Annotated in this window: 57 protein-coding genes (1 of these 57 only partly in view); 53 read left to right on the top strand and 4 right to left on the bottom strand. The window is 60.9% G+C overall.

Going from position 1 to position 57,069, the window contains the following annotated elements:
• The 8 genes from AB5Z14_RS05185 to rsfS form a co-directional block, all read left to right on the top strand.
• Window positions 1-974 (top strand): radical SAM protein (locus AB5Z14_RS05185; protein WP_368130581.1); only part of this gene is annotated, 974 nt, incomplete at its 5' end.
• Window positions 971-1,783 (top strand): TIGR03936 family radical SAM-associated protein, encoded by an 813-nt coding sequence (locus AB5Z14_RS05190; RefSeq protein ID WP_099431827.1) that lies wholly within the window; start codon window positions 971-973, stop codon window positions 1,781-1,783. The genes AB5Z14_RS05185 and AB5Z14_RS05190, both read left to right, overlap by 4 nt.
• 67 nt (window positions 1,784-1,850) lie before the next feature.
• On the top strand, window positions 1,851-2,225 hold the full coding sequence (gene rplU, locus AB5Z14_RS05195; protein WP_035138585.1) for a 50S ribosomal protein L21: 375 nt from the start codon (window positions 1,851-1,853) through the stop codon (window positions 2,223-2,225).
• Window positions 2,226-2,258: 33 nt separating this feature from the next.
• Window positions 2,259-2,516: a 50S ribosomal protein L27 gene (gene rpmA, locus AB5Z14_RS05200; RefSeq protein WP_006236075.1), complete on the top strand. Its 258-nt coding sequence runs from the start codon at window positions 2,259-2,261 to the stop codon at window positions 2,514-2,516.
• Between the two features lie 84 nt (window positions 2,517-2,600).
• Window positions 2,601-4,067, top strand: coding sequence for a GTPase ObgE (gene obgE, locus AB5Z14_RS05205; RefSeq protein WP_172674577.1), 1,467 nt, complete (start codon window positions 2,601-2,603; stop codon window positions 4,065-4,067).
• A 3-nt stretch (window positions 4,068-4,070) separates the two neighbouring features.
• Window positions 4,071-4,748, top strand: a complete 678-nt coding sequence (nadD, locus tag AB5Z14_RS05210; RefSeq protein WP_055249998.1) for a nicotinate-nucleotide adenylyltransferase — start codon at window positions 4,071-4,073, stop codon at window positions 4,746-4,748.
• A gap of 86 nt (window positions 4,749-4,834) precedes the next feature.
• Window positions 4,835-5,368: a bis(5'-nucleosyl)-tetraphosphatase (symmetrical) YqeK gene (yqeK, locus tag AB5Z14_RS05215; protein WP_438265654.1), complete on the top strand. Its 534-nt coding sequence runs from the start codon at window positions 4,835-4,837 to the stop codon at window positions 5,366-5,368.
• A gap of 28 nt (window positions 5,369-5,396) precedes the next feature.
• Window positions 5,397-5,852: a ribosome silencing factor gene (rsfS, locus tag AB5Z14_RS05220; protein ID WP_117786060.1), complete on the top strand. Its 456-nt coding sequence runs from the start codon at window positions 5,397-5,399 to the stop codon at window positions 5,850-5,852.
• A 98-nt stretch (window positions 5,853-5,950) separates the two neighbouring features.
• Here the strand turns inward: rsfS and dinB are convergent, their stop codons facing one another.
• Complete coding sequence (gene dinB / locus AB5Z14_RS05225; protein WP_199570628.1) at window positions 5,951-7,204, bottom strand: DNA polymerase IV; 1,254 nt, start codon at window positions 7,202-7,204, stop codon at window positions 5,951-5,953.
• Between the two features lie 201 nt (window positions 7,205-7,405).
• On the opposite strand from dinB, the gene rpsP reads away from it, so the two are divergent.
• From rpsP to AB5Z14_RS05355, 26 genes are all read left to right on the top strand, one after another.
• Window positions 7,406-7,747: a 30S ribosomal protein S16 gene (gene rpsP / locus AB5Z14_RS05230; RefSeq protein ID WP_022094749.1), complete on the top strand. Its 342-nt coding sequence runs from the start codon at window positions 7,406-7,408 to the stop codon at window positions 7,745-7,747.
• 42 nt (window positions 7,748-7,789) lie between these two features.
• Window positions 7,790-8,035 (top strand): KH domain-containing protein, encoded by a 246-nt coding sequence (locus tag AB5Z14_RS05235; protein ID WP_171021534.1) that lies wholly within the window; start codon window positions 7,790-7,792, stop codon window positions 8,033-8,035.
• A gap of 34 nt (window positions 8,036-8,069) precedes the next feature.
• Window positions 8,070-8,561 carry a ribosome maturation factor RimM gene (gene rimM, locus AB5Z14_RS05240; RefSeq protein ID WP_368130641.1) on the top strand — a complete coding sequence of 164 codons (492 nt, stop codon included), beginning with the start codon at window positions 8,070-8,072 and terminating at the stop codon, window positions 8,559-8,561.
• Between the two features lie 10 nt (window positions 8,562-8,571).
• Window positions 8,572-9,330, top strand: coding sequence for a tRNA (guanosine(37)-N1)-methyltransferase TrmD (gene trmD / locus AB5Z14_RS05245; protein ID WP_368130584.1), 759 nt, complete (start codon window positions 8,572-8,574; stop codon window positions 9,328-9,330).
• 2 nt (window positions 9,331-9,332) lie between these two features.
• Window positions 9,333-9,896: a signal peptidase I gene (gene lepB / locus AB5Z14_RS05250; RefSeq protein ID WP_368130586.1), complete on the top strand. Its 564-nt coding sequence runs from the start codon at window positions 9,333-9,335 to the stop codon at window positions 9,894-9,896.
• 59 nt (window positions 9,897-9,955) lie between these two features.
• The gene (locus AB5Z14_RS05255) at window positions 9,956-10,867 is read left to right on the top strand and encodes a glycine--tRNA ligase subunit alpha (protein ID WP_117820562.1); all 912 of its coding nucleotides are present in this window, start codon (window positions 9,956-9,958) and stop codon (window positions 10,865-10,867) included.
• Window positions 10,868-10,870: 3 nt separating this feature from the next.
• Window positions 10,871-12,967, top strand: coding sequence for a glycine--tRNA ligase subunit beta (gene glyS, locus AB5Z14_RS05260; RefSeq protein ID WP_368130588.1), 2,097 nt, complete (start codon window positions 10,871-10,873; stop codon window positions 12,965-12,967).
• A 34-nt stretch (window positions 12,968-13,001) separates the two neighbouring features.
• On the top strand, window positions 13,002-13,877 hold the full coding sequence (locus AB5Z14_RS05265) for a pyruvate, water dikinase regulatory protein (protein WP_368130589.1): 876 nt from the start codon (window positions 13,002-13,004) through the stop codon (window positions 13,875-13,877).
• A 297-nt stretch (window positions 13,878-14,174) separates the two neighbouring features.
• A complete protein-coding gene (gene ppdK, locus AB5Z14_RS05270; protein WP_368130590.1) occupies window positions 14,175-16,925 on the top strand; it encodes a pyruvate, phosphate dikinase in 2,751 nt (916 codons plus the stop codon).
• Window positions 16,926-17,134: 209 nt separating this feature from the next.
• Entirely contained in the window at window positions 17,135-17,476 is a 342-nt protein-coding gene (gene rplS / locus AB5Z14_RS05275) for a 50S ribosomal protein L19 (protein WP_006236098.1), read from the top strand.
• A gap of 93 nt (window positions 17,477-17,569) precedes the next feature.
• Window positions 17,570-18,358: a ribonuclease HII gene (rnhB, locus tag AB5Z14_RS05280; protein ID WP_368130592.1), complete on the top strand. Its 789-nt coding sequence runs from the start codon at window positions 17,570-17,572 to the stop codon at window positions 18,356-18,358.
• A 189-nt stretch (window positions 18,359-18,547) separates the two neighbouring features.
• Complete coding sequence (locus tag AB5Z14_RS05285; RefSeq protein ID WP_368130593.1) at window positions 18,548-19,033, top strand: YraN family protein; 486 nt, start codon at window positions 18,548-18,550, stop codon at window positions 19,031-19,033.
• Window positions 19,033-20,556 (top strand): YifB family Mg chelatase-like AAA ATPase, encoded by a 1,524-nt coding sequence (locus AB5Z14_RS05290; RefSeq protein ID WP_368130595.1) that lies wholly within the window; start codon window positions 19,033-19,035, stop codon window positions 20,554-20,556. Before AB5Z14_RS05285 ends, AB5Z14_RS05290 begins: the two co-directional genes overlap by 1 nt.
• Complete coding sequence (locus tag AB5Z14_RS05295; RefSeq protein WP_368130596.1) at window positions 20,556-21,488, top strand: DNA-processing protein DprA; 933 nt, start codon at window positions 20,556-20,558, stop codon at window positions 21,486-21,488. The genes AB5Z14_RS05290 and AB5Z14_RS05295 overlap by 1 nt, the downstream gene beginning before the upstream one ends.
• Before the next feature lie 14 nt (window positions 21,489-21,502).
• Complete coding sequence (gene trmFO / locus AB5Z14_RS05300; RefSeq protein ID WP_161144691.1) at window positions 21,503-22,840, top strand: methylenetetrahydrofolate--tRNA-(uracil(54)-C(5))-methyltransferase (FADH(2)-oxidizing) TrmFO; 1,338 nt, start codon at window positions 21,503-21,505, stop codon at window positions 22,838-22,840.
• Between the two features lie 8 nt (window positions 22,841-22,848).
• The gene (locus AB5Z14_RS05305; RefSeq protein ID WP_368130643.1) at window positions 22,849-23,757 is read left to right on the top strand and encodes a tyrosine recombinase; all 909 of its coding nucleotides are present in this window, start codon (window positions 22,849-22,851) and stop codon (window positions 23,755-23,757) included.
• A gap of 219 nt (window positions 23,758-23,976) precedes the next feature.
• The gene (gene rpsB, locus AB5Z14_RS05310; RefSeq protein WP_006236109.1) at window positions 23,977-24,705 is read left to right on the top strand and encodes a 30S ribosomal protein S2; all 729 of its coding nucleotides are present in this window, start codon (window positions 23,977-23,979) and stop codon (window positions 24,703-24,705) included.
• Between the two features lie 45 nt (window positions 24,706-24,750).
• Window positions 24,751-25,620: a translation elongation factor Ts gene (gene tsf, locus AB5Z14_RS05315; protein ID WP_022094736.1), complete on the top strand. Its 870-nt coding sequence runs from the start codon at window positions 24,751-24,753 to the stop codon at window positions 25,618-25,620.
• A 117-nt stretch (window positions 25,621-25,737) separates the two neighbouring features.
• Window positions 25,738-26,460: a UMP kinase gene (pyrH, locus tag AB5Z14_RS05320; protein ID WP_035138557.1), complete on the top strand. Its 723-nt coding sequence runs from the start codon at window positions 25,738-25,740 to the stop codon at window positions 26,458-26,460.
• A gap of 2 nt (window positions 26,461-26,462) precedes the next feature.
• Window positions 26,463-26,999, top strand: a complete 537-nt coding sequence (gene frr, locus AB5Z14_RS05325) for a ribosome recycling factor (RefSeq protein ID WP_006236112.1) — start codon at window positions 26,463-26,465, stop codon at window positions 26,997-26,999.
• Window position 27,000: 1 nt separating this feature from the next.
• Entirely contained in the window at window positions 27,001-27,795 is a 795-nt protein-coding gene (gene uppS, locus AB5Z14_RS05330; protein ID WP_117735162.1) for an undecaprenyl pyrophosphate synthase, read from the top strand.
• 2 nt (window positions 27,796-27,797) lie between these two features.
• Window positions 27,798-28,697 carry a phosphatidate cytidylyltransferase gene (locus tag AB5Z14_RS05335; protein WP_368130598.1) on the top strand — a complete coding sequence of 300 codons (900 nt, stop codon included), beginning with the start codon at window positions 27,798-27,800 and terminating at the stop codon, window positions 28,695-28,697.
• Window positions 28,697-29,884, top strand: coding sequence for a 1-deoxy-D-xylulose-5-phosphate reductoisomerase (dxr, locus tag AB5Z14_RS05340; protein ID WP_368130599.1), 1,188 nt, complete (start codon window positions 28,697-28,699; stop codon window positions 29,882-29,884). Before AB5Z14_RS05335 ends, dxr begins: the two co-directional genes overlap by 1 nt.
• Before the next feature lie 25 nt (window positions 29,885-29,909).
• Complete coding sequence (locus AB5Z14_RS05345; protein WP_368130601.1) at window positions 29,910-31,271, top strand: M50 family metallopeptidase; 1,362 nt, start codon at window positions 29,910-29,912, stop codon at window positions 31,269-31,271.
• A 13-nt stretch (window positions 31,272-31,284) separates the two neighbouring features.
• On the top strand, window positions 31,285-32,367 hold the full coding sequence (gene ispG / locus AB5Z14_RS05350; RefSeq protein WP_368130602.1) for a flavodoxin-dependent (E)-4-hydroxy-3-methylbut-2-enyl-diphosphate synthase: 1,083 nt from the start codon (window positions 31,285-31,287) through the stop codon (window positions 32,365-32,367).
• On the top strand, window positions 32,368-34,089 hold the full coding sequence (locus AB5Z14_RS05355; RefSeq protein ID WP_271738226.1) for a proline--tRNA ligase: 1,722 nt from the start codon (window positions 32,368-32,370) through the stop codon (window positions 34,087-34,089). It begins immediately after the preceding gene.
• A 177-nt stretch (window positions 34,090-34,266) separates the two neighbouring features.
• Here AB5Z14_RS05355 and AB5Z14_RS05360 read toward each other — a convergent pair whose 3' ends face one another.
• Window positions 34,267-35,031, bottom strand: a complete 765-nt coding sequence (locus AB5Z14_RS05360) for an aminoglycoside phosphotransferase family protein (protein WP_006236119.1) — start codon at window positions 35,029-35,031, stop codon at window positions 34,267-34,269.
• An 88-nt stretch (window positions 35,032-35,119) separates the two neighbouring features.
• Complete coding sequence (gene adhE / locus AB5Z14_RS05365) at window positions 35,120-37,768, bottom strand: bifunctional acetaldehyde-CoA/alcohol dehydrogenase (RefSeq protein WP_368130603.1); 2,649 nt, start codon at window positions 37,766-37,768, stop codon at window positions 35,120-35,122.
• A 330-nt stretch (window positions 37,769-38,098) separates the two neighbouring features.
• On the opposite strand from adhE, the gene AB5Z14_RS05370 reads away from it, so the two are divergent.
• A complete protein-coding gene (locus tag AB5Z14_RS05370) occupies window positions 38,099-38,875 on the top strand; it encodes a transposase (protein ID WP_099431811.1) in 777 nt (258 codons plus the stop codon).
• Between the two features lie 219 nt (window positions 38,876-39,094).
• On the opposite strand, the gene rpmB is transcribed toward AB5Z14_RS05370, so the two are convergent.
• On the bottom strand, window positions 39,095-39,283 hold the full coding sequence (rpmB, locus tag AB5Z14_RS05375; protein WP_022094725.1) for a 50S ribosomal protein L28: 189 nt from the start codon (window positions 39,281-39,283) through the stop codon (window positions 39,095-39,097).
• 451 nt (window positions 39,284-39,734) lie between these two features.
• On the opposite strand from rpmB, the gene pyrR reads away from it, so the two are divergent.
• From pyrR to AB5Z14_RS05465, 18 genes are all read left to right on the top strand, one after another.
• The gene (gene pyrR / locus AB5Z14_RS05380; protein WP_006236123.1) at window positions 39,735-40,319 is read left to right on the top strand and encodes a bifunctional pyr operon transcriptional regulator/uracil phosphoribosyltransferase PyrR; all 585 of its coding nucleotides are present in this window, start codon (window positions 39,735-39,737) and stop codon (window positions 40,317-40,319) included.
• A complete protein-coding gene (locus AB5Z14_RS05385; RefSeq protein ID WP_222847414.1) occupies window positions 40,288-41,268 on the top strand; it encodes an aspartate carbamoyltransferase catalytic subunit in 981 nt (326 codons plus the stop codon). The genes pyrR and AB5Z14_RS05385 overlap by 32 nt, the downstream gene beginning before the upstream one ends.
• On the top strand, window positions 41,252-42,541 hold the full coding sequence (locus AB5Z14_RS05390) for a dihydroorotase (RefSeq protein ID WP_368130604.1): 1,290 nt from the start codon (window positions 41,252-41,254) through the stop codon (window positions 42,539-42,541). The genes AB5Z14_RS05385 and AB5Z14_RS05390 overlap by 17 nt, the downstream gene beginning before the upstream one ends.
• Before the next feature lie 116 nt (window positions 42,542-42,657).
• Entirely contained in the window at window positions 42,658-43,425 is a 768-nt protein-coding gene (locus tag AB5Z14_RS05395; protein WP_368130644.1) for a dihydroorotate dehydrogenase electron transfer subunit, read from the top strand.
• 14 nt (window positions 43,426-43,439) lie between these two features.
• On the top strand, window positions 43,440-44,348 hold the full coding sequence (locus tag AB5Z14_RS05400; protein ID WP_368130645.1) for a dihydroorotate dehydrogenase: 909 nt from the start codon (window positions 43,440-43,442) through the stop codon (window positions 44,346-44,348).
• The gene (gene pyrF / locus AB5Z14_RS05405) at window positions 44,342-45,058 is read left to right on the top strand and encodes an orotidine-5'-phosphate decarboxylase (RefSeq protein ID WP_368130606.1); all 717 of its coding nucleotides are present in this window, start codon (window positions 44,342-44,344) and stop codon (window positions 45,056-45,058) included. Before AB5Z14_RS05400 ends, pyrF begins: the two co-directional genes overlap by 7 nt.
• A 238-nt stretch (window positions 45,059-45,296) precedes the next feature.
• Window positions 45,297-45,605 (top strand): integration host factor, actinobacterial type, encoded by a 309-nt coding sequence (gene mihF, locus AB5Z14_RS05410; protein WP_006236130.1) that lies wholly within the window; start codon window positions 45,297-45,299, stop codon window positions 45,603-45,605.
• Entirely contained in the window at window positions 45,606-46,175 is a 570-nt protein-coding gene (gene gmk, locus AB5Z14_RS05415) for a guanylate kinase (RefSeq protein WP_099431806.1), read from the top strand.
• A 5-nt stretch (window positions 46,176-46,180) separates the two neighbouring features.
• Window positions 46,181-46,462: a DNA-directed RNA polymerase subunit omega gene (locus AB5Z14_RS05420; protein ID WP_035138532.1), complete on the top strand. Its 282-nt coding sequence runs from the start codon at window positions 46,181-46,183 to the stop codon at window positions 46,460-46,462.
• Window positions 46,463-47,707 (top strand): tRNA uracil 4-sulfurtransferase ThiI, encoded by a 1,245-nt coding sequence (gene thiI / locus AB5Z14_RS05425; protein WP_006235944.1) that lies wholly within the window; start codon window positions 46,463-46,465, stop codon window positions 47,705-47,707.
• A 213-nt stretch (window positions 47,708-47,920) separates the two neighbouring features.
• Window positions 47,921-48,634 carry a helix-hairpin-helix domain-containing protein gene (locus tag AB5Z14_RS05430; protein ID WP_368130607.1) on the top strand — a complete coding sequence of 238 codons (714 nt, stop codon included), beginning with the start codon at window positions 47,921-47,923 and terminating at the stop codon, window positions 48,632-48,634.
• Entirely contained in the window at window positions 48,631-50,934 is a 2,304-nt protein-coding gene (locus AB5Z14_RS05435; protein WP_368130608.1) for a DNA internalization-related competence protein ComEC/Rec2, read from the top strand. The genes AB5Z14_RS05430 and AB5Z14_RS05435 overlap by 4 nt, the downstream gene beginning before the upstream one ends.
• Window positions 50,935-51,012: 78 nt before the next feature.
• Window positions 51,013-51,975, top strand: coding sequence for a DNA polymerase III subunit delta (holA, locus tag AB5Z14_RS05440; RefSeq protein WP_368130609.1), 963 nt, complete (start codon window positions 51,013-51,015; stop codon window positions 51,973-51,975).
• A gap of 133 nt (window positions 51,976-52,108) precedes the next feature.
• Window positions 52,109-52,375: a 30S ribosomal protein S20 gene (gene rpsT, locus AB5Z14_RS05445; protein ID WP_022094714.1), complete on the top strand. Its 267-nt coding sequence runs from the start codon at window positions 52,109-52,111 to the stop codon at window positions 52,373-52,375.
• Window positions 52,376-52,471: 96 nt separating this feature from the next.
• Window positions 52,472-54,283, top strand: a complete 1,812-nt coding sequence (lepA, locus tag AB5Z14_RS05450) for a translation elongation factor 4 (protein ID WP_117635255.1) — start codon at window positions 52,472-52,474, stop codon at window positions 54,281-54,283.
• Between the two features lie 4 nt (window positions 54,284-54,287).
• Window positions 54,288-55,331 (top strand): tRNA dihydrouridine synthase DusB, encoded by a 1,044-nt coding sequence (gene dusB, locus AB5Z14_RS05455; protein WP_368130610.1) that lies wholly within the window; start codon window positions 54,288-54,290, stop codon window positions 55,329-55,331.
• A 2-nt stretch (window positions 55,332-55,333) separates the two neighbouring features.
• A complete protein-coding gene (hemW, locus tag AB5Z14_RS05460; RefSeq protein WP_368130611.1) occupies window positions 55,334-56,566 on the top strand; it encodes a radical SAM family heme chaperone HemW in 1,233 nt (410 codons plus the stop codon).
• A gap of 58 nt (window positions 56,567-56,624) precedes the next feature.
• Window positions 56,625-57,069, top strand: partial view of a DnaJ domain-containing protein gene (locus tag AB5Z14_RS05465; RefSeq protein WP_368130612.1) — the beginning only. It continues 659 nt past the right edge of the window; 445 of the gene's 1,104 nt are visible here — the first part of the coding sequence; the start codon lies at window positions 56,625-56,627; its stop codon lies beyond the right edge, outside the window.

Raw genomic sequence — 57,069 nt, forward strand, 5'->3', positions numbered from 1 at the left:
TGATTCAGGGTCTGGAAAAGACCGGCTATGACGAGGTGTCGCTGACCTCGCTCTCCACGACCGACCACTCCTGCATCCGCGATGTGCTCGGCAGGCTCAACCGTCGCCTGGAGGATACGGGTATTCGCGTGTCTATTCCGTCGCAGCGCCTGGATTCGTTTGGCGTGGATATGGCCGAGTCGGTCGCCGGCGAAAAGAAGGGCGGCCTGACGTTTGCTCCCGAGGCCGGCAGCCAGCGCATGCGCGACATCATCAATAAGAACGTGACCGAGGAGGACCTGGACCGTGCGGCCAAGGCGGCTTTCGAGGCTGGCTGGAACCGTATGAAGCTCTACTTTATGATGGGCCTTCCCGGCGAGCGCGACGAGGACATCGTGGCTATCGCCAATCTGGCCGATCACGTGCTGGAGCTCGGTCGTTCCGTGGTGCCCAAGGCGCGCCGCGGCTCTATCTCGGTCTCCATTTCGGTTTCGGTGTTTATCCCCAAGGCAGCTACTGCGTTTCAGTGGTGCCCGCAGCTCGACTACGACGACGTCAAGCGGCGCCAGAAGCTGCTTATCACGAGTGTGCGTAACCGTGCCGTTCGCGTGCATTACCACGATGCCGAGACCTCGCTCATCGAGGCCGCGCTGTCTCGCGCCGGTCGCGATATGACGCCCGTCATCCTCGATGCCTGGCGTGCGGGCTCGCGCTTTGACGCCTGGGTGGAGCATTTCTCGCTCGATAACTGGAAGGAGGCTGCTGCCAAAAACGGCATCGACCTCAATGAGCTTGTGCACCTGCCCTACGAGTTGGACTGGCGCCTGCCGTGGGAGCACGTGAGCCCCGGCTGCACGCGCGGCTTCCTCGAGCGCGAGTACCGTCGCTCGCTCGAGGGTGTCACGACTCCCGACTGCACCCGCACATCGTGCACAGGCTGCGGAATCTGCCCCACGCTCCACGCCAAGAATGTATTGATGGGTGATCGCGCATGAGTGAGCGCCTGACCGACAACCCCACGCTCTTTAGGCTTCGTGTTCGCTATGGCAAGCGCGATCGCCTTAAGTACCTGGGCCATCTCGAAGTAATCCATACCATTGAGCGCATCGTGCGCCGTGCGGGACTTCCCTATGCCGTCACGCAGGGCTTCTCTCCGCACATGCGCGTGGGCTTCTCTTCGGCGCTACCGGTGGGTACGTCGTCGACCTGCGAGTGGTATGACCTGTTTATGACCGAGTTCGTGGCGCTCGACGAGGCGTTTGGGCGCCTGGCTGCGGCGTCTCCGGCCGATCTGGCGCCCATCGAGGCGGCGTACATCGACGTGCGCACGCCGGCGTTGACGGCGCAACTCACGCGTCTGTCGTATCGCATCGACCTGCACTTGGATCCCGAGGCGCCCGTAAGCGCCGACGAGGTGCGTCGTGCGATCGACACGCTGCGCGCGGACCATGGCATCGACTACGCGCGCGGCAAAAAGAGCAAGCGCTTGGATTTGGATCACACGCTCGTGGGCTATGAGCTCACGGCGGGGGAGCGCCCGGACCATTTGGTGCTCATGCTCGACACCCATGCCGACAACGAGGGCTCCATGCGTCCGGAAATTTTGCTTTCCGCTGCTGATGTTTTGTTGCAGGGCTTGACCCCGGGCGTGGATGCACCTATTGTTTCCACCGGTATGCAAGACCTCGTGACCATCTGCTCCTACGATGTCGAGCGTCAGAATCAAGCATGCGAGGACGACGAGGGCCGACTCGTCAGCCCCATACCTGTGCGAACTTGTGGATTTGCTCCACATACTCGTTGACGGGGGTATTTTCGCCTGCTACTATATTCGGCTGTTGCACTAACTGATGCATGAAGGGCAAGTAAACATGTACGCAATCGTTAACACGGGCGGCAAGCAGTACAAGGTCGCCACCGACGATGTCATCACCGTCGAGAAGATCGAGGGCAATGAGGGCGACAAGGTCACCCTGCCGGTCATCTTCCTCAACGATGGTAAGAAGATCGTCACCGATCCCGACAAGCTGGCCAAGGCCAAGGTTACCGCTCAGATCGTTGAGCAGTTCAAGGGCGAGAAGCAGCTGGTCTTCAAGTTCCACAAGCGTAAGCGCTATCGTCGTCTGAAGGGTCACCGTCAGCAGCTCACCAAGCTGAAGATTGTGAAGGTCCAGGCTACGTCCCGCGCCAAGAAGGCTGTCAAGGCAGAGGCCGAGGCTGTTGCCGAGGCTCCCGTCGCCGAGTAGATTACACTCGTAACGAAAGAGTAGGTATACACAATGGCACACAAAAAAGGACTCGGTTCCTCCCGTAATGGCCGTGACTCCCGCGGTCAGCGCCTTGGCACGAAGCGCTATGCCGGCCAGACGGTAACCACGGGCACGATTCTCGTCCGTCAGCACGGCACGCACATCCACCCGGGTGAGAACGTTGGCCGTGGCAAGGACGACACGCTGTTCGCGCTGGTCGACGGTACCGTTGAGTTCCACAAGGGTATCAAGCACAGGGTCAGCGTACGCCCGCTCGCGAACGCGTAATTCACCCTTCATAGAGCACATATGTGGGAGGCACTTGAGTTTTAGGATTCAAGGGTCTCCCTCTTTTTGTAGGAGGCGATTCTGTTGTCACAGTTCACCGATATCAGCCGCATTAACGTGTGCGGCGGCGACGGCGGAGCCGGATGCATGTCGTTTAGGCGCGAGGCATTTGTCCCCAAGGGCGGCCCCGATGGCGGCGACGGCGGTCGTGGCGGCAATGTCGTCATCCAGGCCGATGCTCAGCTGTCTTCGCTGATCGATTACCGCTTTAAGCATCACTTCCGCGCCGAGCGCGGCACGCACGGCCAGGGCGCTCGTCGCAATGGCAAGAGCGGCGAGGACCTGATCCTGAAGGTTCCCATGGGCACCGTGGTACGCGAGCTCGATCCTGAGACGCAGACCCCGATGTTCGAGATTGCCGATCTTGTGCACGACGGCGAGCGCGTTGTCGTGGCGCCCGGTGGCGCCGGCGGCCTGGGCAACACGCACTTTGTGACGTCGGTGCGCCGCGCGCCCGCGTTCGCTCAGCTGGGCGAACCGGCCGAGGAGCACTGGATTGAGCTCGAGATGAAGCTTATGGCCGATGCCGCACTCGTGGGCTTTCCCTCGGTGGGCAAGTCCTCGCTTATCGCGCGCATGAGTGCCGCCCGTCCCAAGATCGCCGACTATCCGTTTACAACGCTCGTGCCGAACCTCGGCATGGTGCGTGCCGGTGAGTATTCTTACGTCGTTGCCGACGTTCCTGGTTTGATCGAGGGCGCGAGCGAGGGCCGTGGCCTGGGCCACCAGTTCCTGCGCCACATTGAGCGTACGGCCCTGATCATGCATGTCGTCGACATGACGGGCGGTTTTGAGGATCGCGATCCGGTTGAGGATTACCACATTATCAACCGTGAGCTCGAGCAGTATGGCGCCGAGCTTTCGGAGCGTCCGCAGATCGTCGTCGCCAACAAGTGCGATGCGCCGGGCACGGCCGACAAGATTGCCGACCTTAAGCGTGCGGCACTCGACGACGGCCATATGTTCTTTGCCGTGTCCGCCGTGACGGGTGCCGGTCTCAATACGCTGATGCTTGCCGTCGGCGAGCAGGTTGCTAAGCTTCGCGCCGAGCTGGCGGTCTGTGATGAGCCGGTCGATCTGCGCGACGAGGAGTGGGAGCGCCGCCGTCTGCAGCGCGAGAAACGTTTCCGCATTGTCCAGGAAGAGCCCGGTGCCTTCCGTGTGGTCGGTCGCGCGATTGAGCGCATGGTCATCCAGACCGACTGGGAAAACGAGGAAGCCGTCATCTACCTGCAGCATAAGTTTGCGCGTATGGGTGTTGACGACGCGCTCGAGAAGGCCGGTTGCCGTGCGGGCGACGAGGTCCGCATTTGCCAGCGTGCCTTTGACTTTGAGGGCGCTGAGGACTTCTCGGAGTACGAGGAGCTCGAGGACGCTGGCGAGGACGTTGCCGTTGAGGCCATTGACGTGGCCGATGCTGCGGATGAGGGCGTCGAGGCTATCGATGCGGCGGATGCCGCGGACGATGCCGAGACCTCGGAGGGCGAGTAAGCCATGTCGCTGCGCGGTGGAATCGGTTTGCCCGAGCTGCCCATAAAAGAGGGCAAAGAGTTTCGGCTTGGCATTATGGGCGGCACATTCGACCCGATTCATTACGGGCACCTGGTGACTGCCGAGCAGGCGCGCGAGTCGCTCGACTTGGATGCCGTGCTCTTTATGCCGGCGGGCTCTCCCGCCTTTAAGCTTGACAAGCCGGTGACGCCTGCCGAGGACCGTTATGCCATGACGGTCCTCGCCACCGCCGCGAACCCCGCCTTTTTGGCGAGCCGGTTCGAGATTGACCGTCCGGGTGTAACCTATACGGCCGATACGCTTCATGCCCTTCGCGACTTTTACCCGCCGCAGGTAAAGCTCTACTTTATTACGGGCGCTGACGCGATTATCGATATTGTGACCTGGCATGATGCCGAGCGAATCGCTGAGCTTGCTACCTTTATTGCGGCGACGCGACCGGGTTTTGATATCGATACGGCGCGTGCCCGAATCAAAGAGTCGGGGCTGCCGTTCGATGTGCGCTATATTCAGATTCCGGCGCTGGCGATCAGCTCGACGAACATTCGTAAGCGAGTTGCCCGCGGCATGAGCGTGCGCTATCTTACGAGCGAGTCTGTGCTCGGCTACATTCGCAAGCGCAGTTTGTATGTCGATCTGGGTCAAGAAGATTTTGAGTGATGGGGGCTACGTTGTCGGTAGAGGATCAGTTTGAAGGCGATGAGCGCGCGCTGCTCAAGCGCATTCAAAAGCTGCTCGATGTTCGCATGAAAGATAAGCGCAAGCGCTATGTGCATTCGCTGGGTGTTGCCGAGACCGCACTTCATCTGGCCGAGGTCTACGGCGTTGACCGCTTTGATGCCGCTGCCGCCGGCTTGATCCACGACTGGGACAAGGTGCTTTCCGATGACGAGCTCGTGGCCCGCGCGCTTCACTATGGCATCAAGGTTGCCGGCTCTCCTTCCGCCGCGACGCCGCTTTTGCATGGCCCTGTTGCCGCCTATGAGCTTCCGCAGCTTTTCCCCGAGCTGTCGCCGGCCGTTTTCCAGGCTGTCGACCGTCACACCGTGGGTGCCTGCGACATGACGCCGCTCGATATGGTGGTCTTTGTGGCAGATGCCATCGAGCCCAACCGTCACGGCGACTATGCCCATGCGCTGCGCGAGATGGTGGGGAAGTCCTCGCTCGATGAGTTGTTCTTCTCCTGTTTTGCGCAGGGTCTGGTCTATGTGATCCAGTCCGGGCGCTATCTTTATCCCACGGCTATTACGATTTACAACCATTACGCCCAGCTGCGCTAGCTCGGGTGTGTCTAGAAAGAGGTATTCCATGGCCGACGAGACCATGACTGACGAGCAGATTCTTGAAGGTGTGGAGCACAAGAGTTTCGCTGCCACGTCCGACCGCACCGCCGCCTCGCTGTCCGCGAGCGGTGTCGCCGCCGAGGATGTCGCCCGTGCCGCCGCGCAGGCCGCCTACGACAAGAAGGGCGAGGACGTGCAAGTGCTCGACCTGACCGAGCTCTCCGACGTGTGCGACTACTTTGTGCTCGCCACCGGCACCAATAACCGTCAGGTCGATTCGATCGTCGACGAGATCGAGGAGAAGGTCGCCGAGGCTTGCGGCGAGCATCCGTTCTCCATTGAGGGCCGCGAGCAGAAGACCTGGATGCTCATGGACTACGGCTCGGTCGTCGTCCACGTCTTCACTCCCGAAGCCCGCGACTTCTACCGCCTAGAAAAGCTCTGGGGTGACGCCCCCCAGCTCCCCCTCGACCTCCTCTAGTGGCTCATTTGATACGGGGCTTTTAGTTGGCCTCGCGCATTTTGCCGGGCAGTTGCGGTTTTCCGTACCTGCCCGGCTTTCTTTTTGCCCAAAGGCGGTTAATCGTTGAAGCGGGATTGGCGGCCGAAAGATAGGGCGGTGTCGCCGAACTTGTCTCGGACGGCATCGATCGCGACGGAGAGGTCGCGACGGTCGCTCGATTGGGCTCCGCGGTCGTCGACTTCGCAGAACAGGTCGGTCTGGATGCCGCCTTGGTGGTCGAAGTCGCTCATGCCGATGCCCGCTAAGCGAACATGCATGCCTTCCTGCCAGATGTTGTCGAGCAGTTCGAGTGCAACCGCCACGAAGATATTCTCATCGTCGGTCGGATGAGGCAGCCGGCGCTGTGCCGTACGCCCGCTGCCATACGAATACTTAAGCTTGAGCGTTACCGTGCCGCCCGTCAGTCCCTGACGGCGCAGGCGGCGTCCAACTGACTCGCCCAACAGCGCAATCGCCGCTTCGATGTCTCCGCGCTCAGTTAAATCTTTCGCAAAGGTGCGTTCATTGCTGACCGACTTGATCTTGCGCTCTTCATCGAGACTCGTGACTTCGGAGATTTCAAGTCCCAGCGCACGCTGACGCATACGTTCGCCGTTGACGCCAAAAATAGAGGCCAAGGTGGATTCCGGCGCGCGTGACAGCTCGCCGAGCGTGTAGATGCGCATACGGCGCAGCCGCTCCTCGGCCGAGCGCCCGATGCCGCTCATGGCAGATACCGGCAGCGCGGCCAAAAAGCGCTGCTCGGTTCCGGGGCGCACGATGGTCAGCCCAAACGGCTTATCCCGCTCGCTTGCGATCTTTGCGACCGTCTTGTTGCAGCCCACGCCAATGGAGCACGTCACTCCCAGCGCTGCCACACGGTCGCTTATACGCCGTGCAACCAGCAGTGGGTCCTCGGGCGCAAAGCGACCCGGTGTGATATCGATAAAGGCTTCGTCGATGGATACGCGCTCAACGCGCGGCGTCTCCTCGGCAAGAATCGCCATGACCTGCGCGCTCACCTCGCGGTAGCGATCAAAGTGCCCGTGCGTCCAAATGGCTTGCGGGCACAAGCGCCGCGCCTCGGCCGAGGCCATGGCAGAGCGCACGCCAAAGCGACGTGCCTCATACGAACACGTGGACACGACGCCACGCGAATCGGCGTCTCCGCCCACGATGAGCGGCTTTCCGCGCCATTCGGGATGATCGAGCATCTCCACGCTCGCAAAAAACGCATCGAGGTCCATGAGGCCCACCGCCGGACCCGTCCAGGGAGGCGGCGTGACGCCCATGGCATCCTCATAACCGTATGTATGTTCGCGTCTTTCCATGTCATGAGTATACCGCGCAGCTCATGTGGGGTGCGTGTATGTGCTTGCAAATCCCGAATTCTTGTCTAAGATATGGATTTGCCCTCGACTACACCGAAGAAGTTGGTCTCACGGACTTCACCTGCCCGCGTCGATGGCGTATTATGTTCAACTGTTTGTTTGTAGTTGCAGCCTAAAGCTGCTTGGTTGGAGGAGTTTCCTTTGGCAGTCAAGATTCGCCTTGCTCGTCACGGCGCTAAGAAGCGTCCGTACTACCGTGTCGTCGTCGCCGATTCCCGCGCCCCGCGTGACGGTCGTATCATCGAGGAGGTTGGCCGCTACAACCCGATGACCGCCCCCAAGACCATCAACCTCGACCTCGAGAAGATCGCCGACTGGCAGTCCAAGGGCGCTCAGCTCACCGACGCCGTCGCCGCTCTGGTCAAGGCCGCCAACGAGGGCGAGAAGACCGAGACCGTCGTCAAGAAGTCCAAGAAGCAGCTCGCCAAAGAGGCTGAGGCCGCTAAGGCTGCCGCTGAGGCCGCTGAGGGCGCCGAGGAGTAAATCGTGCCTGAGGTTGACGCTGCACAGCTCGAGGGTGAGGCAATGCTCTCAGATCGCATCGCCGATCTCGTCGAATATCTCGTTGTTCAGATCGTCGACGACCCGGATTCCGTGAGCCTTGAGGTCATCGATGGTGACGACGCCTCTACGATTGAGGTTTCTGTCGCCGAGGATGACGTCGCTAAGGTCATCGGCCGTCGTGGCCGTACCATCAAGGCCATTCGCACGCTCGCCCGTGCACTGGCCGCTCGCCTCGACACTGCTGTCGAGGTAGAGGTTCTGGGCTAGGACCTTGAGGTCCCAGTACAAAAACATCGCCCGTGTGGTCAAGCCGCACGGAAGGAAGGGGGAGGTCCTCGCGCAGCCGCTGCGGGGGCTTCCTTCTGTATTAGAGCCGGGTATGCGCGTCGCCCTGACGCCGCCGGCGCTCAAGCGCGATCGCTTTTGCACGGTCGTGTCCGTCTCCGATACGGGCGATGGCGATCTGGTCTCGTTTGAGGGCATTGACGACTTGACGGCCGCCGAGGGCATCACGGGATGCTATGTGTTGGCAAATCGTGACGATTTTGAGCTCGATTCACTCGACGCCGCCTATACCGACCTTATGAGTCGCGAGGTGGTCGACGAGCGCTTCGGTTCACTCGGCACGATCGTCGAGATCATGTCGACGCCCGCTAACGATGTTTGGGTTGTCGAGGGTGATCGGTACGGCGAGGTACTGATTCCCGTGATCGAGCAGGTTGTGCTCGATCTTCCCGACACAGGAACAATTTCCGTCCACGTTATGGACGGCCTGATCGATATGGACAAGTAGGGAGGACAACATGCTGATTGAGACCCTTTCGGTCTTTCCCGAGATGTTTGAGCCCGTCATGTCCACATCGATTTTGGGCCGCGCCCGCAAGGCCGGCCTTTTTGATTTTAAGGCGTATAACCTGCGCGACTGGACGCACGACCGCCATCGTACCGTCGATGACGAGCCGTACGGCGGCGGGCAGGGCATGCTCATGAAGGTCGAGCCTATTACCGAGGCCATCGAGTCCATTCGTGCCGAGGGTCCCAAGCCAACCGTGGTGTTCTTTACGCCCTGTGGCGAGCCCTTCACGCAGCATGTGGCAGAGCGCCTGCTTAAAAGCGAGCGCTTGCTGTTCGTGTGCAGTCGTTACGAGGGTGTCGACGAGCGCGCGTATGCGTATGCCGACGAGCGTCTGTCGATTGGCGACTACGTGCTCACGGGCGGTGAGCTGCCCGCTATGGTCGTGGCCGACGCCGTCGTTCGTCTCATTCCCGGTGCCCTGGGCGACGAGATGAGCAACGTGGACGAGTCGTTCTCGACTGCCGAGGACGGTGGCCTGCTCGAGTACGCGCAGTACACCCGTCCCGCCGAGTTTAACGGCGAGGGCGTGCCTCCGGTGCTCGTGAGCGGCGACCACGCCAAGGTCGATGCGTGGCGTCGCAAGAACGCCATCGAGCGTACCTGCCGCTGGCGTCCCGACCTGATCGAGACTGCGCGGCTCACGCCCGAGGAGCGTGCTTACGCGCAGGAGATCCTTGACGCTTCGTATTCGCAGAGCGAGGAGTGAGTATGGTTCCTACGCAACATTCCGCGTTGAGGGGCGCTTTTGAGTGGATCGCGGTCATCGCGATCGCGCTTGTGGCCACCTTCCTGATCCGCACCTTTGTGGTCGAGCCCTTTGTGGTGCCCACCGGCTCTATGGAGGACACAATCGAGATTGGCGACCAGATCCTGGCGCAAAAGGTGAGCCTCGAGCTCGGTCAGCCCGTCAAGCAGGGCGATATCGTGGTGTTTCACAACCCCGATGGCACCTCCGAGCATGATGTTCTTGTCAAGCGCGTTATTGCCACGGCCGGCCAGACGGTTGACCTGCAGGACGGCAAGGTGGTCGTTGACGGCCAGGCGCTCGACGAGGACTATACGACGGGCATGAGCTGGCAGCTTTCGGTCCAAGCGCCCGCTGCCCAGGTGAGCTATCCCTACACCGTCCCTGATGACTGTGTGTGGGTGATGGGCGACAACCGAGAGAACTCTGCCGACTCGCGCTACTTTGGTCCGGTCGACCGCTCCGATCTGATTGCCGTGGCGCTTGTTCGCTACTGGCCGCTCAACCGCATCGGCGCTATCGACTAAAAACCGCTATAGTACAGTATCTAACCGTGTAATCGTTTCGACGAGGGGATATTAGAGGCATGAACGCTTCATCGCTTTCCTTCCAAGACATCATCCTGCGCCTCCAGCAGTACTGGGGCGAGCAGGGCTGCGTCATTATGCAGCCCTATGACTCCGAGGTCGGTGCCGGTACCTTCCATACCGCGACCACGCTGCGCTCGCTCGGTCCCGCCGAGTGGCGCACCTGCTATGCGCAGCCCTGCCGCCGTCCTGCCGACGGCCGCTACGGCGAGAACCCCAACCGCATGCAGCACTACTATCAGTTCCAGGTGCTCATCAAGCCCTCGCCGGTCAACGCCCAGGAGCTCTACCTGGGTTCGCTGGCCGCTATCGGCCTGGACCCCAACGACCATGACGTCCGCTTTGTCGAGGACGACTGGGAGAGCCCGACGCTCGGCGCCTGGGGTCTTGGCTGGGAGGTCTGGCTCAACGGCATGGAGGTCACGCAGTTTACGTACTTCCAGCAGGTGGGCGGCATCGAGGTCGACCCCGTGCCCGTCGAGATCACCTACGGCCTGGAGCGTATCGCCATGTATGCGCAGGGCGTCAACTCCGTCTACGACCTGGTGTGGAGCTACCTGCCCGACGGTACGCCCATGACCTACGGTGACGTGTTCCTCGAGAACGAGCGCGAGTTCAGCGCCTACAACTTTGAGGTCGCAAACGTCGAGATGATGCGTCAGAAGTTTGATGACTACGAGGCCGAGTGCCACTCCTGCCTGGAGCGCAAGCTTCCGCTGCCGGCATATGACTGCGTCATGAAGTGCAGCCACGCCTTCAACCTGCTCGATGCCCGCGGTGCGCTCTCCGCGGTTGAGCGCGCAAACTACATCCTGCGCGTCCGCGCCGTCGCCAAGGCGTGCTGCGAGGCCTACATGGCCGAGGTCGCCGGAATCAACGAGAATGCCGACCAGGAAGGCGAGGTGGCGTAAGCCATGGCAGACGCTAAGGATTTCCTGTTTGAGATCGGTACGGAGGAAATGCCCTCCGCACCGCTGAACAATGCCGTCAAGCAGCTTGGTACCATGATCGCCAAGGGTCTCGACGAGGCCGGTCTGGCCCACGGCGAGGTCCGCGTGATCTCGAGCCCGCGTCGTCTTGCCGCGCTCGTTGCCGATGTCGCCACCGCGACCGATGAGGTCCACGAGGTCAAGCGCGGTCCCGCGGCAAACATCGCCTTCGACGCCGACGGTAACGCCACCAAGGCCGCCCAGGGCTTCGCCCGCAAGTGCGGCGTGGCTGCCGAGGACCTGGTGCGCCGCGAGGACACCGACGGTCGCGAGTACGTCTTTGCCGAGAAGAACATTCCTTCTGCCCCGGCTACCCCGATCCTGACGGCCCTGTGCGAGAAGACCATCGCCGGCCTGCAGTGGCCCAACTACCGCTCCCAGCGCTGGGGCCACGAGCACGCCACGTTCGTGCGTCCGGTCCGCTGGATCTGCTGCCTTCTGGGCGAGGACGTCGTGCCCGTGTCGTTTGCAGACGTGACGAGCGGCAACACCACGCGCGGCCATCGCGTCCTGGGCCCCGGTGACCACGTGGTCGCCAGCCCCGCCGTCTACGAGCGGGTGCTCGAGGACGCCGGCGTGCTCTCCGCCGAGCGCCGTCGCGAGGCCATCCTCGCCGGCATCGCCGAGGTCGAGGCTGCCCGTCCCGGCTGTCATGTTGACACGCCCAAGAAGGTCTTCGAGGAGGTCATCAACCTCTGCGAGTGGCCGACGGTGCTCGTCGGTACCTTCGATGAGGAGTTCCTCAAGGTTCCGCACGAGATCATCTGCGAGTCCATGCTCACCAACCAGCGCTACTTCCCGATCTATGACGGCGAGGGCAAGCTGACGCGTGAGTTCGTGATCGTCTCGAATAGCAAACCCGAGAACGCCGAGCGCGTGATCGACGGCAACGAGCGCGTCGTGCGTGCTCGCCTGGACGACGCCAAGTTCTTCTATGAGGAGGACCTGAAGATCTCCCTCGACGAGTTCCGTGAGCGTCTGGCCAAGGTCGCCTTCCAGGAGAAGCTCGGCAGCGTGCTCGCCAAATCCGAGCGTATTGAGCAGCTCGCGCTCGCTATTGCCCGTGAGGCTCACCTGGGTGCTCACTTGGCCGCCGATGCCGGTCGCGCCGCACACCTGTGCAAGGCCGACTTGGTGTCCAACGCCGTCGTCGAGTTCACGAGCCAGCAGGGTGTGATGGGCGGTTACTACGCCACCGCGATGGGGGAGAACGACGAGGTCGCCCGCGCCATCCGCGATCACTATCGTCCCCGCTTTGCCGGCGACGAGCTACCCGAGGGTACCGCCGGCTGCATCGTGGCCTGCGCTGACAAGCTCGATACCATTGCCGGTATCTTTGCCATCGGCGAGCCCCCGACCGGCTCTTCCGACCCGTACGCGCTGCGCCGTGCCGCCATCGGCATCATTAACATCCTGCGCGACCGTCTGCCGATCGACCCCACGTCGCTCATCGATTTCGCCCTTGAGCTCTATACCGAGCAGGGCATTGCCTTTGACGCTGCCGAGGTTGCCCAGCAGGTCCGCGACTTCTTCCATGGTCGCCTGGTGAGCATGGCCCGCGACGAGAAGATTCCGGCCGATACCGTTGCCGCCGTCTCCGCGGTGCACATCATCGCCCCGTCCGTCTTCTTCGCCCGCTGCGCCGCCCTGGACGAGGCCCGCAAGAACGACGCCGAGACCTTTGACAACCTGGCCACGGCCTATGCCCGCGCTGCGCATATCTCCAAGCCCGAGCTGGGCGCGGAGTATGACCGCAGCCTGATGGGCGAGGTCGAGCTTGCGCTGGCCGATGCCTCCGAGGTCGCTCAGACCGCCGTTGACGCCGCTCTCGCCACCGAGGATTATCCGGCCGCGTTTGCCGCCCTGGCAGCCCTGCGCGCGCCCATCGACCGTTTCTTCGACGAGGTCATGGTCATGGACAAGGACGAGCAGCTCCGCGATAATCGCCTTAAGCTGCTCAACCGCTTCGAGGCCGTTTTCTCCGGCATCGCCAACATCGGTGAGCTTGCCCGCAAAAAGTAAGCCAGCCTGCGCGTAAGCGCAAAAGGAGCCCCGCATGGATTGCCCGGTCACCGCTCGTCCCACCGTCATCGTTATCTCCGACTCGCTCGGAGATACCGCTTGCGAGGTGGTGCTTGCGGCGTCCGGGCAATTTGATGAAGGGGCTTTTCGTGTTTTGCGCCTGCCCAAGGTGACCTCGGTGGAGCAGGTCGAGTCGTTTGTCGGTCCGCGCGTGGATGCAGACCATCGCGATATCGCCGTGTTTCACACCATCGTCGACCCGGCCCTTCGTGCTCGCGTGCTCGATTACCTGGGCATGCTGCATATCCGTTCGGTTGACCTGATCGGCCCTACGCTTGCCGTGCTGTCTTCGCTCATCGGCGTTGCGCCCAAGGGCGTGGCGGGTGTGATCCATAAGACGGACGACCGCTACTTCCATCGCATCGAGGCCATGGAGTACTTTGTCGAGCATGATGACGGACGCGGTTGTGACGACCTGTCGGGAGCCGATATCGTGCTGCTGGGTGTGTCTCGTACGTCCAAGACACCGCTGTCGATGTATCTGGCTTACCAGGGCTATAAGGTCGCCAACGTTCCGCTGGCGCACGGCATGGAGCCGCCCAAGTCGATCTACGAGGTCGACCCGATGCGCCTGTTCGGTTTAATTTCGACCGTCGATGTGATCTCCGAGATTCGTGATAGTCGCCTGGGCGATGACTACGCCCGCGCCGTTGCCGGTTCCTATGCCGAGCCCGAGAGTGTGCGCAGCGAGCTTGAGGAAGCCCGTGCCCTCATGAAGCGCCTAGGCTGCTTTGTGGTGCGTACCGATGGCAAGGCCATCGAGGAAAGCGCTGCCGAGATCATTAGCCACTTGGAGGAAATCCAAGATGCCCGTGCCCGCCGCGCCGCCCACCGAGCCCAGCAAAGCTAGCTTATTGGGGTAGCTAAAAATGCCCGTCTCTAAAAGACTACCTAAAAATAATGCACGATATTGGTAAAGCGATTTAGCAATAAACTAGCATTTGACCTGCAAGCATCTTGCATTGGTATCTTCATAAGGTAACCAACTTTACCTACCGTTTACCGCCATTTTTACCACGTTTACCAACCCCCGCGCCCTCTGCGCAAGCCCGCCCAAAACCCGCCGTATAGTACCCTCACGGCTCGCATTCGGCGGGTCGATTCGTTACCACGGTCGTGCGCGTAAGTGCATGGAAGGGGAAGTATCGTGAGCGATTGCAAGAGGGTTTACCGTTTTGGAACCGACGCCCAGGGCACCTGTGTCACTGAGGGCGACAAGTCCATGAACTTCGTGCTTGGCGGCAAGGGCGCAAACCTTGCCGAGATGAGCCGCATCGGCCTGCCGGTTCCCGGTGGCTTTACCATTACCTGCCAGACCTGTGTCGAGTACTCCGGTGCCGGCAACGTCTGGCCCGAAGGCGCACTCGATGAGATCGTTGCCGCCGAGGCGGACCTCGAGGCCCGTTGCGGCAAGAAACTCGGCGATGCCTCCGATCCGCTGCTCGTGTCGGTTCGCTCGGGCGCTCCGTTCTCCATGCCCGGCATGATGGACACGGTCCTCAACCTGGGCCTCAACGACGATTCCGTCCAGGGTCTTATCGCGCAGACGCAGAACCCGCGCTTTGCCTGGGACAGCTACCGTCGCTTTATCCAGATGTTCTCCAACGTCGTCATGGGCGTCGACGCCGACCTATTCGAGAACGCCCTGACCCAGGCCCGCCTGGTCGCCGGCGTTCGTGTCGATTCCGAGCTTTCGGCCGAGGACCTGCAGGAGCTCGTCGAGACCTTTAAGGGCATCTTCTCCGAGAACGTCGAGGCGACCCTGTATCCCGAGCTCGAGGTCGCCGACGGTAAGCCCGTTTTCCCGCACGATCCGGAGCTCCAGCTGCGCCTTGCCATCCAGGCCGTCTTTGGCAGCTGGATGAACGAGCGCGCCTGCATCTACCGCAAGCAGCACGGCATTTCCGACGAGCTCGGCACCGCCGTCAACGTCCAGGCCATGGCCTTTGGCAACAAGGGCGAGACCTCTGCGACCGGCGTCGCCTTTACGCGCAACCCGGCCGACGGCACCAAGGAGTTCTATGGCGACTTTTTGGTGAATGCCCAGGGCGAGGACGTCGTCGCCGGCATCCGAAACACCGAGCCCATCGCCGACCTCAAGACCACCTCGGGCCTCGAGTCCGCAGGCGAGGAGCTCGAGCGCGTGTTCCTGACGCTCGAGGATCATTACCGCGATATGTGCGATATCGAGTTTACCATCGAGCAGGGCAAGCTCTGGATGCTCCAGACCCGCGTGGGCAAGCGCACCGCCACTGCCGCCCTGCGCATTGCTATCGAAATGGTCGAGGAGGGCCTCATCACCCGCGAGGAGGCTGTGAGCCGCATCGATCCCGCGCAGCTCGACCAGCTCCTGCACCCGCAGTTCGACGCCTCCAAGAAGTACGAGGCCCTGGCCAGCGGCCTTAACGCCAGCCCTGGTGCCGCCGTGGGCGAGGTCGTGTTCTCGAGTGATGACGCCGTCGCGCGTTCCGCCGAGGGCCACAAGGTCATTCTGGTCCGCTGGGAGACCAACCCCGACGACCTGAAGGGCATGGTCGCCGCAGAGGGCATCCTGACCAGCCACGGTGGCAAAACGAGCCACGCCGCCGTTATCGCCCGCGGCATGGGTACGCCCTGCGTTTGCGGCGTTGAGCGCTTCCACATTGACGCGGCAGAGAAGGTCGTGCGCATCGAGGGCAGCGACCGCGTGCTGCGCGAGGGCGATGTCATCTCCATCGACGGCACCCAGGGTATCGTCGTCGACGGCGCGGTCGACCTGGTCTCTGCAGAGCTCACCGGCGACCTGGACACCATCCTGTCTTGGGCCGATGAGATCCGTTTGGACGAGACCGACGGTCACGCCAACCACGTGCGCGTCAACGCCGACAACCCCGAGGATGCTGCGCTCGCGCTCGAGTTTGGCGCCGAGGCCATCGGTCTGTGCCGCACCGAGCACATGTTCCTGGGCGATCGCAAGAACATCATCCAGAGCTTTATCCTGTCTGACGATGAGGCCGTGAAGCAGCAGGCCCTGGCCGACTTGCTCAAGGTTCAGACCGAGGACTTCCTGGCGATGTTCAAGACCATGTCCGGTCGCGATGTGGTCGTCCGCCTGCTCGATCCGCCGCTTCATGAGTTCCTGGATAATCCTCGCGAGCTCGAGGTCGCCATCACCAAGAAGGAGGCCGCCGGCGCTCCCGAGGAGGAGCTCACTGCCCTGCGCGCCCGCCTGCGTCGCATTGACGGCATGGTCGAGTCCAACCCCATGCTGGGCTTGCGCGGCGTGCGCCTGTCCGTCGTCTTTGGCGATCTGCCGCTCATGCAGGTTCGCGCCGTCGCCACGGCCGCTGCCCGCCTTATCAAGGAGGGTGTCGACCCGCGCCCCGAGATCATGGTTCCGCTCGTTTCCATCACGGCCGAGCATGTCCAGACCCGCGAGGTTATCGAGCGCGTGATCGCCGAGGTTTCCGCCGAGGAAGGCGTCGAGCTCAATATTCCCGTGGGCACGATGCTCGAGCTGCCGCGTGCCTGCATGGTCGCTGACGAGATCGCCCATCATGCCGACTTCTTCTGCTTTGGCACCAACGACCTCACCCAGACGACCTTTGGCTTCTCGCGCGATGACGCCGAGGCCAAGTTCATCCCGCTGTACATGCATAAAAAGATCCTGAAAGACAACCCCTTCGAGACCATCGACGCGGCGGTGCTGGAGCTCGTGCGCTTGGCCGTCGAGAAGGGCCGCGCCACCAATCCCGACATGCACTTTGGCGTGTGCGGCGAGCACGGCGGCGACCCCAAGTCCATCAAGGGCCTGTTTAACGTGGCCGACGTGGACTACGTGTCCTGCTCGCCCTATCGCGTGCCCCTCGCGCGCCTGGCTGCCGCTCAGGCCAAGCTCGAGGCCAAGCGTTCCGCCTAACGTTTTGGGTTTAGACGCCTAGCGTAGCCCCCTTCATGCCGCCCGTCTCATTCGTGAGACGGGCGGTTATCATGTGCGGGTTTTGTCTTTTTGTCTGCGCAAAAAATTGTTCTTGCAGCAGAAACCCGCGCGTGTATACTCGAATACGTTTGTTCAACTACGTGCCGGCCAAGGTGGTACGGCACCTCTAGAAGAGTAAGGAATTGCACATGGATTACATCCGCGCAATCGAGCGTCAGCAGATCCGCGAGGACATTCCTCAGGTTCGCGTCGCCGACAACGTCAAGGTTCACTACCGCATTAAGGAAGGCGACCGCGAGCGCATTCAGGTCTTCCAGGGCGACGTCATCCGCATGGCCGGCGCCGGTGCCCGCGAGACCTTCACCGTCCGCAAGATGTCCTTCGGTGTCGGTGTTGAGCGTACCTTCCCGCTTCACAGCCCCAAGATCGCCAAGCTCGAGGTCGTTCGTCATGGTCGCGTCCGTCGCGCCAAGCTGTACTACCTCCGCGACAAGGTGGGCAAGGCTGCTCGCATCCCCGAGAAGCGCTAAGAAGATTGCAGCGTCTGTCCACTCGTTTGGACACAAGGGTCACCTTCGGGTGGCCCTTCTTTTTATCTGATTTGCATGCAAGGAGGGCCTGGTATGGCCAATATGACGAGCTCGGTTTCGGCATCGCAGGTTGCCGGTGAGTTGGCGAGCGCTACGTTTGAGGAGATCCCCGCCCTCGTGGAGCATTATCGCGAGGACCCGCGCCAGCAGGTGATCAAGGCTTGCGAGCGTGCTCTTAAGCGCCATGCCAAGGAACTTGCCGAGCGCGAGCGCGTCAACGGCATGTATGAGCTTATGCACGAACTCGGTGGCGATGGTGTGGTCGTGGGTGTCGACGAGGTGGGGCGCGGCTCGGTGGCCGGTCCCTTGACGGTGTGCGCCGTGTGCCTTCCCATGGAGCCGCGCGTTTGGGGCATCAATGATTCCAAAAAGCTCACGCCGGCGCGTCGTGAGCTGCTCTCGGTGAAGATTTCCGAGGTGGCGACCGCAATCGGTTTTTGCCATATCGCTCCCGCGGATATCGATGATATGGGTATGGCCCGCGCCATCCGCGCTGCTGTCGCGGGTGCTGTGGCCGATACGGGGCTCGAGCCCGATTGCGTGCTTATGGATGGCAACCCCTTGGGCGCCGTTCCCAACGAGCGTGACATGGTGAAGGGCGATGCCAAGATCGCCTGCATCGCCGCCGCCTCCATTATGGCCAAGGTCACGCGTGACGAGATGATGGTCGAGTACGATGCCGAGTATCCCGAGTACCATCTGGCCGAATCGAAGGGTTACGCAAGCCCCGAACACATCGAGGCGATTCGCAAACACGGACTTTGTCCGCTGCACCGCGTTAGCTTTTGCGGAAACTTTTTGCAGACTGAGCGCCTTTTCTAACTCAATTGTGGAGACAGGGACCTCTGGCGTTTTATAAACCTGCTGGTGGCGGGCCGTATGCAACGTGATTGTTGCATACGGCCCGTTTTTTGTCGGTATTTGGTCAGCGTTTGGTTTGTTTCCGGTACTTACCCGCATGAAAGGTGCCCTCATTATCGGGGCAATGCAGTGTGCGGGAAAGGAGACCCCATGTGTGCCGTATGCAAAAAGAGCAAGACGCAGCAACTCAAGGAGCGTTGGGAAGACGGCGAGCTCGATTGCGGGTCGATTACGCCCGAGTTTATCAAGGAGCTCAGTCCTCGCGAACTTGGCATGTTGGGTGAGCTCATTACAATCGACTACTTTAACGAGCGGGGCTATACCTTGCTTGAGCAGGGCTATCGTTGTCCCGAGGGCGAGGCCGATTTGGTGTTGCTCGACGAGCTCGATGATGTCGTGGTGATGGCCGAAGTTAAGACCAGACGCGTCGCTCTGGATTGCAACACGCGGGTCTTTCCCGAGGAGGCCGTGGACGCCCAAAAGCAGCGTCGCTATCGTCGCATTGCGGGCTGTTATCTGATGGAACACTATCCGCTCAAGGCGATTCGTTTTGATGCCGTTGGCGTGACCATCCGCGGCGGGCATATCGCCGAGATCGAGCACCAGTACAACGCATTCGATTGGCAGGTGTCGTGATGGCATTCGATACGTTTGCCGTTCATGCTGCCTGTATCCGCGGCGTCGAGGCGATTCCCGTCACCGTTGAGGTGTCACTTGCCGGTGGCATCCCGGGTATTCAGATGCTCGGTATCCCGAGCATGGAGGTGATGGAATCTCGCGGGCGTATTCGCTGCGCCATGCGCTCGGCAGGCTTCGAGATTCCTCGGTCGGGCATTACCGTCAACCTGGCACCCGGCGATATCCGTAAAACCGGCAGCGGCTTCGACCTGCCAATTGCCATCGCGGTGCTGGCGGCAGACGGGCAGATTCCCCGCGATAATTTGGATCGTTGCCTCATCGCCGGCGAGCTTGGCCTGGACGGCACGGTGTTGCCCGTAAAGGGCGAGGTGGCGTTCCAACTGCTCGCGCGCGATATGGGGCTCTCCTTTATTGCGGGAAGGTCCGATCAGCATGTGCCACTCGCGGGAGTGGACTGTGGCTTTATCGACCACCTCTCGCAACTTGCCCACGGCATGGGGGATGCCGCCCGTCATTATCTGGATACCGAAGGAGTCGAGGCTACCTTTGAGCCCGAACTCGATTATGCCGACGTGCTGGGGCAGGAAGTCGCCAAGCGCGGCATGGCGCTTGCGGCGGCAGGAGAGCTCGGCTTGCTGATGATTGGGTCCCCGGGGTCGGGCAAGACGATGCTCGCGCGACGCATGACCGGCATTTTGCCCGAGCTTTCTGTTGAGGATCAGCAGGAGGCGCTGTGTATCCATTCGGTCTTGGGCGAGAACATTGATGGGCTTTTGGCGGGGCATCGGCCTTTCCGCAGTCCGCACCATAGCATTTCGACCGCGGGCCTTATCGGTGGTGGGCGCCCGGTTCATCCGGGCGAGATCAGCCTGGCTCATGGCGGCGTGCTCTTTTTGGACGAGCTCGCCGAGTTTCCCACCGGCGTGCTGCAGACGTTGCGCCAGCCCATCGAGCGCGGCTATGTGAAGATCGTGCGCGTTGACGGGGCCTTTACCTTCCCATCGCGCTTTCAGCTGCTGGCCGCGAGCAATCCCTGCCCCTGCGGCTTTTTGGGTGATCGCGAAGTGCCGTGTCGCTGTTCCGCCTCGATGGTCGAACGCTATCGAGCTAAGCTGCGCGGTCCTTTGGCCGACCGTATCGACATGATGCTCGACGTGACCCGTCCCGACCCCCAGGTGATTATCGAGGGCGCCGAAGGCATGTCATCGGCTGAGTTGCGCGATTACGTCGTGCGCGGCCGAGCCTTCCGTGCCTGGCGCGAGTCACATATGGACGATGCGGACGCCGAGGCCGAGGACGACGAGTCCCGCTCCATTGACGGCGTCGTGTCGACTTTTGCGCTCGATGAGGCGGCAGAGAAGTGCGTACTCGGCCTGTCGAAGCGCACGCATCTCACAGGTCGCGGCATCGTGCGTCTGGTGCGCATCGCGCGCACCATCGCCGATGTCGCCGAGAGCGAGCGGGTGACGCAGGACCACGTGCTCGAGGCGGCGATGTATCAGGGAAGGAGGGACCAATAATGGCTGAGGGGACCTTTGAGTTGCATCCCGGTGATGCGTTGTATCCCGAGACTGTTTTGGAGCTTTCGGATGTGCCCGAGACCCTCTACGTTCGTGGTGATCCTGCCGTGTTATCGACGCCCGCGCTCTCCATTATCGGCGCGCGTAAAGCATCTCCGTATGGCCTTGCCGTCGCGGAACTTGCTGCCAAGGTGGCGGTCGAGGCGGGGGTGACGGTGGTCTCTGGTGGCGCCGTGGGCTGCGATCAGGCGTCGGGTTGGGCTGCGGTCAACGCCGGCGGCAAGCACGTTGTGGTGCTGGGGACGGGCGCCGACGTGGTCTATCCGCGTTCGAGCGCGGGGCTTATTACGCGCACGCTTGATATGGGTGGCGCGGTCGTGTCGATCTCTCCGTGGGGCATGGGTCCGCGCAAGTTTGCCTTTCCGCGCCGCAATCGCGTGATCGCGGCCCTGTCGCAAGCCCTCTTTGTATCCGAGGCCGGTATGCCTTCCGGGACGTTTTCTACAGCCGAGGCTGCTATGGATTTGGGGCGCGAACTTCTTGCCGTGCCGGGGTCGATCCTTTCGCCCGAGTCGCGTGGCACGAATTACCTCATTGCGAACGGTGCCTGCTGCATCATCGACGAGGAATCTATCGAGATGGCTATCTCACGCATCTACGGAACCCTGCGCTACTCGCGCCCCGATGCTCCCGGCATTGCCGACCTGGATTCAACGCAGCAGACCGTGATGCATGCGCTCATCGCCTCTCCGCTCAAGGTCGACGACATCGCGGCGCTCGTCTCGCTCAATGCTGTCGGCGTACTTAAGCTCCTGGGCTCGCTTGAACTCGAGGGTCTTATCGAGCGCATGATGGATGGAAGGTATGCGCCCTCCAAGTTTGCCCTTCACGCCCAGACACCCTTCGGTCACAATGGAAAACGTGTCAATTAGAAAGGTGTTTGCAGATGCAGTTCGATCAGGTGACAGTTATCGGTGGCGGTCTGGCGGGTTCGGAGTGCGCGATCCAGCTGGCAGATCGCGGGTTTGCCGTAAAGCTGTGCGAGATGCGCCCCCAGGTGAGCTCCCCGGCCCACCATACCGATCACCTGGCAGAGCTCGTCTGCTCCAATTCGTTTAAGTCGACCCGTCCGGATTCCGCGGCTGGTTTGCTGAAGGCCGAGCTTGAGCGCATGGGTTCAGTTCTGCTCGATTGCGCCCATCGCGCGGCTGTTCCCGCCGGTGGCGCCTTAGCGGTCGATCGCGTCAAGTTTTCCGAGCTTGTCGAGGCCGAAGTTGCCGCTCGTCCCAATATCGAGGTCGTGCACGGCGAGGTCACGCAGATTCCCGAGGGTCACGTGGTCATTGCCGCGGGCCCGCTGTGTTCACCTGCGCTGAGCGAAGAGGTCATGAAGCTCGTCGGTGGCGACGCCCTTGCGTTCTTCGATGCCGCGGCGCCGATCGTCGATGCCTCCACGCTCGATATGGACGTGCTGTTCTCGCAGTCGCGCTACGAGGAGCAGGGGAGCGGCGACTATCTCAACGCTCCGCTCAACAAGGAGGAGTACGAGGCCTTTATCGAGGCGCTTACCACGGCCGACCGCGTGGTGCTCAAAGACTTTGAGGGCGGCGATCTGTTCCAGGCCTGCCAGCCCGCCGAGGAGGTCGCGCGCACGGGCAAGGATGCCATCCGCTTTGGTGCCATGAAGCCCGTCGGCCTCACCGACCCGCGTACCGGACGTCGCCCCTGGGCGGCGATTCAGCTGCGTGCCGAGAACAAGGAGAAGACCGCCTATAACCTGGTGGGCTTCCAGACCAACCTGACCTTTGGCGAGCAGAAGCGCGTCTTCCATATGGTGCCGGGCCTGGAGAACGCTGAGTTCTTCCGCTACGGTGTCATGCACCGCAATACCTTTGTCGATGCCCCGCACGTGCTCGATGGCACCTTTGCCGTGCCCGGTACCGGCGTGCGCCTGGCCGGTCAGATCACCGGCACCGAGGGGTACATGGAAGCCGTGGCGACAGGTCTGCTCGCGGCGCTCAACACCTATGCCGAGGCTATCGGTGCCGCGGGCGTCGAGTTGCCGCGTGTGGGAGCCCTGGGTGCGCTCGTGGGTTATGCGACCGATCCTGCCACCGTGGGCTATCAGCCCATGCATGTCAACTTTGGCCTGGTGCCGCCACTCGAGGATGGTAAGCGCCGCAGCAAGCGCGACCGCTACCAGGCCTATGCGGACCGTGCGCTCGAGGCCCTTGATGCCTATCTGGCCACTCGCCCCGATCTGTTTGGAGGCGACCGGTCATAGCCTTTGACCTGTACGACACCGTCGACTCGTTTATCGCCTATATCGCACGCGTCGAGGGACTTTCTCCCAACACGGTGACGGCCTATGGCTCGAGGCTGGAACGCTTCGCTGCCTGGTGCGAGCGCGAGGATATCGATGCCTTCGCTGCCGACGTGCGCACCATTCGTCGCTATCTTGCCGAGCTTTCGCGTGAGCAGGTGGCTCCCCGAACGCTTGCGGCGCACCTGTCGGCTATCCGATCGCTCTATCGCTGGATGGCTGCCGAGGGGATTGTCGAGGGCGATGCGGTCTCGGCGATCGCATCGCCCAAGCTGCCGCGTGACCTGCCGGGCGTCCTTACGACCCTGCAGGTCGAGGCGCTGCTCAAGACGCCCGATACCTCAACACCCGCGGGACTGCGCGATGCGGCGATGCTCGAGCTGCTCTATGCCTCGGGCGCCCGTATCTCTGAGCTCGCAGCACTCAATGTGGAGTCCATTGCGTGGTCCGAACGCACGCTGCGCCTGTGGGGCAAGGGGAGCAAAGAACGTATCGTCCCTCTGTATCGTCGTGCGCTCGAGGCGACGCGTCTCTATATTGAGGAGGGGAGGCCGGAGTTGCTCGCTCGGGCAAAGCGCCGTGACCCCGCTACCGGGCCGCATCCGCTGCTTATATCGGCGCGCGGTAATCGCATGAGTGCCGCGATGCTCAGGCGGCGGTTCCATACGCTGGCGACGCTCGCCGGCATTCCAGCCGACATCGCCCCGCATGCGATGCGCCATACCTTTGCGACCGACTTGCTCGAGGGCGGTGCGGACCTGCGCTCGGTTCAAGAGCTGCTGGGTCATGCGAGCCTGTCCACGACGCAGATCTACACACATCTCACGCCCGATCGGCTCAAACGTGCCGTGGCTCAAGCCCATCCCCGCGGCGAATAGTGGCTGGGACGTCCCGCGCCGCACTCAGGTGTGTGGTTTTGATTGCGGGTTGGCAGGAAGAAGCATTCCTGCTATCATTCATCGGGTTGCTTCACGGCAACATGTTTTTATCACGCACGCGCGGCTACTTCATACCGTGGTGCCCGGGCTTTGGTAGCACATGTCCGGGTTGGTTTTGGAGGATGACCCCGCGCGGAGGCAAACCACAGGAGGTTTAACATGGCTACCAAGATTAATATCCGCACCCTGCTCGAGGCCGGCTGCCACTTCGGTCACCAGACCCGTCGCTGGAACCCCAAGATGAAGCCGTTCATCTTCGGTGAGCGCAACGGCATCTACATCCTCGACCTCAAGCAGACCATCCTCGACGCCGACCAGGCCTACACCTTCGTCAAGAACGTCGCCAAGGGCGGCAACGTGCTGTTCGTCGGCACCAAGAAGCAGGCTCAGGAGGCCGTCAAGAACGCTGCTGAGCGCGCCAACATGCCTTACATCAACCAGCGTTGGCTCGGCGGTATGCTGACCAACTTCGTCACCATTCGCTCCCGCATCAACCGCATGGAGGAGCTCGAGGCCATGGTCGAGGACGGCCGCATGGCAGTGCTCCCCAAGAAGGAGCAGGCTGTTCTCGGCAAGGAGCTCACCAAGCTCCAGACCAACCTCGGTGGCGCCCGCGACATGAAGGGTCTGCCCCAGGCTCTCTTCGTCATCGACACCAAGCGCGAGGAGAACGCCATCAAGGAGGCCCAGCGCCTGAACATCCCCGTCGTCGCTCTGATTGACACCAACTCCGATCCCGACGAGGTCGAGTACGGCATCCCCTGCAACGATGACGCTATCTCCGCTGTCACCCTTATGTGCGAGCTCATGGCTGATGCCTGCCTCGCTGGCTCCGGTAAGGAGCAGGTCTCCGAGGCCGAGATGGCCGCTGAGCCCAAGGCCGAGTAAATCAGTCTTAGTTAATTCTTTTTCATCTCTTTGAAAGGAACCACAATGGCCCAGATTACCGCCGCTATGGTCAAGCAGCTCCGCGAGATGACCGACTCCCCGATGATGGAGTGCAAGAAGGCTCTCGTCGAGGCTGACGGCGACATGGACGCCGCTGTCGACGTTCTGCGCAAGAACGGCCTCGCCAAGGCTGCCAAGAAGGCTGGCCGCGAGACCAACGAGGGCGCTGTCGCCGCGTTCGTCTCCGAGGATGGCAAGACCGGCGCTCTGCTCGAGCTCTCCTGCGAGACCGACTTTGTTGGCTCCAACGCTAAGTTCACCGGCTTTGCTTCCAAGGTCGCTGAGGTTGTCGCTACCACCGAGCCTGCTGATGTCGACGCTCTGCTCGAGAAGCCGATGGGCGAGGAGACCGTTTCCTCCGAGCTCACCGAGATGATTCACATCATGGGTGAGAACATGAAGATCTCCCGTTTCGCCGCCCGCAAGGCCGAGAACGGCGCTCTCGCTTCTTACATCCACATGGGTGGTAAGATCGGCGTCCTCGTCGAGTTCGCCTTCGAGAAGGCCGAGACCGCTCAGGCTGAGTCCTTCAAGACCTTCGCTCACGACGTTGCCCTTCAGGTTGCCGCCGTCGCACCGATCTGCGCTACCCGCGATCAGGTTCCGGCCGAGACCGTCGAGCACGAGAAGCAGATCTACATGGCCCAGGCTGCCGAGTCCGGCAAGCCCGAGGCTATCCAGGAGAAGATGGCTGTTGGCCGTCTGGAGAAGTTCTACAAGCAGTCCGTGCTCACCGAGCAGGAGTTCATCAAGGACAGCTCCCTCACCATCAAGAAGTACGCTGAGCAGGTCTCCAAGGAGCTCGGCGACACCATTACCGTCGTTGCCTTTGACCGTCTGGTCCGTGGCGAGTAAATAAGCTCTTGTAGCTGGTAATGAGCAGGCTGTGGGTTTTACTCACAGCCTGCTTTTTCATGGCTCTTATCAGAGCCTTTGATATCATATTGAGAGTCTAATTAAAGGAGGATCGCTTTGTCCGACATCCGATATAAACGCGTGCTTCTTAAGCTTTCCGGCGAAGCACTGATGGGCGACGGCCAATATGGCATCGACCCCAAGGTTACCGACCATCTTGCCAAGCAGGTCAAGGAGCTGCTCGCCGTTGGCCATGAGGTCGGCGTCGTTGTCGGCGGCGGCAATATTTTCCGCGGCATGGCAGGCGCTGCCGGTGGCATGGAGCGTGCTCAGGCCGACTACATGGGCATGCTGGCAACCGTTATGAACGCGCTCGCCCTGCAGGATGCCTTCGAGCACAACGATGTTCCCTGCCGCGTGATGAGCGCTATCCAGATGAACGAGATCTGCGAGCCCTATATTCGTCGCCGCGCTATCAACCATCTGTCCAAGGGCAACGTCGTCATCTTCGCTGCCGGTTCGGGCAATCCGTACTTTACGACCGACACCGCTGCGGCTCTTCGTGCGTGCGAGATTGGCGCCGAGATTCTGATTAAAGCCACCAAGGTTGACGGCATCTACGACAAGGATCCCGTCAAGTGCGCCGATGCCGTCCGTTTTGACAAGATTACCTATCACGAGGTTCTCGTCCGCGGTCTGCAGGTTATGGATTCCACGGCTACGGCACTGTGCCAGGATAACCGTATGCCGATTTTGGTCCTCAACATCGATGGCGAGGACACCGTCAAGCGCGCGCTTTCGGGTGAGCCCGTCGGCACGCTCGTCTATCAGGAGGATTAAGCATGGCAGAGAACATCACCGCCCATATGGACAAGTCGCTCGAGTCCCTCAAGCATAACTTCTCCAAGGTTCGTACCGGCCGCGCCAATGCCAACATTCTGTCCGACATCACCGTCGATTATTACGGTGTTCCCACGCCGGTCACGCAGGTTGCCGCCGTCAAGACCCCCGAGGCCCACATGCTGCTCATCGAGCCGTGGGACAAGGCGCTCATCAATGCTATCGTCAAGGCCATCGGCGCTTCCGATCTGGGTATTACCCCCAACTCCGATGGCACCGTCGTTCGTCTTCCGTTCCCGGCTCCCACTGAGGAGCGCCGTCGCGAGCTTGTCAAGGAGTGCCGCGAGTACGCCGAGCAGGCCAAGGTGTCTATCCGTAACATCCGTCGCGACTTTAACAACAAGCTCGAGCGCGATGAGGAGCTCACCGAGGACGATGTCCGTCGCGAGCAGGCCAAGGTCCAGAAGCACACCGATGAGTATGTCGCCAAGGTCGAGGAGCTTCTGAAGGAAAAAGAAGCCGAGGTCATGGAGATCTAAGGTGCAATACGACGAGCATAAACTGGTCGAGTACTTTGCCGACGCCCCTGCGGGCGTCGGTTTTTCCGACCTTGACCTCAATAACATTCCACACCATATCTCGTGCATCATGGACGGCAACGGTCGTTGGGCCACGTCGCGCGGTCTTGCACGCACCGAGGGTCATAAGGCAGGTATCGTCTCGCTGCGCGAGATCATTACCGCCTGCGTGCGCCTGGGCGTCGACGTGCTTTCTGCCTATGCGTTTTCGACCGAAAACTGGAACCGTCCGCAGCATGAGGTCAACGTCTTGATGCATCTGTTTGCCAAGACGTTTATCGACGAGCTGCCGCTTCTGAAGCGCGAAAACGTGCGTGTTGTCTTTTTGGGTGACATTTCCGCGCTGCCCAAGAAGACCCGCGACGTTTTTGAACGCGGTCTTGCCGAGTGCGCCGATCACACCGGTATGACGCTGGCGCTTGCCGTCAACTACGGCGCGCGTGCCGAGATTACCCGCGCTGTCCGTCAGATTGCACTCGACGCTGCCGCCGGTAAGATCGATCCTGCCGCAATTGATGACGACATGGTGGCTTCCCACCTCTATACCGCCGGCCTTCCCGATCCTGAGCTTGTGATTCGCACCTCTGGTGAGCTGCGCCTTTCGAACTATCTGCTGTGGCAGGTGGCTTATTCCGAGTTCTATGTCACCGATACCTATTGGCCCGACTTTGATCGTTGGGGCCTTGTCGACGCCATTTTGGCCTATCAGGGCCGTGACCGTAGGTTTGGTGGACTGAGCAAGACCGAGGAGGCTTAATCGTGTCCGATCGTCCCAAGGCATCTGCTCCCAAGACGCCTGCGCGCAAAGCTGCCGCTGCGGGAGCGCCTGCAGCGAAGAGCGGCACCGGTTCGTGGCTGGCGGGCTTTATTACCCGTGCCGCCGCCGGTATCGTCTACGCCGTTGTCTTTATCCTGTGCCTGGTTTTGGGTATCGTGCCCACGGCCATCTTCGTGTCCGTCATGAGCGGTCTGTGCTGCAATGAGTTCTTCCGCATGACGAGGCTCGATGGCAAGGTTGCTAACGAGCGCTTGGGTATCGCTGCCGCCGTGCTCTTTCCGCTCTCGGCGCTGGGCGATTCGATGCTGCTGAATGCCCTGCTTTTTGCCCTGATGCTCGCGGTGGGTATCTGGTATGTCTGGTCGCGGCGCACCCGTATCTCGGATGTCGCCGTGACGCTTATGGGTCCTATCTACACCGGCTTTATGCTGTCGGCCATCGTGCTGTTGCGCGATGCCGTGCCCGGCTTTGCCGGCGCCCTGCTTTCGGTGGGCGTTTGCGCGTCCCTCTGGGTTTCCGATTCGTTTGCCTACATCGTGGGCAGCCGTATCGGCAAGCACAAGATGGTTCCCAAGATTTCTCCCAAAAAGAGCTGGGAGGGCTTTGTCGGCGGCATTTTGGGCTCAGTTTTGATCTGGCTTATCCTGTGGGCTACGCACTTCTATAAGCTGAGCCTGCCTTATGCGCTGCTGTGCGGCGTGGTCGTCTCCATCTTGGGCGTTATCGGCGATCTCATCGAGTCGCGCATCAAGCGCGGCGTGGGTGTCAAAGATTCCGGTAATCTCATTCCGGGCCACGGCGGCATGCTCGATCGCAGCGATTCGCTTATCTTTGGCTGCATTACCGCACAGCTGCTCTTGATGATCGGAGGCGTGCTGTAATGGCCCATCAGACGACGTATGGCCCCGATGGGCGTCTCCGTGTTGCCATTCTGGGCTGCACGGGTTCTATCGGCACCCAGGCGCTCGATGTATGCCGTCAGCATGCCGATCGCCTTCAGGTGACGGCGCTGTCCGTCAACTCCAGCACTTCCGAGCTCGTTGCCGCTGCCCGTGAGTTCTCGGTTCCGGCGGTTGCCGTGGCTGATGTCGCTCATGGTGAAGACGCCGTGCTGCAGGAACTGCCCGCGGGCACCGAGCTTGGCGTTGGTGCGCAGGCGGTCTGCGAGCTTGCATGTCGCGATGATGTCGACTGCGTGCTTGTTGCCATTGTGGGAGCGGCGGGTCTCGAGGCGAGCCATGCGGCCTTGATCTCGAACAAGCGCCTTGCTCTTGCCAACAAGGAGTCGCTCGTCGTTGGCGGCGATCTGCTTATGCCTTTGGCGCAGCCAGGTCAGCTTATTCCGGTCGACTCCGAGCATTCTGCCATCTACCAGTGCTATCTGGGGGAGAATCCGCGCGAAGCCCACTGCATTTGGCTCACCTGCTCGGGTGGCCCGTTCTTTGGCCGCACGCGCGACGAGCTCGATCGCGTGACGCGTGCCGATGCCCTGGCACATCCCACCTGGGCTATGGGCGCCAAGATCACTATCGACTCCGCCACCCTTATGAACAAGGGTCTGGAGCGTATCGAGGCTATGCATCTGTTCGACTGTGATCTCGACTTTATCAACGTCGTCGTGCAGCGTCAGTCCAAGATTCACTCCATGGTCGAGTTTGCCGATGGCTCCGTGATGGCGCATCTCGGTGCTTCCGACATGCGTATTCCCATCCAGTTTGCCTTCTCGTATCCCGAACGCTGGGATACGCCGGCACCTCGCATCGACTTCCGCGAGCTGGGTCAGCTCACCTTTGATGCTGCTGATATGGATACCTTCCGCTGCCTTGCGCTTGCTGAGCGCGCTGGCAAGACGGGCGGCACCATGCCGTGCGTTCTCAATGCCGCCAACGAGGTCGCCGTCGATGCCTTCCTGCACGATGCCTGTAGTTTTACCGATATCGACCGTATTGTGGAGTCCTGCATGGACGCCCACGATACGCAGGCGGTCGCTTCGTTTGAGCAGCTCCGCGAAATCGATTCTTGGGCGCGCGCAAAGGCTGCACAAGTTCTCGCTGCAACCCGTTCCTAACCCATAAGGATTGCTTTTTCGTTTTATGGATACCGTTCTGAGCGTTCTCTCATCGGTCTTTTGGGGCCTTCTGATGCTTTCCGTCCTCGTGTTTTTGCACGAGGGCGGCCACTTTTTGGCGGCGCGTGCCTGTGGCGTCCGCGTGACCGAGTTCTTTTTGGGCCTGCCGTGCCGCTTTGACATCCACCACACATCTCGTCGCATCGGCACCAAGTTTGGCGTGACCCCGCTGTTGTTGGGTGGGTATGCTGCCATCTGCGGCATGGATCCTACCGACGTCTCGTGTGCCGACCGCGTTCTTGCGGCGATATATCGCCATGGTCGCGTTTCGGTTGCAGACCTTTCTGCCGTGCTTGACCTGCCCGAGGAGGAAGTGCTCGAGGCCTGTGCTTTGCTGCTTGGTTGGGGCTCCATCGCGCCTTGGTACGAAGAAGGGGAGAAGCCTTCGCCCAGCTACTATCCCACCAAGTATCAGACGCTGCCACGCGATGCGTCTGGCTACACAACCTTTGACGGCCGCCGGTTCGATCGCGAACATGCGACTGCCGAGGGCGATGTGTGGGAACTGCCGTGCGGCGAGGCCGAGTTCCTTGCGCGTGAGCGCTCGCATACTTATTTGGGCCAAGGTTTTCTCAAGCGTGCCTTTATGCTGCTCGCGGGTATCATCGTCAATATCCTGACGGGCTTTTTGCTCCTGATGAGCATCTACTCCATCGCGGGCGTTACCGTGCCGGTGGATACCAACGTGATCGGTCAGGTCGACGAAGGCTCGATTGCCGCCAAGGCGGGAATCGAGGGTGGCGACGCAATCCTTTCGGTCGACGGTGTATCTTGTTCCTCCTGGATGGACGTTTATGACGCTATCGGCAAGGCTGCTGGTAAGGACGACATCGCCATTGAGTATGAGCGTGACGGCAAGCAGTATTCGACCTCGGTTGCGCTCAAGGAGGACGAGCGCTTGGGCGTGTATGCTTCTACGCAGGTGGTCCGTTTGGATCCCATCACGTCGGCACGCTTGTCCTTCTCCTATGTCGTGCAGACGGCGGAGGGTGTGATGCGCTTACTGCAGCCGCAGCATACGATGGAGATTCTCGATCAGTCCACCTCTATTGTAGGCATTAGCGTCATGTCCTCACAGGCTGCTGCTGCCGGTCCTGCCACGTTCCTTTCGTTTGCCGCCCTCATTTCGTTCTCGCTTGGCTTTATGAACCTGCTGCCCATCCCACCACTCGATGGCGGCAAGCTGGTCATCGAGATCATTCAAAAGATTGTAGGCCGCGAGCTTCCGCTCAAGGTCCAGACGATTGTGAGCTATGTGGGCATCGCGCTCTTTGCGCTGCTGTTTGTCTATATGCTTCGTTCCGACATCCTTCGATTTATTCTGTAGGGGAGTGTTTGGATTGTCTTTATCCCATCCTTTGCCTCGCGATTTGACTCGCCCCGTGCATGTGGGCGGTGTGCAGATCGGTGGCGGTGCGCCGGTGGTGGTCCAATCCATGACCTGCACCGATACCGCTGATGCCCAGGCAACACTTGCGCAAGTGTGCGCGTTGGGGCAGGCTGGCTGCGATATCGTGCGTGTGAGCGTGCCCACCGAGGCCGCGCTCGAGGGCTTTCGTATCATTTGTGCTGAGTCCCCGGTGCCGATCGTCGCCGATATCCACTTTAACCATAAGCTTGCCATTGGCGCCGTTGAGGCTGGTGCCGCCAAGTTGCGCATCAATCCCGGCAACATTGGCGATTGGGCCAAGGTCGATGCCGTGATCGATGCCGCGGGCGCTGCGGGTTGTTCGATTCGTATTGGCGTGAACGCGGGCTCGCTTGAGCAGGATATCGCCGAGCGCGACGACCTCACGCAGCCCGAAAAGCTCGTGATGTCGAGCGAGCGTTTTGTCAAGCATTTTGAAGACCGCGGCTTTACCAACATTGTGCTTTCGGCCAAGGCCCATAGCGTGCAAACGACGCTCGATACCTATCGAGCCCTCTCGCGCGAGATTCCCCATGTTCCGCTTCACCTGGGCGTGACGGAGGCGGGGACCAAGCTGCAGGGCACTATCAAGAGCTCGGTGGGTCTGGGTATTCTGCTGTCCGAGGGCATCGGTGACACCATGCGCGTGTCGCTTACGGCCGATCCGGTTGAGGAGCCGCCGGTTGCCTGGGGTATTCTGCAGTCGCTGGGCCTGCGTCGCCGTGGCCCCGAGATTGTCTCGTGCCCCACGTGCGCCCGCTGCCAGGTTAACCTCATTCCCATCGCCGAGGAGGTCACCGAGCGGCTTAAGAACTACTCCGCGCCGCTTTCGATCGCTGTGATGGGATGTGCCGTTAATGGCCCCGGTGAGGCTTCTGATGCCGACCTGGGCGTTGCTTGCGGACGTGGTCAGGCCTTGCTCTTTTCGCATGGCCAGATCATTGGTAAAGTAGCTGAGGATCATATTGTCGACGCGCTTATGGCAGAGGTCGACAAACTTATTGAGGAGAAATAAATGACCCGAGCAATGTATATGTCTAAGCTCTATGCGCCGACGCTCAAAGAGGATCCGGCCGACGCCGAGCTCGCCAGCCACCGCCTGCTGCTCCGTGCCGGCATGATCCGCAAGGAGGCCGCCGGTCTGTATTCCTACCTGCCGCTTGCTTGGCGCTCGATCCGCAAGATTGAGAACATCGTGCGCGACGAGATGGACGCCGCCGGCGCCCAGGAGCTTATGATGCCTATCATGGTCGATGCCGAGTTGTGGCGTGAGTCCGGCCGCATCGACGCCTATGGCAAAGAGCTTGTGCGCTTTGACGACCGTCATGGACGCGAGTTCGTCCTGGGCCCCACGCACGAGGAGACCGTCACGGCCCTGGTGCGCAACGAGCTGCGCTCCTATAAGCAGCTGCCCGTCAACCTGTACCACATTCAGGACAAGTTCCGCGACGAGTTCCGCCCCCGCTTTGGCCTGATGCGCGGTCGCGAGTTCATCATGAAGGACGCCTACAGCTTCTCCGCTACGCAGGAGAGTCTGCAGGAGGAGTATGACAAGATGAAGCAGGCCTACGCTAACATTTGCGAGCGCTGCTACATCAAGGCCTTGCCCGTCGTTGCCGACTCCGGCGAGATCGGTGGCGATACCTCCGTCGAGTACATGGCTTTGGCCGATGCCGGCGAGGCTTCTCTCGTCTATTGCGATGACTGCGGTTTTGCCGCCGATGATGAGGCTGCAAGCACCAAGGTCGTCGTGACTGAGGGTCCCGGTGACGGTACGCTTACCAAGGTTGAGACTCCGGGCATGGGCACCATTGAGGCTGTTGCTAAGTTCTTTGGGTTCCCCGAGAACGGCACGCGCAAGTCCCTGGCGCTCATCGATGCCGAGGGCAAGCCCGTCGTGGCCATCGTCCCGGGCGATCATGAGCTCAACGACTGCAAGGCCGAGCATGTCTTTGGCAAGGGCTATCGCATGATGACCGACGAGGAGCTCCAGACCTACGGTCTGCACAAGGGCTTTATCGGACCGGTTAACTTGCCCGAGGGCATCCGTCTGGTGTGCGACGAGAGCCTGCGCGAGTCCAAGCAGTGGGCCTGCGGCGCCAACGAGGTCGATTATCACTTTACCGGTGCCTGCCCCGAGCGCGACTTTACCGTCGACGAGTGGGCCGACCTGGTCACCGTCGTTGCCGGCGATCCCTGCCCGCACTGCGGCAAGCCGCTCTCTGCTGCTCGCGGCATCGAGGTTTCCCAGGTCTTCCAGCTGGGCACCAAGTATTCCGAGGCCATGGGTGCCACCTTTATGGACGAGGACGGCAAGGAGAAGCCGCTCATCATGGGTTGTTACGGCGTGGGCGTGTCCCGCTCGCTTGCTGCCGTCGTGGAGCAGCACAACGACGAACACGGCATCGTCTGGCCGGTCTCCGTTGCCCCGTACGAGGTCGCGGTGATTCCGCTCGATCCCAAGAAGGAGGAGTGCGCTACCGTCTGCGAGCAGATTGTTGATGGCCTGTGCGCCGAGGGTATCGAGGTCGTCGTCGATGACCGCGACGAGCGTCCCGGCTTTAAGTTTGCCGACAACGACCTTATGGGCTTCCCGTATCAGGTCGTTCTGGGTAAGCGTGGCCTCAAGAATGGCACGGTGGAGCTCAAGGACCGTGCCACGGGCGAGCGTGAGGACGTGGCGATCGACGAGGTCGTCGCCAAGGTTGCCGAGCTTGTTAAGGCGGCCCGCCGTTAATCGACGATTTCGCTTGTAGTTCGATATGTGGGACAGCCCCGCATTTCTCCAGATCGGGGAGATGCGGGGCCGTCCTTTTATCTTGTAACATTCTCAATATCTAAAAGGAAAACCCCACAGCCCATATGAGCTGCGGGGTTTTCTTGTGCCTCCGATGCGAAATAAATCGCTCAGATATTACTGATAATCGACGACGTCGATCCAGTTCTTCAGGAACTCATCGTTCACGTTGCGCTTACGAGCGAGCTCGGAAGCGGCGACGATGCTCGTCCACTGACGCACGACCTGCATGGGCATGTCGGCGCGGTCGCAGTAGAGCTCCAGGTAGGCCTCAGCCTGGTCCTTGCTGTTGAGGGCGAAGAGCAGGTAGGTGGTGGCAACGTCGGCAGCAGGGGAGCCCTGGGTGGCGTGTGCCCAGTCGCACACATAGAGCTGGCCGTCGTCGCCGACGATGACGTTGGAGGGGTTGAAGTCGCCGTGGCAGACCTTGAACTCCTTGGTCATGCCGTCCAGACGCTCCTGAAGGTTGTAGCGCGTGGTGGCATTGAGCTGATCAAGGCTGTCGATCATGCGGGCGAACTTGTCGCGCTGACGGTTGAGCAGCGGGGAGGTGTAGCCGTGGATCTCGATCTGGAGGTCGACGAACATCTCGAGGTACTCACCAAAGCGCTGGGGCTCGGCAGTCATCTTCTCGGCAAGGGTGGTGCCCGGAACCTTCTCGGTCACGAGCGCCCAGCCGTTGGCGTTCTCGAGCTGGGAAACCTCGAGAGCCTTGGGGCTGCGGATGCCGCACTCATTGATGCGGGCAAGATTCAAAGCCTCGTTGAACACGTCGGAGACAGGCTTGGTCTCGTTAAAGACCTTGACGATCTTGTCGCCCAGGTCGTAAACGACCTTGTTGCCACGGCGGACGAGCTCGGTCTTGGAATCGGGTAGCAGCATGGTTGCATCCTTTCAACGATGCGATAGAAGCGACGGCGGGGGTGTGTGAAACACCCGTGCACCCCCGCCGTTAAAAACCGTGCTAAAACTAGCAGACGGCGTAGTCCTGAGGCTCGCGGCCGTAGTAGGCGTCCAGGTAGAGCTCCTTGATCTCGCTCATGAGCGGGTAGCGCGGGTTGGCGCCGGTGCACTGGTCGTTGAATGCCTGCTCGGTCATCTCGTCGAGGGTGTCGAGGAAGTACTGCTCGTCAACACCGTAGTCGGCGATGGTCTTCTTGACGCCGATGAAGTCTTTGAGCTCCTCGAGCTTCGTGATGAAGTTCTCGAAGACCTCCTTGTCGTCCTTGCCCTCGATGCCGCAGTACTTGGCCATCTCGGCGTAGTTGTGCAGCGCGTTGGGGTAAGGATACTGGGAGAAGGTACCCATCTTGACGGGAGCCTCGGCGGCGTTGTAGCGCATGACGCGGGTCAGGATGACGGCGTTGGCGAGGCCGTGGGGCAGGTGATGGAAGGCGCCGAGCTTGTGAGCCATGGAGTGGTTGAGGCCCAGGAAGGCGTTGGCGAAGGCCATACCGGCCATGCAGGAGGCGTTGTGCATCTCCTCGCGGGCATGCGGGTCCTTGGCGCCGTTCGTGAAGCTTGAGGGCAGGTTCTCGAAGACGAGCTTAGCAGCGCGCTCGGAGAGGCCCTTGGTGTAGTCGGAAGCCATGATGGAGACGTAGGACTCGATGGCGTGGGTCATGACGTCGATGCCGGAGGCAGCGGTCAGGCCGCGCGGGGCGGTCATGCAGTTGTCGGCGTCGACGATAGCCATGTTGGGGAGCAGCGCGTAGTCGGCGAGCGGCCACTTGATGCCGGTCTCCTTGTCGGTGATGATGGCGAACGGCGTGCACTCGGAGCCGGTACCCGAAGAGGTCGGGACGGCGACGAAGTAGGCCTTCTTGCCCATCTCGGGGAAGGTGAAGATACGCTTGCGGATGTCCATGAAGTCCATGGCCATGTCCTCAAACTTGCACTCGGGGTGCTCGTACATCATCCACATGATCTTGCCGGCGTCCATAGCGGAGCCACCGCCGACGGCGATGATGACGTCCGGCTCAAAGAGAGCCATCTGCTTGGCGCCGCGACGTGCGCACTGCAGCGACGGATCGGGCTCGACGTCGTAGAAGCAGTCGTGGGCGATGCCCATCTCGTCGAGCTTGGCCTCGATGGCGCGGGTGTTGCCATTCTTGAAGAGGAACTGGTCGGTGACGATGAAGGCGCGCTTCTTGCCCATGACGGTACCGAGCTCGTCGAGGGCGACGGGCGTGGAACCCTTCTTGAAGTAGACCTTCTCGGGAGCGCGGAACCACAGCATGTTCTCACGGCGCTCGGCCACAGTCTTAACGTTGATCAAGTGCTTCACCCCAACGTTCTCGGAGACGGAGTTGCCGCCCCAGGAGCCGCAGCCCAGGGTCAGAGACGGCTTCATGCCAAAGTTGTACAGGTCACCGATGCCGCCGTGCGAGGACGGGGTGTTGATGACGATACGGCAGGCCTTCATGACGTGCTCGAACAGGCTGATCTTCTCGGCCTGGGCGGGGTGCACGTACAGAGAGGCGGTGTGGCCCGGGCCACCGGCGAGCACCAGGTGCTCGGCCTTGTCGACGGCCTCCTGGAAGTCCTTGGCGTGGTACATGGCCAGGACCGGGGAGAGCTTCTCGTGGGAGAACTCCTCCTTGGCGGGGTCGGTGGAGGTGACCTCGGCGATCAGGATCTTGGTCTTGGCGGGAACCTCGATGCCGGCGAGCTCGGCGATCTTGGCAGCGGCCATGCCGGGGATGCGGTGATCGAGAGCGCCGTTCTTGAACATGGCGGCACGCAGGGCCTCCATCTCGGCACCCTGCTTGACGAAGTAGCAGCCGCGCTTCTGGAACTCGGCCTTAACCTGGTCATAGATGCTGTCGATGACGGTCACGGACTGCTCGGAAGCGCAGATCATGCCGTTGTCGAAGGTCTTGGAGTGGATGATGGAGTTGACGGCGAGCAGCACGTCGGCGGTGTCGTCGATGACGACCGGGGTGTTACCGGCGCCAACGCCCAGGGCGGGCTTGCCCGAGGAGTAGGCGGCCTTGACCATGCCCGGGCCACCGGTGGCGAGGATGATGTCGACGTCGCGCATGACCATGTTGGTCAGCTCGATGGAGGGGACATCGACCCAGCCGATGATGCCCTCGGGGGCGCCGGCCTTGACGGCGGCGTCAAGCACGAGCTTGGCGGCGGCGATGGTGCACTTGGCGGCAGCCGGGTGCGGGGAGATGATGATGGCGTTGCGGGTCTTCAGGCTGATCAGCGTCTTGAAGATCGCAGTGGAGGTGGGGTTGGTCGTCGGGATGACGGCGCCCACGATGCCGATGGGCTCGGCGATCTTGGTGATGCCGTAAGCCTCGTCGCGCTCCAGGACACCACAGGTCTTGGTGTTCTTGTAAGCGTTGTAGATGTACTCTGCGGCGTAGTGGTTCTTGATGACCTTGTCCTCAAGAACGCCGCGGCCGGTCTCCTCGATGGCCATCTTCGCCAACGGGATACGAGCCTTGTTGGCGGCCATGGCGGCCTCATAGAAGATCTTGTCGACCTGCTCCTGCGTGTACGTAGCAAAAAGCGCCTGGGCCTCTCGCATCTGAGCGAGCTTAGCCTCAAGCGCCTCTACGTTGTCCACAATTGCGGGAGTAGTGTTTTCCGGTGACTTTTTCACCATTTGTGTCTCCTTGCGATCGGAGATTTACCCTACGCCTTGCATGATAGCAAGAAATTATTCGGCGAACGGTCAGATTCCTGTAAAAGGCACACTAAAACGCTTCAATAAACTGAAGCGTTTTAACTAAAACTATCTGCCAGTGCATCGCCCCGCTCATTGGGGACAGACTTACATGAGTGCTTTCACGCATTTGGGACAGACATCGATTTGTCATTTTGTCGTTTTGGGCATGTTTTTGTCGTTCATTGTATATAAATAGGTCACAGGCTCAGCATTTTGCGTTGCTTCTCTCCTTTTAGGTGTTGCCTGATCAGTTTGAAAGGAGAGATTATGCCCCGATGCGCCCGCGAAATTTCGCTCACCGGCTATTATCACGTCTTTGACCGCGGCAACTCCAAACAGATCATTTTTGAAGATGATTCCGACCGTTATCGTTTTCTATCGGACATCTCGGACAGGTTTGCCTGCCATGACGTGGCGGTTTTGGCCTGGTGCCTTATGGACAACCACTTCCATTTGATGGTTGATGACCCGTATGACAACCTTTCAAAGGCAATGCAGTGCGCACTGACGGCATATGCTAAGTATTTCAATGGGAAAACGGGGAGAACGGGTCATCTGTTTGACAATCGCTATTCTCGGGTTGCGGTTGAGTCAGACACGCAGGCAGTGCAGCTGCTCGATTATATCCATCTCAATCCCGTAAAAGGCGCGCTCGACTCGCTCGATGCCTACCGCTGGTCAAGCTTCAGGGCATACCAGCTGGGCTACGATCCCTTTGACATCTGTGATGCGGCCCCCATGCTCGATATTGTCGGGGGTTCCCGTCGCTATTGCGAGCATCTTAAGGAAGTTGCCGGGCGGATCTGGTCAGTGGAGGTTCTTCCACGCCGGCGGATCCCCGATGAGGAGGCCCTTTCCGTTGCGCGCGAAGTCCTGCCGAGCATAGATCCTGCGCTGCTCAAGGCCCTGCCACGCCCCGAACGCGATGCCTGTCTGCTGAGGCTCAGGCGGGCGCATCTCACGGTCAAGCAAATTGCCCGCATCACCGGTATCGGCGCTACAAGCGTGACCAAGGCCACCACTGGCTGGAACGAGGCTGCCTGAGGTATGGATTGGGACCGTTCGATGCACTGTTAGCTTAGGAAAGCACTCATCTAAGTCTGTCCCCAATGCGTGAAAGCACTCATGTAAGTCTGTCCCCAATGAGTGCCCAATGAGTGCAAAAAAGGCGCCCTCCGTGGGGGAGGACGCCTTTGGTAAGTTCTATGTGAACGCGAGGTCTTTGACCCGGAGAGTCCGAGGTACTTGTTGGTAAGACCTTATTTAGGAGCGCGCAACCTTGCCGGACTTGAGGCAGGTGGAGCAAACGTTCATCTTGCGACGGTGGCCATCGACGACGACGTAGACGCGCTGGATGTTGGGGCGGAACTTACGGTTGGTGACGCGGTGAGAGTGGCTGATGGAGCGACCGGCAACGGGGTGCTTACCGCAAACTTCGCAAACTTTGGACATAACTGACCCTCCTTGGGCGACAAACGAACATGTCGCGTTAACAAACAATCCTGAACTATAGCACAGAAGTCACTCCCTGTGCGCAATCTACACAGAGATATTTCTCTTTTGGCGATAGTGCCCACGCCACGGCCCTGGACGTAGATCCGATTTGCGTGCAGCAGGGGGGATTATGCCAGCTCGCAACAAGGTTTTCAAGCTCGTCCCACAAATATATATAGGTTTATTGAGCGTAGGAATCCGTTTACGGATTGCTCTGTATTTATGCTCGCAATTAAGCTCAAGGTTGGCTACACTATCCCTTGACCATTAAAGGGGTACGAGATACCCACATGGAATTACATAGCTGCCAAAGAGCAGCCCTTCCTGTGGGTGTCTGGTCCGCTTTGAGCGGTCGGGCATCTATTTTTTTGACTGTGTCAGCAGTCAAGACATGTGAGGAAGGAGATCGATGGGCACGACTTCCCCCAAGGCGGTCATCATGGACGAGACCGCCGTCAATCGAGCGATGACCCGCATCGCGCACGAGATTCTCGAGCGCAACGAGGGCTGTGAAGACCTCGCTCTGGTCGGCATCGTCACGCGCGGCGACCTTCTGGCAAAGAAGCTCGCCGAGGAGATCAAGGAGATCGAGGGCGTCGACGTTCCGCTCGGCAGCCTCGACATCAGCTTCTATCGCGATGACTATGCGACCAATTTCGCTCCCGCGATCCACGCCACCAACATTCCCTTCAGCGTCGACGGCAAGCGCGTCGTGCTGGTGGACGACATCCTGTATACGGGTCGTACCATTCGCGCCGCTCTGGACGCCGTCATGGACCTGGGCCGTCCGAGCCGCATCGAGCTGGCGGTCCTCGTTGACCGCGGCCACCGTGAGCTCCCCATCTCGCCGGACTTTGTCGGCAAGAACGTTCCCTCGTCGCATGAGGAGAACGTGCACCTATATATGAAGGAAGTCGACGGCCACACCGCTGTCGAGATTAACGACGTCGCGCCGGGTTCCCATGTGGGCTCCGCGCCGCTGGGAGGTGAGTAGTACCGTGGCGTTCAACCATAAGCACCTGATCGACATTACCGAGTACTCCGAAGAGGACATCAAGCTCATCCTCGAGACCGCCAAGGCGTTCTCCGAGGTCAACGAGCGTGCGATCAAAAAGGTCCCCACGCTCAAGGGCAAGACCATCGTCAACATGTTTAACGAGCCTTCGACGCGCACCCGCAGCTCCTTCGAGCTTGCCGAGAAGCGTCTTTCGGCCGACAGCCTCAACTTTGGCGGCTCCTCGACCTCTACGGTCAAAGGCGAGAGCCTCGTCGACACCGTCGAGACCCTCAACGCCTACAAGATTGATTGCATCGTCGTGCGCGATAAGCACGCCGGTGCTCCCTACATCGTCACGCAGAACTCGCCCGCGAGCGTCATCTGCGCCGGTGACGGCAAGCACAACCATCCCACGCAGGCCCTGCTCGACCTGTACACCATCTGGGAGCATAAGGGTGACTTCCACGGTCTGAAGGTCGCCGTCGTCGGCGATATCGCCCACTCCCGCGTCTGCGGCTCGCTGATCCCTGCTCTTAAGATCATGGGCTGCGAGACCTACGCCGTCGCCCCCGGCACGCTGCTGCCGCCGGCGCCCGAGGTTCTGGGCTGCGACCACGTGACGAGCGACCTCGATTCCGTCCTGCCCGAGCTGGACGTCGTCTACATGCTGCGCGTGCAGCAGGAGCGCCTCGAGGGCGCTCCGTTCCCCACGATTCGTGAGTACCACAAGCTCTTCGGCCTGACCAAGGACCGCGAGAAGCTCATGAAGCCCGATGCGATCATCTGCCACCCGGGCCCCATCAACCGCGGCGTCGAGTTCGACTCCTATATGGCCGACCACCCGCAACGCTCCGTCATCCTGGAGCAGGTCTACGCCGGTATCTGCGTGCGTATGGCTATCCTGTATCTGCTGCTTGGAGGTGCCGATAATGGCCTTGCTTCTTAAGAATGCCCACGTCGTCGACCCGTCCGTCGAGCTTGACGGTGTCGTTGACGTCCTGATTGACGGCGACAAGATCGCCGAGGTCGGCGAGAATCTCGCCGTCGAGGGAGCCGAGGTCCGCGACCTTTCCGGCAAGTACCTCGTCCCCGGTCTGGTGGATATGCACGTTCACCTTCGCGAGCCCGGCTACGAGGTCAAAGAGGACATCGAGAGCGGCACCCGCGCAGCTGCCAAGGGCGGCTTTACCGGCGTGTGCTCCATGCCCAACACCGATCCCGTCACCGATAACGGCACCGTCGTGGAGTTCGTCAAGTCCCGCGCTGCCGAGGTCGGTCACTGCCGCGTCTATCCGTCGGGCGCCATGACCCGCGGTCTTAAGGGCGAGGCCATGTCCGAGATGGGCGATATGGTCGCCCACGGCGCCGTCGCCTTCACTGACGACGGTCGTGGCGTTCAGGGCGCGGGCATGCTCCGTCGCTGCATGGACTACGGCAAGATGTTCGGCAAGGTCTTTATGAGCCACTGCCAGGACGAGGACCTGGTCGGCCACGGCCAGATCAACGAGGGCAAGGTCTCGACCCGTCTGGCTCTCGAGGGCTGGCCGGCTGCCGGCGAGGAGCTCCAGATCGCCCGCGACATCGAGATCGCCAAGCTGACCGGTGCCAAGCTGCACATCCAGCACATCTCCACCGCCCATGGCCTGGAGATCGTGCGTGCCGGTAAGGCCGCTGGCGTTCAGGTTACCTGCGAGGCCACCCCGCACCACATGTTCCTGACCGAGAACGATCTGGACGAGACCTACAACACCTCGCTCAAGGTCAATCCGCCGCTGCGTACCGAGGAGGATGCCGAGGCCATCCGCCAGGGCGTCATCGACGGCACCGTCGACGCTATCGTCACCGATCACGCTCCCCACACCCCGTGGGAGAAGGCCCGTGAGTTCGAGCTTGCGCCCTTCGGCATGATCGGCCTCGAGACCTCGCTGCCGCTCGTACTCACCGAGCTGGTCAACACGGGCAAGATGAGCATGGGCCGCATGGTCGAGCTCATGGCCATCAAGCCGCGTGAGATCCTGGGCCTCGACCAGGTTCAGGTCAAGGCGGGCTCCGTCGCCGACCTGACCGTCTTCGACGCGTCCGCCACCTGGACGGTCGGCGAGGACGGCTACGAGTCGCGTGCCGAGAACTCCGGTTTTGCCGGCCGCACGCTCACCGGTCGTGCCACCGATGTGTTTGTCGGAGGTAAACAGACGCTTGCCGACGGCTGCATCTGCTAGCATAGCCTTATCGCTTTTGTGCGCGGCGCCCTTGCGGTGCCGCGCTTTCTGTTCGCCTGAACCATGCAACCGCATGGGGGATTGGAGCGTCTATGCCCACACCTTCCACTGCACGCATGCACGACTTCGAGGTCGTCTCGAACCAGGAGATCGCCGACGGCATCTTCTCGCTCGTTATCTCGGCCCCCAAGCTTGCAAGTGCGCTCAAGCCCGGTCAGTTTGTGAACATTGCCGTGCCCGGCGATGCGTCCTCGCTGCTTCGCGTGCCCCTGAGCTTCTATCGCGCCGACGCCCAGGCCGGCACCGTCGAGCTGTGGTACGCCGTCGTGGGCGACGACACCCGTCGTCTGTCGCAGATGGCCCCCGGTTCCACCTCTAATCTGCTGGGCCCTGGCGGCCGCGGCTGGCTTGTGCCCGAGGGCACCAGGAAGGCGCTGCTCGTTGCGGGCGGCATCGGTGTTCCGCCCGTGCTGTGCCTTGCCGGCATGCTCGTCGAGCAGGGTGTGGCCGTCGACGTGTGCCTGGGCTTTGGCACCGCGTCCAAGGCCGTGGGCGTCGATGAGTTCCGCGCGCTGGGCGCCACGGTCAACGTGTGCACCGACGACGGCTCGCTCGGCACGCACGGTTTTTGCACCGACCCGGCAGCCGAGCTGCTTGGAGAGGGCGGCTACGATTACGTCGCCAGCTGCGGTCCCGCCGTCATGATGAAGAAAGTCGCCGCCGCTGCCGCCGATGCCGGTGCGTACTGCGAGGTGTCGCTCGAGCGCATGATGAGCTGCGGCTTTGGCGCCTGCAACACCTGCAATGTCGAGACAGTCGACGGTATGAAGGGTGCCTGCATGTGCGGCCCCGTGTTCGATGCTTCCAAGGTGGTGGTCTTCTAGTGGGTACCGTGAACATGGCCGTCGATTTCGGCGGCGTCAAGATGCAGAACCCCATCAACACCGCAGCCGGTACCTTTGGCTACGGTTGGCAGTTCCAGAACTTCTTTGATGTTTCCCAGCTGGGCGCCATCACCACCAAGGGTTGTGCTGCCGAGCCCTGGCCCGGCAATCCCGCACCCCGCATGGCCGAGATTCCCGGCGGTATGATCAACTCCGTGGGCCTTCAGAACCCCGGCGTGGCCGCCTTTGCCCGCGAGTCCGGTCCGTGGCTCGAACAGCTGTCCAAGGACGGCTGCCAGGTCATCTGTCAGGTTGCCGGCCACTCCGTTGACGAGTTTGTCCGCGCACTCGAGATGTATGTCGAGCTGTGCCCCTGGGCTGCCGGCTACGAGATCAACGTGAGCTGCCCTAATATCGCCGCCGGCGGTGCCGCCATGGGTTCCACGTCCGAGGGCGCCTCTTCCGTTATGGCCGCCTGCCGCAAGGTGACCGATAAGCCGCTGTTCGTGAAGATGGCGCCGGTCAACGTCGCCGAGATCGCCAAGGCCCTCGAGGCTGCCGGTGCCGACGGCCTTTCGGTCATCAACTCCATCCAGGGCATGGCCATCGACGTCCATACCCGCAAGTCCCGCGTGGCCAAGCCCAAGGGCGGCCTTTCGGGCCCGCTGTGCCACCATATCGCCGTGCGCATGGTCTGGGAGGTTGCCCAGGCCGTCGATATCCCCATCAACGGTGTCGGCGGTGTCATGACCGGCGAGGATGCGGCTGAGTTTATCTTGGCCGGTGCCACCTGCGTGTCGGTCGGCATGGCCAACTTCGTCGATCCGTGTGCTTCGCTTAAAATCGCGCATGAGCTCGAGGCCTGGGCCGAGTCCCAGGGCGTGAAGGACATCAACGAACTGGTAGGTGCTTTCGAATGCTAGAGACCGATGCCCGCGACCGCGTAATCGTCGCTCTCGACTGCGACCGTGAGCGTGCGCTCGAGCTCGCCCACGAGCTTTCGGGCCATGCTGCCTGGCTCAAGGTCGGCATGACGCTCTATTACGCTGAGGGTCCCCAGATCGTCAAGACCTTTAAGGACCTTGGCTTTAAGGTCTTCCTCGACCTTAAGTTCCATGACATTCCGCATCAGGTGCGCGGCGCTGCCCGCTCGGCCTCGCTTGCCGGTGCCGACCTGCTTTCGGTCCACGGCCTGGGCTCGGGCGCTATGCTCGCTGCCTGCCGTGAGGGTGCTGAGGAGGCACGCGAGGACCGCGCCAAGCTCGTCGCCATCACCGTGCTTACGAGCATGAATCAGGATGCGCTGAGCGAGATCGGTGTCGAGTCGCCTGTTGCCGAGGAGGCCGCCCGTCTGGCAAAGCTCGCCCAGGCCAACGGTATCGACGGCATCGTGTGTTCGCCGATGGAGGCTCACGACATGCGTGAGCTGCTGGGTCCTGATGCTCTGATCGTGACTCCGGGCGTGCGTCCGGTGGGTGCCGCCCTTGGTGACCAGTCCCGCGTGGCGACGCCTTCTCAGGCTATCGAGCGTGGCGCAAGCCACATTGTGGTGGGCCGTCCCATCACCGGTGCCGACGATTCGGTTGCCGCCTTTGACGCCATCGTCGCCGAGCTGGTAGAAAACGTCGCGTAAAGATTCCCCTAAGTCACCACTTTTGGGTCTCATTAGCACAAAATAGCCCCTGTGCCTGCGTAAACTTTCCCATCCTTTGTGTGGAATCGCAGGTCAGGGGCTTAACTTTGGGCGCAGTATATTGCACTTTTTGCGGGTATCGTCTAACCTATGGAGCCGCGATTGGGCATTTTGTACGTTCTACGTGCTAAAATGCCAATTATTGAATCAGATATAACCCAACTATTTGGAGGTACGAATGGCACTCCCTCAGCTTACCGACGAGCAGCGCAAGCAGGCTCTTGAGAAGGCTGCTGCCGCACGTCACGCCCGCGCTGAGCTTCGCGAGCAGATCAAGAAGGGCGAGAAGTCCCTCGAGTCCGTGCTCAACTCCGATGACCCCATCGCTTCCCGCATGAAGGTTTCCACCCTCATCGAGTCTCTCCCCGGTTATGGCAAGGCCAAGGCCGCCAAGATCATGGAGGAGCTCGGTATCTCCGCTACTCGTCGCGTCCAGGGCCTCGGCGTCCGTCAGCGCGAGCAGCTCCTCGAGCAGCTGACCAAATAAGTGAGCGCTCAGGATTCCAAGCTCTTTGTGATTTCTGGACCGTCAGGCGCAGGCAAGGGTACGCTCGTCACTCGTGTGCGCGAGCGCCGCTCGAACCTGGGTCTGACGGTTTCGGCTACCACACGAGCACCACGCAAAGGTGAGGTCGACGGCGTCAACTACTTTTTTCTGACGCGCGAGGAGTTCGACCGCCGCGTGGCAAACGGTGAGTTTGTTGAGTGGGCCGAGGTCCACGGTAACTGCTACGGCACGTTGGTGAGCGAGGTCACATCCAAGCTCGCCTCGGGCTCGTCTCTGATTTTGGAGATCGATGTCCAGGGCGCCCTGCAGGTGAAGGAGCGTTTCCCCGAGGCCGTGCTGATCTTTATCAAGCCGCCTTCGCTTGAGGTGCTTCGCGAGCGTCTAGTCGGTCGCGGTACCGAGACGCCCGAGACGATTGAGCTGCGTATGGCAAACGCCGCCGATGAGCTTGCCCTTGCCGACCGCTACGACGACGTCGTGGTGAATGACGATCTCGACCGCGCGACCGATGAGCTCGTTCGCGTTCTCGATATGCATGAAAGGATCTGAGGTCCGTGTCCGTTGTAAAGCCTTGCATTGACGATCTTCTGGAGAAGACCGATCACAACCGCTTCCTGCTCGCTTCGCTTGCCTCCAAGCGCGCCTGCGACATCAATAGCATGCTGCGTGGCCAGCACAACCGCGTGCTTGCCGTCCAGGATGTCGATGACATCACCATCGGGCTTTCCGGTGCCGATACCATCTCGATGGCTATGGACGAGATTGTCGACGGCGACATCTCTTACGACGAGGCCCGTTACGAGAAGGCGCTCGGCCACAAGGTTGCTGAAGCCTAAATGGCGGCTCGCGTCTGCCTGGTCCACTATCACGAGGTTGGGCTGAAGGGCAAGAACCGCGCACATTTTGAGCATATCCTCATGGATAACATCAAGGCGGCCTTGGCCGCCTTTTCCGTGAATGCCGTGTCTCGAATTTCCGGTTATATCCTCGTGACCTTTAACGAACATCAGGCCGACGAGGCGGCGCGTGTCATTCGCACCGTTCCCGGCGTTGCCCGTGTGTCTTTGGCGTATCACACCAACCGCGACCCGCAGGAGTACTGCGCCGCCGCCGTCAAGGCGCTGCGCGAGTTTGGTTCCTTCGATTCGTTTAAGGTGCACGCCAAGCGCTCCAATACTGACTATGAGCTCACCTCGATCGATATCAATCGTCAGGTGGGCGAGGTACTGTGTGAGGCCTTCCCCGATAAAAAGGTTCAAATGCACGACCCCGATGCAATGGTGCACGTACTGGTGGTCCAGGGTAGCGTTTACGTGTACGCACGCTCCGAGCGCGGCGTGGGCGGTCTGCCGGTGGGTTCTGCCGGCAAGGTCGTGACGCTGCTGTCCTCGGGTATCGATTCTCCGGTGGCGACCTGGATGCTCGCGCGCCGCGGCGCGGTTTGCGTGCCGGTACATTTCTCCGGTCGTCCGCAGACGCCCGATACGAGTGAGTATTTGGTGCAGGATATCATCCGTGCGCTTGAGCCGGGTGTCCAGATCGGCCGTCTGTACGTGGTGCCGTTTGGCGACTGCCAGCGTGAGATTTCGGTCACCTGTCCCAGCAACCTGCGCGTGATCATGTATCGCCGCATTATGTATTCGGTTGCTGAGCGCATTGCACACATCGAGGGTGCCAAGGCCATCGTGACCGGTGAGTCGCTTGGACAGGTTGCCTCCCAAACGCTTGAGAACATCATGGCCGTCAACGAGGCCGTGAAGATCCCCGTGTTCCGTCCGCTCATCGGTTCGGACAAGCAGGAGATCATCGCGCGCGCCGAGGAGATCGGTACGTTCGATATCTCGACTGAGGCCGCTCCCGACTGCTGCACGCTGTTTATGCCGCGCCGTCCCGAGACGCACGCTAAACTCGATGCCGTGCATGAGGCCTGGGAACTGTTTGATCACGAGGAGATGATTGAGCGTCTGCTCAAGCAGACCGAGTACATCGACTTCGAGAGCAACACGTACAAGGCCCCTAAGACCTTAAAACGCAAACATTCTGAGCTTGCTCCGCGTGAGATTTACCAAGATCACGAGTAACTTTGTGCATAGACCGACGATGCGCCTGCATCGTCGGTCTTTTGCTATCTGGGCATTTTGCGGCTAAGTGTTCATTTGCTGACGTGTGCCTGAATAAATGGACATTATTTCGTAAGGTTTTGGTCAGCTTTTGGTTTGACCGCGAAAACCGGTTTTGGGGCGTGGCTGTTGCGGAGCTCCTTTCCTGACACGATGATGTTGGGAGGTTTTGCTATGGCGCAGCGCGAACAACACGAACGAGTCAAAAAGATGGACCGCTGGGCGGGCAAATTGCTCGGTCATAAGGCAGTGGTGATGGCGATACTGGTCGTCATTGCGATGGCGAGTGGACTGGCAATGGCGAACTTTGGCGGCGGTGCCGGCGGTGTGTCGTTTGAGCGCACTGATGGTTCGGGCACGTTAGTGGAGCCGGGATCCGGCGATGCTTCGAGTGGAAAGACATCTGAAGGCTCTTCGCCTAAGGCGTCTGCCGCGGCAGAGGTCTATGTCGATGTTGATGGCGCCGTGGTGTCACCCGGTGTATATCGCCTCAAAGACGGGGCGCGGGTGGCTCAGGCGATTGATGCCGCCGGCGGGCTGGCGCCCGAAGCAGACGTTACGGGGCTTAATCGTGCATCCAAGGTCACTGATGGACAAAAAATTCACGTTCCAACGGTAGGGGAGCAGCAGGTGTCCATTGCGGAAGCCGGTGTTGATGGTGGGGCTTCCGCATCGTCGGGCGTTAGTGGCGCAACAGGCCTAGTAAACATCAATACGGCAAGCGCAGAAGAGCTGCAGACGCTTTCGGGCATCGGCCCCTCCATGGCCCAGTCGATTATCGATGAGCGGACAAAGAACGGTGCTTTCGCCTCGGTTGACGATCTGATGCGTGTGTCGGGAATCGGCGAGAAGAAGCTTGCCAAAATCAAAGATTGCATCTGCGTATGAGCGCGACCGAGCGCGAGCACGTGATGCCTCCGCGGCCCCTGATTCCGTGGACGATGGCCCTGTGTGCCGGCATGTGCATAAGCTGCGTCTTGGTGCTCAACATAGCCGCTGATGCGCTGCTGAGGGAGCGGGCGCCGGCGGTCGGGCCACTATGGGCCATTCCCTTTGCGGCAGCGGTATTCGTTGTGCTGGCTCAATCTTGTGCGCGGCTTGCTCCTTGGAAGCGGTGGCTGTATGCCGCTTCCGTCGGTCTCGTGGCGGGAGCGGTCGTCTCGGCGTGGTGGGCTGTGGGTGCGCTCAACTCCTCGAAGGCGCTCGACGGTCGAGCGGCAAGCAGCCTCGAGTTTGCCGTGCAGGGTGACCCATCCATAAACGACGACGTGTATTCCTATACCTGCGAGGCACGCGCGGACGGTAAGAACTTGGCAACGGTTCGCCTATCGTGTGATCGTGAGCTCAAGGTCGGGGCGCACGTGCGTGTTATCGGTCGCGTTTTACGTTTTGAGAACGATGCGTATGGACGATCGCGCGTGCTCCGAGGCGAGGTGCGCAAGGTTAAAGCCGTTCGGATTGTGTCGGTCGATGAGGGCTCTCCGGTGCCGCTGCTTCGGCTGCGAAATGGGCTGCTTGCATCCATCGCGCCTGCGACCGACCCGGCGCGTGCGCTCATAGCCGGTGTCGTCTGCGGTCGTTCGGCCGAGCTACGCGCACAGCCGGCGGGCGACTGGTTTTCGGTGACGGGAACGGCGCATCTTATCGCCGTCTCGGGCAGCCATTTGGCTATCGTGGGCTTTGTAATCGAGAGCGCTTTGCAAATGACTCGCTGCTCGCGTGGACTGCAGCGGGCGCTTTTAGCGGTAACGCTTGTGGCCTACGCCGCCTTTACGGGTGCATCGCCCTCGGCTGTTCGTGCGTGTTGCATGGTGGCGGCAACGCTTGTCGCCAACGGAGCGGGGCGTCGTCGGCACGGCCTCTCAGCGCTCTTTGTGACCATGTCGATTTTTATGCTGCTCCGTCCAACGGTGCTGTTCGAGATGGGCTTTCAACTTTCGTGTGCCAGCGTTTTCGCCATCCTGTGCTTTTGCCCGTATGCGACCTACGCTTTGGGTGAGTTGGGCGTGCCGACGGGCATTGCCGGCATACTTTCCGTCACGCTCTGCTCGCAGCTGGCAACGGTTCCCATCACTGTTCCCGCGTTCGGGACGTTTTCGCTCATTGCCCCGCTTGCAAATGCCGTGATCGCCCCAGTGGTGAGCGTGTTGCTTGCTGTTTCGATTGTGTTGGCGCCGTGCTCACTCGTGCCCCTGTTACGACCCTGGTCGCTTGTGGTTCCCATGATTGCCGCTCGCTGCGCGCTGTTCTTTGAACAGCTCTTCGCAGCCGTGCCGGGTGCGTCCGTGAGCGTACCGCCCGATTCCATTTGGATATACCTAGTGCCGCTTTCTTTGGCGGCCCTCTTGGTATGGTGGCCACGACCGCGTGCTCGCCCCATGGCTGCAGGGTTGCTGTGCTTGGCCCTCGCGGTGGTTGTCCCGTACGTCTACTGGGATCGATTTGCTCCGCCTTTGGTGACGATTCTCGATGTGGGTCAGGCCGATGCCATTCTTATCCGTCAGGGCGGTACCGTGGCGCTCGTCGACTGCGGGCTCGATGAGCGTGTGGTGACGGCACTGGTGCGCAACAACGTGCACCATATCGATGCCGTTTTTGTAACGCATTGGGACGAGGATCACTGGGGCGGTTTACCTGACGTGTTGGAACAGTTTTCGGTTGGAACCATTGCCGTGGCGGCGAATGCGCTGGAGGATGCCCCTGCCGAGGTACTGAACCGATCTGGCGTGGAGTATCGGCAGGTGCGGCGTGGAGATACCGTTGACATTGGCGCATTTCGCGCCCGCGTGATGTGGCCATTCGAGTCCGTGGATGGCGAAGGCAATGAAGACTCGCTCGTCCTGCTGCTCTCCTATGCTCAGGAAGGCAAGAGCCTGCGTATGCTCCTAACCGGTGACGCTGAGCTCGATCAAGAGCGTGAGTTTGCACAGGAAGTGGGGGACATCGATGTCCTTAAGCTTGGACATCACGGCTCCAAGGTTTCGGTCGATGGCGAGCTACTGGATGTCTTAAGGCCCGAACTCTCCATTGCGAGCGCTGGCGAGGGCAACCGCTACGGTCATCCGTCGGATGCCTGCGTCGATGCCGTGAGGAAGGCGGGCGGCGCTTTCATGTGTACGATCGAGCGCGGTGACATTACCATCACACCGACCGCGAAGGGCTTTGCGATGCGATGCCAGCGACCGTAGCGACGTCGTTGGCGCGCCGTAGGTCCCTGGGCTAGAATGGCGTGGTACGAATTAGAGGGCCTGCGGGAGGGGAGCGCGATGTCCGAAACCGGTCTGCTGCCGGCATATCTGATCGTCGGTACCGACGGAGTCAAGCGCGATCACGCCGTCTCGCGTATGAAGGCTCGCTTGGAAAAGTCGGGCATGGTCGAGTTCAACCTCGACGAACGTGACATGACTAAAGACCCCGATATCGAGTCGATCATCGGCTCGCTCAATACCTTTCCCATGGGCAGCGAGTTTCGCCTGGTGATTCTCGACGGCTGCTCTAAACTTGCCAAGGCGGTCTCGGAACCGCTCGTCGAGTATCTTGCGAGTCCCAGCCCCACGACGGTCTGCCTCATCATCGCCGACTCACTTGCCAAGAACACGCGTCTGTACAAGGCGATCGCAAAGCTCGATAAGAAGGCCGTGATCGATTGCTCGGGCACCAAGCGCTGGGAGCTGCCGCGCCGCGTGCAGCAGATGGCCACGCAGCACGGCAAGTCTATCTCGACGGCCGCAGCTGAGGAGCTCGTCTCGCGCTCGGGCGAAAACACCCGCATGCTCGATAACGACCTGGCAAAGCTTGCCCAGATGGTCGAGGCGCCCCAGATTGAGCTTGCCGATGTGGAGCGCTGGATCGTGCGTACGGCCGAGGTTCAGCCCTGGGACTTCCTCAACGCCGTTTCGGCCCGCGACATGCGCCGTTCGCTCGAGCTTTTTAAGCTGCTGCCCTCCAAGAGCTATGTGTGGACCTACACGCTGCTGTGCGGGCGCATCCGTGAGCTGATTGTCGCCAAGGCCCTCGATGCACGCGGACAGGGGCGTGAGCTCGCCGCAACGCTCAAGCTTCAGTCCTGGCAGGTCAAGAACCACCTGACTTGGGCGCGCCGGTTTTCGATGGCTGAGCTCGTCGCAGCCCTCGAGGGTGCCGTTGATGTTGAGCTTGCACTCAAAGGTTCGGCCGATTCGGAGACCGCGCTTTTGCTCTGGATTACGAACATCTTGAGAAAATCGTGATGATACCTGCCTATTTGACAAATTCGTTCTATCCCTTTGAGGGGGAGCGTGCTATAGTAGGCGCTTGCATGACCTCACCGTGTCTCAGAGGTGTCATACATTTTTTGCAAGGAACTCGAAAGGAACTCCAGAAGTGGCAAACATCAAGTCTCAGAAGAAGCGTATCCGCACCAATGAGGCAGCTCGCATGCGTAACAAGGCTGTCAAGTCCGAGCTCAAGACGCTGACCAAGCACGTCCAGTCCGCCGTCGCCGAGGGCGACGCCGAGAAGGCCCAGGCTGCCCTCAAGACCGTCACCAAGCGTCTCGACATGGCTGCCGCCAAGCATGTCATCCACAAGAACCAGGCTTCCAACCGTAAGTCCGGTCTTGCCAAGCTCGTGAACAGCATCAACGCCTAAGTTGTAAATTTCACACCACACAGATTACGCGCATAAATGGAGCCTGTTTTATGGAACAGGCTCCATTTTTTGTACCGCTCGGGTAAGATAGTCCGCATGAATACTTCAATTGACATTTCCCACATCCGCAACTTCTCGATCGTTGCGCATATCGACCATGGCAAGTCCACGATCAGCGACCGCATCCTCGAGCTCACCCATACCGTCGACGAACGCGACATGGAGTCGCAGCTGCTCGACACCATGGATATCGAGCGCGAGCGCGGCATTACGATCAAGTCCAATGCCGTCCGCGTTTCCTATGACGCCGACGATGGTGAGACGTATCAGTTCAATCTGATCGATACGCCGGGCCACGTGGACTTTACCTATGAGGTCTCGCGCTCGCTGGCAGCCTGTGAGGGCGCGGTACTCGTTGTCGACGCCACGCAGGGCGTCGAGGCGCAGACCGTTTCTAACGCGACGCTCGCCATGAACGCCAATCTGGACATTGTGCCGGCCATCAACAAGATCGACCTGCCCTCGGCCCATCCCGATGAGGTTAAGACCGAGATCGAGGATGACCTGGCGATCCCTGCCGATGATGCTGTGTGCGTCTCGGGCAAGACCGGCGAGGGCATTCACGATCTGCTGGAGTCCATTGTCTTTTTGATTTCGCCGCCTAAGGGCGATGCAAACGCTCCGCTCAAAGCGCTCATTTTGGATTCGTACTTTGACGAGTATCGCGGTGTGGTGGCTACGGTGCGCGTCTTCGATGGTTCCATCAAAAAGGGCGATACCCTCCGCATGATGCAGGCAAAGGGCGACTTTTTGGTCGACGGCGTGGGCGTCAAGCGTCCTGCCGAGACCCCGGTCGACGCGCTGACGGTCGGCGAGGTCGGATATGTGGTCACGGGCTTGAAGGATCCCGAGGCCGTTCGCGTGGGCGATACCCTTACGTGGGCGTCGAACCCCTGTCCCGAGCCGCTTCCCGGTTATCGCGAGGCCAAGCCCATGGTCTATACGGGCCTGTTCCCGATCGACAACAAGGACTACGAGAACCTGCGTGACGCGCTCGATAAACTGCACGTCAACGACCCGTCGTTGGTGTGGGAGCCCGAGACCTCGGTGGCGCTCGGCTTTGGCTTCCGCGTGGGCTTCCTGGGCCTGCTGCACATGGAAGTCGTCAAGGAACGCCTGGAGCGCGAGTTCAACCTGGACCTCATTGCCACGAGTCCCTCGGTTGACTATCACGTCTACAAGACCGACGGCGAAATGATCGATGTCCGCAGTCCGCAGGACCTTCCCGAGGCCACACGCATCGATCGTATCGAGGAACCCTACCTCAAGGCAAAGATCATCTGCCCGCCTGAGTACACGGGTGCCGTCATGCAGCTCGCCATCGAGCACCGCGGCGTCACAACCGACATGATCCACCTGACGAGCAAATCGGTCGAGATGCGCTTCGATATGCCGCTCGCCGAGCTCATCTTGGACTTCTTCGATCAGCTCAAGAGCCGCACCAAGGGCTATGCCTCGCTCGACTACGAGTTCAACGAGTACCGTCCCTCCGAGCTCGTGAAGCTCGATATTTTGCTTTCGGGCGACGAGGTGGACGCGCTTTCGTTTATCGTCCATAAGGACAAGGCATATGGCCTGGCCCGTGGCCTGTGCGACAAGCTCAAGGAGATCATCCCGCGTCAGCTGTTCGAGGTGCCCATTCAGGGTGCTATCGGCAACAAGATCATCGCCCGTTCCACCGTCAAGGCGCGTCGCAAGGACGTTCTTGCTAAGTGCTACGGCGGCGATATCTCGCGTAAGCGCAAGCTGCTCGAGAAGCAGAAAGAGGGCAAGAAGCGTATGAAGGCCATCGGATCGGTCGAGGTCCCGCAGGAGGCGTTTATGGCGATCCTCAAGGTGGACGAGTAGGTCCATGGCGCTTTCTGAATACAGCAAGCGGCTGCTGGGTGCCTATGCCGAGCAGCCGTTCCTTATGGCTCCCATGGCGGGCGTGACCGACCCCGCCTACCGCATCATGTGTCGCCGCCGCGGTGCAAACCTTGCCTACAGCGAGATGGTGAGCGTGGCGGGTCTTGCCTATGCCAGCAACAAGACCTGGCGCCTGGTGCTACCGGCCGACGAGGAGCAGCAGATTTGCGTGCAGCTCTTTGGCTCCAAGCCCGAGCAGTTTGCGAGCGCCGTCGCCGCCGTCGAGGAGCGCGTTGGCGATCGCCTGTCGCTCATCGATATCAATATGGCATGCCCCGCCCGCAAGGTCGTTACCAAGGGCGAGGGTTCGGCGCTCATGCGCACGCCCGACCTGGCGGAGAAGATCGTCGAGGCCACGGTGGGCGCGGCGCACGTGCCCGTGACCGTCAAGATCCGCAAGGGCTTTTATGCCGAGGACCGCAATGCCGCGACATTTGCCCAGATGCTTGAGGGCGCAGGGGCTGCCGCAGTCGCCGTGCATGGTCGTTGCGCCACGCAGCTCTACACGGGCCAGGCCGACTGGTCGGTCGTCGATGAGGTTGCCGATTCTGTCGAGATTCCCGTGATTGGTTCGGGCGATGTGTTCTCGGCCGAGGACGCTGCTGAGCATCTGCACGGCTCGGGTGCCAGCGCGGTGTTTATCGCGCGCGGTATCTACGGTAATCCCTGGGTCTTTGGTGATGCTCGCGCCCTTGCGCTCGATGGCATACCGGTGCCGCCGCGCAGCTCCGTCGAGCGCTTGGACGCTCTGCGTGAGCACCTAACGCTGACGCATGAGCTCTTGCCGCTCATGTCGCGCGCCCGCACGTACGCAAGCTGGTACTTAAAAGGCATGCCCCATGCCGCCGCCTGGCGCGCTCAGGTGGTGCGTTGCTCTACGTACGAGGAGTTCATGTCGCTGGTCGATGATATCGAGCGCGATGTGGTGGCCTGCGAGGCCGCGCTTGCCGCCGGTGAGTCGGTGCCCGCTCATCCGCTGGAGGCTTAAGGGTGGCCGTTACCGCGCTGTACGTGCACGTGCCGTTTTGCGCTCATAAATGCCGCTATTGCGACTTTGACTCGCGCAGCTTTGCTCTGTGTGATTTGGATGCTGCGCTCGATTCCTATTTTGAGCAGCTGTATGCGCGCCTCGATTCCTTTGGCGACGCCGGGGCGCTTGCGCAGGTCCGCACGGTCTATATTGGCGGCGGCACGCCCTCACTGGCTGGGGAGCGCCTGGTGAAACTTGCCCGTCGTATCTCCATGTGGTGCAAGCCCGTTGAATTTACTTGCGAAGCCAATCCTGAGTCGCTGACCGCCGAGCTCGCCACCGCGCTTGCCGAGGCGGGTGTCACGCGCATCTCTCTGGGCGTGCAAACCCTCGACAATACCGAGCTGGCTGCTATTGGCCGCATTCACGATGCTAATCGGGCACTTGCGGCTATCGCGACGGTGAAGGACGCTGGCCTCGATGTTTCGTGCGACCTGATGTGCGGCCTTCCCGGGCAGACGGCCGCAAGCTGGCGGAGCACGCTCGATGGCGTGTTGGCGGCGGCGCCTCATCATGTGTCGGTCTACCCGCTCACGCTCGAGGAGGGCACGCCACTCTATCGCATGGCGTGCCGTGACGAGTCGCTCGAGCCCGACGAGGATTTTCAGGCTTCGTGCATGGACGCGGGGCGTGAGCGCCTGGGTGCGGCCGGCTATCATCCGTATGAGGTGGCGAGCTACGCGCTCGACGGCCATGAGTGCGCCCATAACATTGCCTACTGGACCGGACAGGGCTACCTGGGCCTGGGTCGTTCTGCCGCGGGCATGCTCGACGACGAGGATTTCGACCGTCTTGCAGGTTTGTTCCCCGGCGTGTCTTCTCGAGGCGATGCGTACCGCGTGCGTCTGGTGCAACGTGACGATGACGCGACGGCGTTCGAGGCCGAATATCTGTCGCAGCGCGAGGCTGTCGCCGAAGACTTGATGCTCGCTTGTCGCATGACGCGCGGTGTTGCGTCCGACCTGTTGGCTCGTGCAGCTTGCGTCATCCCAACGGGCGAGCTGGCAGCTGCCTGCGATCGTGCGCTCGAATTGGGTCTTGCCACTTGGGTGCCCGAGACGCTCGGGATTCATGAGGGACCCTTCACCTCGGCAGATGTCATCGCGGGCCATGTTCGAGCTCGTCTGGCGCCGACCCATCTGGGCTGGCTCGATGGAAATGTTCTGTTCGAGCTGTTTTGGGATCTAGCTTAGGCCGCTCGGGTAGAATTACCGGAATATATACGCTGCTGTGAGCAGGAGGTTGCCGCGCATGGCGACGATGAACGAAAAAGATTACTACGAGATTCTGGGTGTCTCCAAGGACGCCACCTCGCGTGATATTCAAAAGGCCTTCCAGCAAAAGGCCCGTAAGCTCCATCCGGACGTCAATAAAGAGCCTGATGCCGAGGAAAAGTTTAAAGAGGTTTCCGAGGCCTACGCCGTGCTTTCGGATGAGCAAAAACGTGCGCGCTACGACGCCATGCGTTCTGGCAATCCCTTTGCCGGTGCTCCTACGGCTTCGCCCTATGGTGGCGGCTACGCCGGCAGCACGGGCTATGGCAATCCCTTTGAGGGCGGCTTTCCCTTTGGTGGCGCCTGGGGCCAGCAGCGTCGCGGCCAGGCTGCCTACAATCCCGAGAACGGCGCCAACGTGGTCGTCGATATCAAACTCGACGCCAAGGAGGCCAAGGGCGGTGCCCGCAAGACCGTCCGCT

This window comes from Collinsella aerofaciens (assembly GCF_040910265.1).
GTDB classification, from domain to species: Bacteria; Actinomycetota; Coriobacteriia; order Coriobacteriales; family Coriobacteriaceae; genus Collinsella; species Collinsella aerofaciens_BK.

What these genes read in the sequence shown, in the direction of transcription:
- AB5Z14_RS05190 (WP_099431827.1), top strand. Translation starts at nt 971, where the DNA reads ATGAGTGAGCGCCTGACCGACAACCCCACGCTCTTTAGGCTTCGTGTT.
- rplU (WP_035138585.1), top strand. Translation starts at nt 1,851, where the DNA reads ATGTACGCAATCGTTAACACGGGCGGCAAGCAGTACAAGGTCGCCACC.
- rpmA (WP_006236075.1), top strand. Translation starts at nt 2,259, where the DNA reads ATGGCACACAAAAAAGGACTCGGTTCCTCCCGTAATGGCCGTGACTCC.
- nadD (WP_055249998.1), top strand. Translation starts at nt 4,071, where the DNA reads ATGTCGCTGCGCGGTGGAATCGGTTTGCCCGAGCTGCCCATAAAAGAG.
- yqeK (WP_438265654.1), top strand. Translation starts at nt 4,835, where the DNA reads ATGAAAGATAAGCGCAAGCGCTATGTGCATTCGCTGGGTGTTGCCGAG.
- rsfS (WP_117786060.1), top strand. Translation starts at nt 5,397, where the DNA reads ATGGCCGACGAGACCATGACTGACGAGCAGATTCTTGAAGGTGTGGAG.
- dinB (WP_199570628.1), bottom strand. Translation starts at nt 7,204, where the DNA reads ATGGAAAGACGCGAACATACATACGGTTATGAGGATGCCATGGGCGTC.
- AB5Z14_RS05235 (WP_171021534.1), top strand. Translation starts at nt 7,790, where the DNA reads ATGCTCTCAGATCGCATCGCCGATCTCGTCGAATATCTCGTTGTTCAG.
- trmD (WP_368130584.1), top strand. Translation starts at nt 8,572, where the DNA reads ATGCTGATTGAGACCCTTTCGGTCTTTCCCGAGATGTTTGAGCCCGTC.
- lepB (WP_368130586.1), top strand. Translation starts at nt 9,333, where the DNA reads ATGGTTCCTACGCAACATTCCGCGTTGAGGGGCGCTTTTGAGTGGATC.
- AB5Z14_RS05255 (WP_117820562.1), top strand. Translation starts at nt 9,956, where the DNA reads ATGAACGCTTCATCGCTTTCCTTCCAAGACATCATCCTGCGCCTCCAG.
- glyS (WP_368130588.1), top strand. Translation starts at nt 10,871, where the DNA reads ATGGCAGACGCTAAGGATTTCCTGTTTGAGATCGGTACGGAGGAAATG.
- AB5Z14_RS05265 (WP_368130589.1), top strand. Translation starts at nt 13,002, where the DNA reads ATGGATTGCCCGGTCACCGCTCGTCCCACCGTCATCGTTATCTCCGAC.
- rplS (WP_006236098.1), top strand. Translation starts at nt 17,135, where the DNA reads ATGGATTACATCCGCGCAATCGAGCGTCAGCAGATCCGCGAGGACATT.
- rnhB (WP_368130592.1), top strand. Translation starts at nt 17,570, where the DNA reads ATGGCCAATATGACGAGCTCGGTTTCGGCATCGCAGGTTGCCGGTGAG.
- AB5Z14_RS05285 (WP_368130593.1), top strand. Translation starts at nt 18,548, where the DNA reads ATGTGTGCCGTATGCAAAAAGAGCAAGACGCAGCAACTCAAGGAGCGT.
- AB5Z14_RS05290 (WP_368130595.1), top strand. Translation starts at nt 19,033, where the DNA reads ATGGCATTCGATACGTTTGCCGTTCATGCTGCCTGTATCCGCGGCGTC.
- AB5Z14_RS05295 (WP_368130596.1), top strand. Translation starts at nt 20,556, where the DNA reads ATGGCTGAGGGGACCTTTGAGTTGCATCCCGGTGATGCGTTGTATCCC.
- trmFO (WP_161144691.1), top strand. Translation starts at nt 21,503, where the DNA reads ATGCAGTTCGATCAGGTGACAGTTATCGGTGGCGGTCTGGCGGGTTCG.
- rpsB (WP_006236109.1), top strand. Translation starts at nt 23,977, where the DNA reads ATGGCTACCAAGATTAATATCCGCACCCTGCTCGAGGCCGGCTGCCAC.
- tsf (WP_022094736.1), top strand. Translation starts at nt 24,751, where the DNA reads ATGGCCCAGATTACCGCCGCTATGGTCAAGCAGCTCCGCGAGATGACC.
- frr (WP_006236112.1), top strand. Translation starts at nt 26,463, where the DNA reads ATGGCAGAGAACATCACCGCCCATATGGACAAGTCGCTCGAGTCCCTC.
- dxr (WP_368130599.1), top strand. Translation starts at nt 28,697, where the DNA reads ATGGCCCATCAGACGACGTATGGCCCCGATGGGCGTCTCCGTGTTGCC.
- AB5Z14_RS05345 (WP_368130601.1), top strand. Translation starts at nt 29,910, where the DNA reads ATGGATACCGTTCTGAGCGTTCTCTCATCGGTCTTTTGGGGCCTTCTG.
- AB5Z14_RS05355 (WP_271738226.1), top strand. Translation starts at nt 32,368, where the DNA reads ATGACCCGAGCAATGTATATGTCTAAGCTCTATGCGCCGACGCTCAAA.
- AB5Z14_RS05360 (WP_006236119.1), bottom strand. Translation starts at nt 35,031, where the DNA reads ATGCTGCTACCCGATTCCAAGACCGAGCTCGTCCGCCGTGGCAACAAG.
- adhE (WP_368130603.1), bottom strand. Translation starts at nt 37,768, where the DNA reads ATGGTGAAAAAGTCACCGGAAAACACTACTCCCGCAATTGTGGACAAC.
- AB5Z14_RS05370 (WP_099431811.1), top strand. Translation starts at nt 38,099, where the DNA reads ATGCCCCGATGCGCCCGCGAAATTTCGCTCACCGGCTATTATCACGTC.
- rpmB (WP_022094725.1), bottom strand. Translation starts at nt 39,283, where the DNA reads ATGTCCAAAGTTTGCGAAGTTTGCGGTAAGCACCCCGTTGCCGGTCGC.
- pyrR (WP_006236123.1), top strand. Translation starts at nt 39,735, where the DNA reads ATGGGCACGACTTCCCCCAAGGCGGTCATCATGGACGAGACCGCCGTC.
- AB5Z14_RS05385 (WP_222847414.1), top strand. Translation starts at nt 40,288, where the DNA reads ATGTGGGCTCCGCGCCGCTGGGAGGTGAGTAGTACCGTGGCGTTCAAC.
- AB5Z14_RS05390 (WP_368130604.1), top strand. Translation starts at nt 41,252, where the DNA reads ATGGCCTTGCTTCTTAAGAATGCCCACGTCGTCGACCCGTCCGTCGAG.
- AB5Z14_RS05395 (WP_368130644.1), top strand. Translation starts at nt 42,658, where the DNA reads ATGCACGACTTCGAGGTCGTCTCGAACCAGGAGATCGCCGACGGCATC.
- AB5Z14_RS05400 (WP_368130645.1), top strand. Translation starts at nt 43,440, where the DNA reads ATGGCCGTCGATTTCGGCGGCGTCAAGATGCAGAACCCCATCAACACC.
- pyrF (WP_368130606.1), top strand. Translation starts at nt 44,342, where the DNA reads ATGCTAGAGACCGATGCCCGCGACCGCGTAATCGTCGCTCTCGACTGC.
- mihF (WP_006236130.1), top strand. Translation starts at nt 45,297, where the DNA reads ATGGCACTCCCTCAGCTTACCGACGAGCAGCGCAAGCAGGCTCTTGAG.
- thiI (WP_006235944.1), top strand. Translation starts at nt 46,463, where the DNA reads ATGGCGGCTCGCGTCTGCCTGGTCCACTATCACGAGGTTGGGCTGAAG.
- AB5Z14_RS05430 (WP_368130607.1), top strand. Translation starts at nt 47,921, where the DNA reads ATGGCGCAGCGCGAACAACACGAACGAGTCAAAAAGATGGACCGCTGG.
- AB5Z14_RS05435 (WP_368130608.1), top strand. Translation starts at nt 48,631, where the DNA reads ATGAGCGCGACCGAGCGCGAGCACGTGATGCCTCCGCGGCCCCTGATT.
- holA (WP_368130609.1), top strand. Translation starts at nt 51,013, where the DNA reads ATGTCCGAAACCGGTCTGCTGCCGGCATATCTGATCGTCGGTACCGAC.
- lepA (WP_117635255.1), top strand. Translation starts at nt 52,472, where the DNA reads ATGAATACTTCAATTGACATTTCCCACATCCGCAACTTCTCGATCGTT.
- dusB (WP_368130610.1), top strand. Translation starts at nt 54,288, where the DNA reads ATGGCGCTTTCTGAATACAGCAAGCGGCTGCTGGGTGCCTATGCCGAG.